The 55,753-nt window shown below is 57.7% G+C and carries 58 protein-coding genes (1 of these 58 cut by a window edge); 33 read left to right on the top strand and 25 right to left on the bottom strand.

Features of this window, described 5'->3' with window-relative positions:
• Positions 1-1,371: the 5' portion of an aspartate aminotransferase family protein gene (locus AC2FNC_RS10945; RefSeq protein ID WP_480517901.1), read on the bottom strand. It extends 27 nt beyond the left edge of the window; only the first 1,371 of its 1,398 coding nucleotides appear in the window; its start codon is at positions 1,369-1,371; the stop codon falls past the left edge of the window.
• 77 nt (positions 1,372-1,448) lie between these two features.
• Positions 1,449-2,132 (bottom strand): GntR family transcriptional regulator, encoded by a 684-nt coding sequence (locus AC2FNC_RS10940; RefSeq protein ID WP_480474182.1) that lies wholly within the window; start codon positions 2,130-2,132, stop codon positions 1,449-1,451.
• Positions 2,133-2,272: 140 nt separating this feature from the next.
• Between AC2FNC_RS10940 and AC2FNC_RS10935 the strand changes: the two genes are divergently transcribed.
• The 5 genes from AC2FNC_RS10935 to AC2FNC_RS10915 all read left to right on the top strand — a co-directional run bounded on the left by AC2FNC_RS10935 (position 2,273) and on the right by AC2FNC_RS10915 (position 7,561).
• Positions 2,273-3,358 (top strand): polyamine ABC transporter substrate-binding protein, encoded by a 1,086-nt coding sequence (locus AC2FNC_RS10935; RefSeq protein ID WP_480474181.1) that lies wholly within the window; start codon positions 2,273-2,275, stop codon positions 3,356-3,358.
• 69 nt (positions 3,359-3,427) lie between these two features.
• Entirely contained in the window at positions 3,428-4,555 is a 1,128-nt protein-coding gene (locus AC2FNC_RS10930; RefSeq protein ID WP_480474180.1) for an ABC transporter ATP-binding protein, read from the top strand.
• Positions 4,555-5,445 (top strand): ABC transporter permease subunit, encoded by an 891-nt coding sequence (locus AC2FNC_RS10925; protein ID WP_480517899.1) that lies wholly within the window; start codon positions 4,555-4,557, stop codon positions 5,443-5,445. The genes AC2FNC_RS10930 and AC2FNC_RS10925 overlap by 1 nt, the downstream gene beginning before the upstream one ends.
• Positions 5,442-6,260 carry an ABC transporter permease gene (locus AC2FNC_RS10920; protein WP_480474178.1) on the top strand — a complete coding sequence of 273 codons (819 nt, stop codon included), beginning with the start codon at positions 5,442-5,444 and terminating at the stop codon, positions 6,258-6,260. The genes AC2FNC_RS10925 and AC2FNC_RS10920 overlap by 4 nt, the downstream gene beginning before the upstream one ends.
• Positions 6,257-7,561: an NAD(P)/FAD-dependent oxidoreductase gene (locus AC2FNC_RS10915; RefSeq protein ID WP_480484140.1), complete on the top strand. Its 1,305-nt coding sequence runs from the start codon at positions 6,257-6,259 to the stop codon at positions 7,559-7,561. Before AC2FNC_RS10920 ends, AC2FNC_RS10915 begins: the two co-directional genes overlap by 4 nt.
• On the opposite strand, the gene AC2FNC_RS10910 is transcribed toward AC2FNC_RS10915, so the two are convergent.
• The 3 genes from AC2FNC_RS10910 to AC2FNC_RS10900 are packed head-to-tail and all read right to left on the bottom strand — an operon-like array spanning position 7,554 to position 10,402.
• A complete protein-coding gene (locus AC2FNC_RS10910; RefSeq protein WP_496715329.1) occupies positions 7,554-8,441 on the bottom strand; it encodes a phosphotransferase in 888 nt (295 codons plus the stop codon). The two genes, AC2FNC_RS10915 and AC2FNC_RS10910, sit on opposite strands and share 8 nt — an antisense overlap.
• Positions 8,442-8,491: 50 nt before the next feature.
• Complete coding sequence (locus tag AC2FNC_RS10905) at positions 8,492-9,154, bottom strand: flagellar hook capping FlgD N-terminal domain-containing protein (RefSeq protein WP_480833082.1); 663 nt, start codon at positions 9,152-9,154, stop codon at positions 8,492-8,494.
• A gap of 3 nt (positions 9,155-9,157) precedes the next feature.
• Complete coding sequence (locus AC2FNC_RS10900) at positions 9,158-10,402, bottom strand: flagellar hook-length control protein FliK (protein ID WP_496715328.1); 1,245 nt, start codon at positions 10,400-10,402, stop codon at positions 9,158-9,160.
• A 110-nt stretch (positions 10,403-10,512) separates the two neighbouring features.
• Between AC2FNC_RS10900 and AC2FNC_RS10895 the strand changes: the two genes are divergently transcribed.
• The 6 genes from AC2FNC_RS10895 (at position 10,513) to AC2FNC_RS10870 (ending at position 14,203) form a co-directional block, all read left to right on the top strand.
• The gene (locus AC2FNC_RS10895) at positions 10,513-10,788 is read left to right on the top strand and encodes a rod-binding protein (protein WP_480474173.1); all 276 of its coding nucleotides are present in this window, start codon (positions 10,513-10,515) and stop codon (positions 10,786-10,788) included.
• On the top strand, positions 10,778-11,137 hold the full coding sequence (locus AC2FNC_RS10890) for a flagellar biosynthesis protein FlgN (protein ID WP_480622558.1): 360 nt from the start codon (positions 10,778-10,780) through the stop codon (positions 11,135-11,137). Before AC2FNC_RS10895 ends, AC2FNC_RS10890 begins: the two co-directional genes overlap by 11 nt.
• Positions 11,138-11,347: 210 nt before the next feature.
• A complete protein-coding gene (locus tag AC2FNC_RS10885; RefSeq protein WP_209505009.1) occupies positions 11,348-12,559 on the top strand; it encodes a flagellin N-terminal helical domain-containing protein in 1,212 nt (403 codons plus the stop codon).
• Positions 12,560-12,636: 77 nt separating this feature from the next.
• Positions 12,637-13,011, top strand: coding sequence for a flagellar biosynthesis regulator FlaF (gene flaF, locus AC2FNC_RS10880; RefSeq protein ID WP_480555010.1), 375 nt, complete (start codon positions 12,637-12,639; stop codon positions 13,009-13,011).
• Positions 13,011-13,412: a flagellar biosynthesis repressor FlbT gene (gene flbT / locus AC2FNC_RS10875; protein ID WP_480606333.1), complete on the top strand. Its 402-nt coding sequence runs from the start codon at positions 13,011-13,013 to the stop codon at positions 13,410-13,412. Before flaF ends, flbT begins: the two co-directional genes overlap by 1 nt.
• Positions 13,409-14,203, top strand: a complete 795-nt coding sequence (locus AC2FNC_RS10870; protein WP_480606330.1) for a DUF1217 domain-containing protein — start codon at positions 13,409-13,411, stop codon at positions 14,201-14,203. The genes flbT and AC2FNC_RS10870 overlap by 4 nt, the downstream gene beginning before the upstream one ends.
• A gap of 76 nt (positions 14,204-14,279) precedes the next feature.
• Here AC2FNC_RS10870 and AC2FNC_RS10865 read toward each other — a convergent pair whose 3' ends face one another.
• The 3 genes from AC2FNC_RS10865 to AC2FNC_RS10855 form a co-directional block, all read right to left on the bottom strand.
• Positions 14,280-15,854, bottom strand: a complete 1,575-nt coding sequence (locus AC2FNC_RS10865; protein ID WP_496715325.1) for a DUF427 domain-containing protein — start codon at positions 15,852-15,854, stop codon at positions 14,280-14,282.
• Between the two features lie 104 nt (positions 15,855-15,958).
• Positions 15,959-16,660, bottom strand: coding sequence for a winged helix-turn-helix domain-containing protein (locus AC2FNC_RS10860; protein WP_267365085.1), 702 nt, complete (start codon positions 16,658-16,660; stop codon positions 15,959-15,961).
• Positions 16,632-16,919, bottom strand: a complete 288-nt coding sequence (locus AC2FNC_RS10855; protein WP_209505003.1) for a hypothetical protein — start codon at positions 16,917-16,919, stop codon at positions 16,632-16,634. The genes AC2FNC_RS10860 and AC2FNC_RS10855 overlap by 29 nt, the downstream gene beginning before the upstream one ends.
• 176 nt (positions 16,920-17,095) lie before the next feature.
• On the opposite strand from AC2FNC_RS10855, the gene AC2FNC_RS10850 reads away from it, so the two are divergent.
• The 4 genes from AC2FNC_RS10850 to AC2FNC_RS10835 all read left to right on the top strand — a co-directional run bounded on the left by AC2FNC_RS10850 (position 17,096) and on the right by AC2FNC_RS10835 (position 21,015).
• Complete coding sequence (locus AC2FNC_RS10850; protein WP_480474168.1) at positions 17,096-17,554, top strand: hypothetical protein; 459 nt, start codon at positions 17,096-17,098, stop codon at positions 17,552-17,554.
• A 110-nt stretch (positions 17,555-17,664) separates the two neighbouring features.
• A complete protein-coding gene (rnhB, locus tag AC2FNC_RS10845) occupies positions 17,665-18,282 on the top strand; it encodes a ribonuclease HII (RefSeq protein WP_496715324.1) in 618 nt (205 codons plus the stop codon).
• Between the two features lie 107 nt (positions 18,283-18,389).
• Complete coding sequence (locus tag AC2FNC_RS10840; RefSeq protein WP_496715322.1) at positions 18,390-19,493, top strand: site-specific DNA-methyltransferase; 1,104 nt, start codon at positions 18,390-18,392, stop codon at positions 19,491-19,493.
• Positions 19,494-19,632: 139 nt separating this feature from the next.
• Positions 19,633-21,015: an adenylate/guanylate cyclase domain-containing protein gene (locus AC2FNC_RS10835; protein WP_480555015.1), complete on the top strand. Its 1,383-nt coding sequence runs from the start codon at positions 19,633-19,635 to the stop codon at positions 21,013-21,015.
• A 65-nt stretch (positions 21,016-21,080) separates the two neighbouring features.
• Here AC2FNC_RS10835 and AC2FNC_RS10830 read toward each other — a convergent pair whose 3' ends face one another.
• Together AC2FNC_RS10830 and mutY are read right to left on the bottom strand one after the other, a co-directional pair.
• On the bottom strand, positions 21,081-22,217 hold the full coding sequence (locus tag AC2FNC_RS10830) for an alkane 1-monooxygenase (RefSeq protein WP_496715320.1): 1,137 nt from the start codon (positions 22,215-22,217) through the stop codon (positions 21,081-21,083).
• A 61-nt stretch (positions 22,218-22,278) separates the two neighbouring features.
• Positions 22,279-23,334 (bottom strand): A/G-specific adenine glycosylase, encoded by a 1,056-nt coding sequence (mutY, locus tag AC2FNC_RS10825; RefSeq protein ID WP_496715318.1) that lies wholly within the window; start codon positions 23,332-23,334, stop codon positions 22,279-22,281.
• 81 nt (positions 23,335-23,415) lie between these two features.
• Between mutY and AC2FNC_RS10820 the strand changes: the two genes are divergently transcribed.
• A complete protein-coding gene (locus AC2FNC_RS10820) occupies positions 23,416-23,922 on the top strand; it encodes a DUF721 domain-containing protein (RefSeq protein WP_496715317.1) in 507 nt (168 codons plus the stop codon).
• Between the two features lie 13 nt (positions 23,923-23,935).
• Positions 23,936-24,598 carry a DsbA family protein gene (locus AC2FNC_RS10815; protein WP_267365070.1) on the top strand — a complete coding sequence of 221 codons (663 nt, stop codon included), beginning with the start codon at positions 23,936-23,938 and terminating at the stop codon, positions 24,596-24,598.
• Positions 24,599-24,635: 37 nt separating this feature from the next.
• Here AC2FNC_RS10815 and lpxK read toward each other — a convergent pair whose 3' ends face one another.
• From lpxK to AC2FNC_RS10790, 5 genes are all read right to left on the bottom strand, one after another.
• Positions 24,636-25,637 carry a tetraacyldisaccharide 4'-kinase gene (lpxK, locus tag AC2FNC_RS10810; protein WP_480517869.1) on the bottom strand — a complete coding sequence of 334 codons (1,002 nt, stop codon included), beginning with the start codon at positions 25,635-25,637 and terminating at the stop codon, positions 24,636-24,638.
• Positions 25,624-26,862 (bottom strand): 3-deoxy-D-manno-octulosonic acid transferase, encoded by a 1,239-nt coding sequence (locus AC2FNC_RS10805; RefSeq protein WP_496715314.1) that lies wholly within the window; start codon positions 26,860-26,862, stop codon positions 25,624-25,626. Before AC2FNC_RS10805 ends, lpxK begins: the two co-directional genes overlap by 14 nt.
• Positions 26,859-27,659: an inositol monophosphatase family protein gene (locus tag AC2FNC_RS10800; protein WP_480493890.1), complete on the bottom strand. Its 801-nt coding sequence runs from the start codon at positions 27,657-27,659 to the stop codon at positions 26,859-26,861. Before AC2FNC_RS10800 ends, AC2FNC_RS10805 begins: the two co-directional genes overlap by 4 nt.
• Positions 27,646-28,992: a TldD/PmbA family protein gene (locus AC2FNC_RS10795; protein ID WP_496715312.1), complete on the bottom strand. Its 1,347-nt coding sequence runs from the start codon at positions 28,990-28,992 to the stop codon at positions 27,646-27,648. Before AC2FNC_RS10795 ends, AC2FNC_RS10800 begins: the two co-directional genes overlap by 14 nt.
• A gap of 168 nt (positions 28,993-29,160) precedes the next feature.
• A complete protein-coding gene (locus tag AC2FNC_RS10790; protein ID WP_496715310.1) occupies positions 29,161-30,675 on the bottom strand; it encodes a DUF2125 domain-containing protein in 1,515 nt (504 codons plus the stop codon).
• Positions 30,676-30,815: 140 nt separating this feature from the next.
• Here AC2FNC_RS10790 and AC2FNC_RS10785 point away from each other — a divergent pair, with 140 nt between their 5' ends.
• The 3 genes from AC2FNC_RS10785 to AC2FNC_RS10775 are packed head-to-tail and all read left to right on the top strand — an operon-like array spanning position 30,816 to position 32,898.
• Complete coding sequence (locus AC2FNC_RS10785) at positions 30,816-31,559, top strand: SDR family oxidoreductase (RefSeq protein ID WP_480517860.1); 744 nt, start codon at positions 30,816-30,818, stop codon at positions 31,557-31,559.
• Positions 31,556-32,164: an enoyl-CoA hydratase/isomerase family protein gene (locus AC2FNC_RS10780; protein WP_480606295.1), complete on the top strand. Its 609-nt coding sequence runs from the start codon at positions 31,556-31,558 to the stop codon at positions 32,162-32,164. The genes AC2FNC_RS10785 and AC2FNC_RS10780 overlap by 4 nt, the downstream gene beginning before the upstream one ends.
• Positions 32,161-32,898 (top strand): VOC family protein, encoded by a 738-nt coding sequence (locus AC2FNC_RS10775; RefSeq protein ID WP_496715309.1) that lies wholly within the window; start codon positions 32,161-32,163, stop codon positions 32,896-32,898. Before AC2FNC_RS10780 ends, AC2FNC_RS10775 begins: the two co-directional genes overlap by 4 nt.
• Here AC2FNC_RS10775 and AC2FNC_RS10770 read toward each other — a convergent pair whose 3' ends face one another.
• A complete protein-coding gene (locus AC2FNC_RS10770; RefSeq protein WP_480555027.1) occupies positions 32,899-33,195 on the bottom strand; it encodes an HNH endonuclease in 297 nt (98 codons plus the stop codon).
• Positions 33,196-33,243: 48 nt separating this feature from the next.
• Here AC2FNC_RS10770 and AC2FNC_RS10765 point away from each other — a divergent pair, with 48 nt between their 5' ends.
• Positions 33,244-34,428: a TIGR03862 family flavoprotein gene (locus tag AC2FNC_RS10765; protein ID WP_496715308.1), complete on the top strand. Its 1,185-nt coding sequence runs from the start codon at positions 33,244-33,246 to the stop codon at positions 34,426-34,428.
• A 1-nt stretch (position 34,429) separates the two neighbouring features.
• Here AC2FNC_RS10765 and holA read toward each other — a convergent pair whose 3' ends face one another.
• From holA to AC2FNC_RS10745, 4 genes are all read right to left on the bottom strand, one after another.
• On the bottom strand, positions 34,430-35,458 hold the full coding sequence (gene holA, locus AC2FNC_RS10760) for a DNA polymerase III subunit delta (protein ID WP_480555029.1): 1,029 nt from the start codon (positions 35,456-35,458) through the stop codon (positions 34,430-34,432).
• Entirely contained in the window at positions 35,455-35,946 is a 492-nt protein-coding gene (gene lptE / locus AC2FNC_RS10755) for an LPS assembly lipoprotein LptE (RefSeq protein WP_496715306.1), read from the bottom strand. The genes holA and lptE overlap by 4 nt, the downstream gene beginning before the upstream one ends.
• Positions 35,933-38,470, bottom strand: coding sequence for a leucine--tRNA ligase (leuS, locus tag AC2FNC_RS10750; RefSeq protein ID WP_496715305.1), 2,538 nt, complete (start codon positions 38,468-38,470; stop codon positions 35,933-35,935). Before leuS ends, lptE begins: the two co-directional genes overlap by 14 nt.
• Positions 38,471-38,542: 72 nt before the next feature.
• Positions 38,543-39,028 (bottom strand): DUF3576 domain-containing protein, encoded by a 486-nt coding sequence (locus tag AC2FNC_RS10745; RefSeq protein ID WP_480555066.1) that lies wholly within the window; start codon positions 39,026-39,028, stop codon positions 38,543-38,545.
• 281 nt (positions 39,029-39,309) lie between these two features.
• Between AC2FNC_RS10745 and AC2FNC_RS10740 the strand changes: the two genes are divergently transcribed.
• Positions 39,310-40,329, top strand: coding sequence for a porin (locus tag AC2FNC_RS10740; RefSeq protein WP_496715304.1), 1,020 nt, complete (start codon positions 39,310-39,312; stop codon positions 40,327-40,329).
• A 99-nt stretch (positions 40,330-40,428) separates the two neighbouring features.
• Positions 40,429-41,088: a YggS family pyridoxal phosphate-dependent enzyme gene (locus AC2FNC_RS10735; RefSeq protein ID WP_496715302.1), complete on the top strand. Its 660-nt coding sequence runs from the start codon at positions 40,429-40,431 to the stop codon at positions 41,086-41,088.
• Here the strand turns inward: AC2FNC_RS10735 and AC2FNC_RS10730 are convergent.
• Positions 41,072-41,572 (bottom strand): L,D-transpeptidase family protein, encoded by a 501-nt coding sequence (locus AC2FNC_RS10730; protein ID WP_480606273.1) that lies wholly within the window; start codon positions 41,570-41,572, stop codon positions 41,072-41,074. The genes AC2FNC_RS10735 and AC2FNC_RS10730 overlap by 17 nt on opposite strands.
• Complete coding sequence (gene ribA / locus AC2FNC_RS10725; RefSeq protein ID WP_480474143.1) at positions 41,569-42,660, bottom strand: GTP cyclohydrolase II; 1,092 nt, start codon at positions 42,658-42,660, stop codon at positions 41,569-41,571. Before ribA ends, AC2FNC_RS10730 begins: the two co-directional genes overlap by 4 nt.
• Before the next feature lie 162 nt (positions 42,661-42,822).
• On the opposite strand from ribA, the gene AC2FNC_RS10720 reads away from it, so the two are divergent.
• The 6 genes from AC2FNC_RS10720 (at position 42,823) to AC2FNC_RS10695 (ending at position 46,840) form a co-directional block, all read left to right on the top strand.
• Complete coding sequence (locus AC2FNC_RS10720) at positions 42,823-43,509, top strand: response regulator transcription factor (protein ID WP_171724917.1); 687 nt, start codon at positions 42,823-42,825, stop codon at positions 43,507-43,509.
• Positions 43,510-43,747: 238 nt separating this feature from the next.
• Positions 43,748-44,140 (top strand): GFA family protein, encoded by a 393-nt coding sequence (locus AC2FNC_RS10715; protein WP_480517840.1) that lies wholly within the window; start codon positions 43,748-43,750, stop codon positions 44,138-44,140.
• A 71-nt stretch (positions 44,141-44,211) separates the two neighbouring features.
• Positions 44,212-45,000 (top strand): exodeoxyribonuclease III, encoded by a 789-nt coding sequence (locus AC2FNC_RS10710; RefSeq protein WP_480506418.1) that lies wholly within the window; start codon positions 44,212-44,214, stop codon positions 44,998-45,000.
• A 75-nt stretch (positions 45,001-45,075) separates the two neighbouring features.
• Entirely contained in the window at positions 45,076-45,990 is a 915-nt protein-coding gene (trxA, locus tag AC2FNC_RS10705; protein ID WP_496715299.1) for a thioredoxin, read from the top strand.
• A 26-nt stretch (positions 45,991-46,016) separates the two neighbouring features.
• The gene (locus AC2FNC_RS10700; RefSeq protein ID WP_209504974.1) at positions 46,017-46,658 is read left to right on the top strand and encodes an LON peptidase substrate-binding domain-containing protein; all 642 of its coding nucleotides are present in this window, start codon (positions 46,017-46,019) and stop codon (positions 46,656-46,658) included.
• A complete protein-coding gene (locus AC2FNC_RS10695) occupies positions 46,655-46,840 on the top strand; it encodes a Trm112 family protein (protein WP_209504973.1) in 186 nt (61 codons plus the stop codon). Before AC2FNC_RS10700 ends, AC2FNC_RS10695 begins: the two co-directional genes overlap by 4 nt.
• Here the strand turns inward: AC2FNC_RS10695 and AC2FNC_RS10690 are convergent.
• Positions 46,837-48,099 carry an FAD-dependent monooxygenase gene (locus tag AC2FNC_RS10690; RefSeq protein ID WP_480517838.1) on the bottom strand — a complete coding sequence of 421 codons (1,263 nt, stop codon included), beginning with the start codon at positions 48,097-48,099 and terminating at the stop codon, positions 46,837-46,839. The two genes, AC2FNC_RS10695 and AC2FNC_RS10690, sit on opposite strands and share 4 nt — an antisense overlap.
• A 52-nt stretch (positions 48,100-48,151) precedes the next feature.
• Here AC2FNC_RS10690 and AC2FNC_RS10685 point away from each other — a divergent pair, with 52 nt between their 5' ends.
• From AC2FNC_RS10685 to AC2FNC_RS10670, 4 genes are all read left to right on the top strand, one after another.
• Positions 48,152-49,480: an amidase gene (locus tag AC2FNC_RS10685; protein ID WP_480539611.1), complete on the top strand. Its 1,329-nt coding sequence runs from the start codon at positions 48,152-48,154 to the stop codon at positions 49,478-49,480.
• A 108-nt stretch (positions 49,481-49,588) separates the two neighbouring features.
• A complete protein-coding gene (locus AC2FNC_RS10680) occupies positions 49,589-50,770 on the top strand; it encodes an aminotransferase class I/II-fold pyridoxal phosphate-dependent enzyme (protein ID WP_480517834.1) in 1,182 nt (393 codons plus the stop codon).
• Between the two features lie 14 nt (positions 50,771-50,784).
• On the top strand, positions 50,785-53,709 hold the full coding sequence (locus AC2FNC_RS10675; RefSeq protein WP_480517832.1) for a DNA translocase FtsK: 2,925 nt from the start codon (positions 50,785-50,787) through the stop codon (positions 53,707-53,709).
• A 39-nt stretch (positions 53,710-53,748) separates the two neighbouring features.
• Entirely contained in the window at positions 53,749-54,345 is a 597-nt protein-coding gene (locus AC2FNC_RS10670) for a LolA family protein (protein WP_480474135.1), read from the top strand.
• A gap of 15 nt (positions 54,346-54,360) precedes the next feature.
• Here the strand turns inward: AC2FNC_RS10670 and AC2FNC_RS10665 are convergent, their stop codons facing one another.
• On the bottom strand, positions 54,361-54,942 hold the full coding sequence (locus AC2FNC_RS10665; RefSeq protein WP_209504968.1) for a transglycosylase SLT domain-containing protein: 582 nt from the start codon (positions 54,940-54,942) through the stop codon (positions 54,361-54,363).
• 61 nt (positions 54,943-55,003) lie between these two features.
• Positions 55,004-55,753, bottom strand: a 750-nt coding sequence (locus AC2FNC_RS10660; RefSeq protein WP_496715297.1) for an AEC family transporter, incomplete at its 5' end; no start/stop codon positions are given.

Here is a 55,753-nt window from a genome sequence, read left to right as displayed (position 1 = left end):
CGCAATGATCTCGGCCTGTGCTTCGTCCAGCGACTTGTAGATCCGCACGAACATCTCGTCGATATCCGCAGGCGTCAGGATCAGCGGGGGTGAGATGATCATCCGGTCGCCGACATGGCGCATGATCAGGTTATTGGCAAAGCACCGATCACGGCAGATATAGCCGACCGTGCCGGGTTCGGATGCGAATTTGGCGCGGTTTGCTTTGTCCGGGGTCAGCGCGATAGATGCCATCATGCCAACGATCTTAGCCTCACCCACCAGCGGATGATCTGCCAGTGCTTCCCATTTCTCTTTCAGATAGGGGGCGGCAACGTCGCGCACATGCTCAACGATCTTCTCTTCTTCGAGGATGCGCAGGTTCTCCAATGCCACGGCAGCCGCGACCGGGTGGCCGGAATAGGTATAGCCATGGTTGAATTCGGTACCGCCGATTACTTCGGCGATTTCGTCGTTCACGATGGACCCGCCGATGGGCGCATAGCCCGAGCTAAGGCCCTTGGCGATGGTCATGATATGCGGTTTGATGCCAACGGTTTCAGAGCCGAACCAGTTGCCTGTCCGGCCAAATCCGCAGATGACCTCGTCAGCTATCAGCAAGATATCGTACTTGTCGCAGATACGCTGAATTTCCGGCCAGTATGTATCGGGCGCGACAATCACACCGCCTGCACCCTGAACCGGCTCGGCGATAAAGGCGGCTACCCGGTCTTCGCCCAACTCCTCAATCGCCTCTTCCAGCTCGCGCGCGCGGGCCAGACCGAATTCTTCGGGCGACATGTCGCCGCCTTCGGCCCACCAGTTGGGTTGGTTGATGTGGTGGATGTTCGGGATCGGAATGCCACCCTGTGCGTGCATCCCGGCCATACCACCCAGCGAGGCCGAGCCCACGGATGAGCCGTGATAGGCGTTCTTTCGGCTGATGATAATGTTCTTGTCAGGCTGGCCCTTCTGGGCCCAGTAGGTGCGCACGAGGCGGATATTGGTATCGTTTGCCTCGGACCCGCCTGCTGCGAAAAAGACATGGTTCAGGTCGCCCGGAGCCAGTTCGGCAATCTTGGCAGCCAAAGCAATCGCCGGGACGTGGGTCGTTTTGAAGAAGGTGTTGTAATAGGGCAGCTCGCGCATCTGGCGCGCGGCAACATCAGCCAGCTCATCACGCCCGTACCCGATATTGACGCACCACAGGCCCGCCATCGCGTCCAGAATTTCTTCGCCTTCGCTGTCAGTCAGATAAACGCCAGTGGCACGTGTGATCACGCGCGCTCCTTCCTTCCCCAGCGCACCATTGGCCGAGAAGGGGTGAATGTGATGCGCCGCATCCAGCGCCTGCAATTCGGCGGTCGGCATATGGTTGGTGATGGTAGACATCGGAGAATCTCCTTCAAGAACGCAGTTGGCGAACACAATATGATCAAATTTTTTCGTGTCAATCGAATCAGGCTGAATCAGACGGACGTCAATGCTTCCGCCATCAGGTCCATGCCTTGTTCGATGTCCTGGGCGGTTGCCTTTGCGGTCATTTCAGCGTCACCGACGCGCAATGCGGCAATAATGTCCTTGTGCCGATCCGGAAGGCTCTGTGTGCCGAAGCGCCCGCAGACAACACGCAATGAGGGGCCAAACCGCAACCAAAGTCTTTCAGCCAGGTCACTGAGGATCGGCGCGTTTGCGTAAGAATACAGCGTTTCGTGAAAAGCCTGGTTCAAACGCAGATAGCCACCGACATCTCCATCGGCGATCATGCGATCCAAATGCCTGTCCAGGCGTTCCAAGTGATCAATGTCCTGCGTTTTCAGGTTGGCGGTTGCACGTCTGGAAAGCTCTGATTCTATTGAAATTCTGGCGAAGATCATCTCTTCAATATCGTTGGAGTTCAGCAACGGTACACTGACGCGCCGATTGCCCTGGAAAACCAACCCTCCATCCGAGATCAACCGGCGAATCGCTTCGCGGACCGGAGTCATCCCAACACCCAGCGAATCAGTCAGACCCTGGATTGTGACGGGCTGACCTGGGACCAGTTCACCGAACAGAATCTGTGATCTGAGTGTTTGGTAAACCTGCTCATGCGCGGGTTGTTTGCCCCCTTCGGTCGACGGCGCATATGCCTTATTTTTGATCAAATCCAATTGGTTCTTCCTATTTCGACTAAGCCTGACTTGTCAGGTGACTGGCCACGTGAAACCATACGCTGGATCGAGGGAAAACGCAAAACTTGATCAAATCCAAAAAAACGGGAAAATACCCGTACACTTGCAGGGAGAAGAATATGACAATCAAAACGCTGACCATGACAGCGGTCATCGCATTGGGGACTTCGGCGGCATTTGCCGAAGAGGTGCGTGTTTACAACTGGTCCGACTACATCGACGAAGAACTGCTGAGCAAGTTCGAAGCAGAAACAGGTCTGACCCTGATCTATGACGTGTTCGACAGCAACGAGGTTCTGGAAACCAAGATGCTGGCCGGTGGCTCGGGCTATGATGTGGTTGTACCGTCAGGTACATTCCTTCAGCGCCAGATCCAGGCCGGCGCGTTTCAGCAGCTGGACCAAAGCAAGCTTTCGAACGCCGGAAACCTTTGGGATGTAATCGAAGAGCGAACTGCCGGTTATGACCCGGACAACGCGTATTCGATCAACTATATGTGGGGAACAACCGGGATCGGCGTGAATGTCGGTAAGGTCAAAGAGGTTCTGGGCGACGACATTGCCCTGAACAGCATGGACTTGGTCCTGAAACCCGAGAACATGGAAAAGCTGGCCACTTGCGGTGTGCATTTCCTGGATGCCCCGGCCGAGATCATTCCCATGGTGCTGCAATACCTTGGAGAAAACCCTGACAGCCACGACGCGGACGTGATCGGCAAGACCGAAGCGGTTCTGACAGCAGTCCGCCCGCATATCCAGAAATTCCACAGCTCGGAATATATCAATGCGCTGGCAAATGGCGACATCTGCGTTGCTGTTGGCTGGTCGGGTGACATCCTTCAGGCACGCGACCGTGCCGCAGAGGCAGATAACGGGGTGGAGATCGAGTATCACCCCTTCGCCGAAGGGTCACTGATGTGGTTCGACCAGATGGCAATTCCTGTCGATGCTCCAAATCCCGAAGGCGCACACACGTTCCTTAACTTCATTCTGGACGCCAACAACATGGCGGCGGCATCGAACTATGTGTATTACGCCAACGGCAACAAAGCGTCTCAGGAATTTCTGGAAGAGGACGTGATCGGCGATCCGGCCATCTACCCGGATGATGCCACGATGCAGAACCTGTACATCACGACACCTTATCCGGCGAAAACGCAGCGGGTCGTGACGCGTCTGTGGACCAAGGTCAAATCGGGCACCTGATCCGAATTGCACCGGCAGGGCGGCGCCGCCGCCTTGCCTCTCTTTTCAGCTATTCGAACGAGGGCCGTAGTGAATTCTGACGTCTTTGCGCCATGGGATGACCCGCAGGCGAAACCCTTGATCCAGTTCCGAAACGTGACCAAGCGTTTTGGTGAATTTACTGCCATCGACAACCTGTCTCTGGATATCTTCGAGCGAGAGTTCTTTGCCCTGCTTGGTCCGTCTGGATGTGGCAAAACGACGATGATGCGGATGCTGGCCGGGTTCGAAACACCGACCGAAGGCCAAATCCTGCTTGGAGGGAAGGATATCGACCCAATCCCGCCCAATAAGCGTGCCGTAAACATGATGTTCCAGTCCTATGCCCTTTTTCCGCATCTTAGCGTCTGGGAAAACATCGCCTTTGGCCTGCGCCGGGACAGAATGCCCAAACATGATCTGGAAGACCGGGTCGAAGAAATGCTGCGCCTGACCCGGCTTGAACAGTTCGCCCGCCGTAAACCGCATCAGATTTCGGGTGGGCAGAGGCAGCGTGTGGCGCTGGCGCGCTCGCTTGCCAAGGCACCCAAGCTTTTGCTGCTGGATGAACCGCTGGGCGCACTGGACAAGAAATTGCGCCAGGATACCCAATTCGAACTGATGGATATTCAGGAAAAAACCGGCACCACATTCGTGATCGTTACGCACGATCAGGAAGAGGCCATGACAGTCGCCAGCCGTGTGGCGGTGATGGATCAGGGTCAGCTTATGCAGGTTGCCACTCCGGACCGGATTTACGAAAATCCTGCCTCGGTCTATGTCGCTGATTTCATCGGGGACGTGAACATCATAGAAGGGCGCGCGACATCTGTCGGAGAGGATACCTATCAGGTAGACTGGGCTGAAGGGCAAGCGCCGCTGACCGCAGCGTCAGCGAAGAACTTTGAAAACAGTCAGTTGTGCCATCTGGCGATCCGCCCGGAAAAAGTGACAATCTCGGCTGAGCGTCCGGCGGATGCAGTGAATGCGGTGCAAGGCAAGGTTCATGACATCGCGTATCTGGGCAATCTGTCCACTTATCACGTTGAACTTGCAAACGGCACAATCATCAAGGCGCAGACGGCCAATACCCGCCGCATCTCGCGCCGTTCATTCACCTGGGAAGACCCGGTCTGGCTGTCCTGGACGGCCACCGCTGCGGTTCTGCTGGTCGACTGATGCGCCGTGCTGTTCTGATCGCCATACCTTATGTCTGGCTGTTGGCGCTGTTCATGGTGCCATTCTTCATCGTTCTGAAGATTTCGCTGTCGGATACCGCGCTTGCGATCCCGCCCTATACACCGACACTGGATTTTTCAGCTGGTTGGTCGGGGATCAAAGAGTTCTTCAGCCAGCTTGATCTTGAAAACTTCATCTGGCTGACCGAGGACGACCTGTACTGGAAAGCGTATCTGTCCAGCGTCAAGATCGCTTTGATCTCAACCTTCCTGACTTTGCTGGTTGGTTACCCCATCGCCTATGGCATGGCCCGTGCGCCCGAGGAATGGCGCCCAACGCTGATGATGCTGGTGATCCTGCCTTTCTGGACGTCATTCCTGATCCGGGTTTATGCTTGGATGGGCATTCTGTCGAATGAAGGGTACCTTAATCAACTGCTTCTGTGGACGGGTATCATTTCGACGCCTTTGACGATCCTGAACACCTCGACTGCCGTCTATATCGGTATTGTTTACACCTATCTCCCGTTCATGATCCTACCGATTTATTCGTCATTGGAACGTATGGATGGTTCGCTGATCGAGGCGGCCGAGGATTTGGGCTGCTCGAGGGCACAAGCCTTCTGGCTGGTCACCGTTCCACTGTCCAGACCGGGCATCATCGCAGGTTGTTTTCTGGTGATGATCCCCGTGATCGGCGAGTTTGTGATCCCGTCACTACTGGGAGGGTCCGGTACGCTGATGATCGGCAAGGTGTTGTGGGAAGAGTTTTTCTCGAACCGAGACTGGCCCGTGGCAAGTGCTGTCGCGATCGTGCTGTTGCTTATTCTGGTCGTTCCCATCGTGCTGTTCCAGCGCAACCAGCAGAAACAGGCGGAGGCTGACGGATGAACAGATTAAGCTGGTTCAATACGGTTTCGCTGACGCTGGGTTTTGCGTTCCTGTATATTCCGATGATCATCCTGATCATCTTCAGCTTTAACGAAAGCAAGCTGGTCACGGTTTGGGCCGGGTTTTCGACCAAATGGTATGGCGAACTGGTTCAGAACGAGGCATTTCTGGATGCCGCATGGGTCACGGTCCGGGTTGCGGTGTTTTCTTCGACATTGGCAACCATTCTGGGGACTGCGGCCGCTTATGTGCTTGTCAGGGGCAAGCGGTTCTTTGGTCGGACACTGTTTTCCGGCATGATCTACGCACCGCTTGTGATGCCCGAGGTGATCACCGGCCTGTCGCTGCTGTTGCTCTTTATCGGGATCGGGCTGGACCGGGGTATCCTGACCATCGTTCTGGCTCACACAACATTTTCGATGTGTTTTGTGTCGGTTGTCGTCTCGTCACGGCTTGTGACATTCGACAAATCGCTGGAAGAAGCCGCTCTGGATCTGGGTTGTTCACCCGCGCAGGCCTTTGGTCTGGTCACCCTACCGATTATCGCGCCCGCGGTAATCTCGGGCTGGCTGCTGGCTTTCACATTGTCGCTGGATGATCTGGTTATAGCGTCGTTCACATCGGGCCCGTCGGCGACGACCCTGCCGATCAAGATCTTTTCGGCCGTGCGGCTGGGCGTCAGCCCCGAGATAAACGCGCTGTCGACGATTATGATCGCGGTCGTGACGGTTGGGGTGATCACGGCCTCACTTGTGACCAAACGCGCGATGATGCGCCAACGGCAGGACGAGCAGGCCGCTGCGCGCACCGAATGAAACGGATATTTCCCGAATACACCTATGGCGCAGGTCCTCGTGGTGGTTGCTGGTGGGACGAAACCATTGCAAACCCGAACTGGCCAGAGCTTCAGGGCGATCTGAACGTTGATGTTGCCATCGTCGGTGGCGGCTTTACAGGGGTCTCAGCGGCTTTGCATCTGGCCGAAAACGCGACCTCGGTAGCTGTGTTCGAGGCAGGCCCGCCGGGGTGGGGCGCATCAGGTCGCAATGGCGGTTTCTGCTGTCTTGGCGGATCGAAGCTTGGGCAAAAGTCTATGGTGCGCCGCTATGGCCGCGAAGCGGCGCAAGCCTATGAGACGGCTGAACAGGATGCGGTCCAGCTTGTTGCCGATCTGCTGGCGCGGCATCGGATTGACGCCGATACGCATTCCAACGGTGAGACTCAACTGGCCCATTCGCGGCATGCGATGGATGTCCTGCGCCGATACGCGGACGAGACCGGCATTCTGCACCAAGCCGCTGAATTACCAGCGCTCGGTATGGGTGGTGCATTTTTTGGTGGGTATACTCTGCCGGTTGGCTTCGGGCTCAATCCCCGGAAATACCTGTTCGGGCTGGCAAGCGCTGCGGCAGCTTCGGGAGCGAATTTCTTCCAGAACAGCCCCGTTCTGAACATTGAAAAAACGACGTCCGGCTTCAGGCTGCAAACAAGCGCGGGGCAGGTTAACGCACAGGTCGTGCTGATTTGTACCAACGGGTATTCCAGCGAAGACATCCCCGATTGGATGTCCGGACGCTATTTGCCTGCGCAATCGACGGTTATGGTAACACGCCCACTTAGCCAGGCAGAACTATTGGCGCAGGGCTGGAACTCGGACCAGATATGTTACGACACGCGCAATCTTCTGCACTATTTTCGCCTGATGCCGGATGGGCGCTTTTTGTTCGGAATGAGAGGCGGCTTGTTGTCGTCGCCCCGGTCCGAGGCCGCGATCCGGGCAAAGGTTCAACAGGATTTCAAACGCATGTTCCCGGCCTGGGCAGCGGTTGAGGCGACTCATATCTGGTCGGGGATGGTGTGCCTTTCGCGAAGCCTGATGCCTTATGTCGGTGCCGTGCCCAAGCAGCCAGGCATGTTTGCCGGATTTGCGTATCATGGCAACGGCGTCGCTATGGGGACTTACAGCGGGCGCGCATTGGCGCGGCTGGCATTGGGCAAAGAGGCCCACTTGCCAGCCCCGATGAGGCAAACTCCTGAACGGTTTCCGATGGGCCGCTGGCGTCGCGCATTGATGCCACCGGCATACGCCCTCTTTGCGCTTTCCGACCTCAGGTAAACTCAATTGGTTTCAGGATTTCGATTTCCAGTTTCAACCCTTCGGAATAGTCGGGTGCACCGTTTTCTGCGCGCCACAGGCAATAAGCGGCCATGCGCCAAGCATACCATGGCTTGAGCCGTTGATAACGGGCAACAATCTCGGGTCTGCGATAGGCGGACAGAAACTGAACTTCTTCCGCGTCCGACAATGGTGAGCCCCGGTACAACCTTTGCATTGCCGGGGACAGAAACAGCGCAAGGTCTTCGCACGGGTCGCCAAAGGCCGGGCATTGCCAGTCGATCAAGGTCAGGCCGCGGGACGCGACCAGAATATTTCCAGCGACCGGGTCGCCATGGATCAGGCAAGTCTTGGTCGTGGGGGGGACGGATATCGAAGGTTGCAGTTTTGCCAGTTCGTTTCGGGTATCTGACCTGCACCCTTGCAGAACTCTGTGCCCATGGGCCATCAGGTCCGCGCTGCCGTTACACCCGGCGGGCGCTGGAATGGTGTTGGGCAGCGAGTGCAACCTGCGCAGCAGTTCACCAACCTTGTCCGACCCATTCCGCCAAGGTGTTCCGGGTGCGTGGTCGTAAAACACCCAATGCGCGTTCCTGTGCTGTCCTGCGGCGCGAAGCCTTGGTACAAATCCGGTCGGACCAAGCGCCTTGAGGCAGAGGGCTTCCAGCTTTGCATCATTTCGAAACAGGGGGTTGCGTAAGGTCGGGCTGTAGAGCTTCAGTACTTTGTCGCCGTTGTCCCCCAGCACTTTCCACACCCTGTTGGTCCGACCACCATACAGGATTTCGAACTGCGCGTACATGTTGACCAACCCCATAGTGCTGAGGTGTTCAACCAGATCATGAGGGGGGGCAGGCAGGTCGGGCAGAGGTCTTTTCACTTCTTCTGGCGAGTCGAGTTGCCAACCTTTGGCCCGTACTGCCTGACAGATCAAGCGCCCGTTCGGACCGCAGTGACCAGATCTGCGGAAATCACTTGACCACCTTGCAGGGTCAGCAGAACAGCATCCTCTCCCACCTGCGCTTCGACAACGCGGTTATAGGCAGCGACCGGTTTCTCGGAAATCAGCCGGTCATTCTTGTAGCTTTCCAGCGTCGCGGTGTAGTTGCCAGTAGCCATCGGATCGCCTGAGGAACTCACACCTGCCCAAGCAAACTCCGTCGCTGTTGTGGGAACAGAAACCGTGTCGACGACTGTGCCTTCATGATCACGGATCACCAGTCTGGTTGCGTCCGCGTCAGAATCCGCGTTCGAGAACAGGGTCACCGGCTGGCCGTTGAAATGGAAACCCGAGGCAGATCGGACGTCCATTCCGACCCAGCTTGCAAGGTCGTTCAGATTGACACTGCCAAGCGTGCTGGTCAGGGCGGAAAGCAGGTCATTGGTTTGAACCTGTTGTTCAACCATCGAAAATTGCGCAAGTTGCGATGCGTATTCGGTTGAATCCATCGGCTCCAGCGGGTCCTGATTCTGGGCCTGCGCGGTCAGCATCAGCAGAAACGTTTCGAAATCCGAGGTGATCGCAGAACTCCGGGACGGACCGGCAGTTTGCTGAGAGGTGGCAGCCTGTGTGGCGGTGACGGGTGTGATCATTTTTCAATATCTCATATCGATGCCCCTGACCGGAGCAGGAGTTTGTGGAAGCGGCGAGGCTTGAGCGAGGTGTACGTTCTGAACCGGTTCGGATTCCGGCGCGGCCTGAGCGTCGAATTCATCTGTCCACTGATCCCGTGCACCTGAATCCGACGGAGTCCCCAGATCAATGCTCAGGTTTCCATAGCCCAGTTTCTGAAACTCCTCCGTAAGAACGGACAGGTGGCGGCGCAAAAGTTCCATCGTGTCCGGGCGTTCGGTTGCGATTGTCATCTGGAGCCCGTCATCCCTACCGTTCAGCACAATGGATACACGCCCCAGTTCTTCGGGGCTTAGCGAGATTTCCATGATGCCGGTTCCCGGTCGGGTCTGAATCGTTGCCGCCAATTGCCCGGCTATAGCACGAGCAATTTCAGCACGGGCGGACGGAGAGGGCATCGCCGTGTGTTGTGCCACCTCGCGGGGGGCTTGCTGAACGGGTTCGTTTAAGGCGATGGACCCCGCGTCAACCTCCTGCGCCGGTGTCGCCTGTTCCGCTTCGATTGAGTTGAGGATCAGTTGAAGCTGCGCAACCGGTGTCGCGCGGTTTGGATTTGTCGGCTTGGGCGTGGCAGCGATTTCTGCTGTCTCGGGCGCCGCCTTTGTGCTTTCAAGGAGCGGTTCGGTTTTCACCCCGGTTGTCTGGTCCTTAGATTGGGGTGGCTGGCCCAAAACAGGCAAAGCCTCTGTGGGTTTTTGGGCAGGCACGACCTGGGTCGAAGCGGCGTGAACCTGCCTTTCGGTTGGTTGTCCGTGCACAAAGGGTTGAATGTCGGTCTGACGGGGTAAACCCGTTGACGCAACGGTTTGTTCCGGTTCTGTCGTGCCCGTTGCGGGGATATCCGCCCTAGCAGGTATAAACGGCGCGGGATGCACCGTATTCGCCGTAGGCGTTTCAAACGTTCCGACAATTTCGGTCTGCGGTGAAATGTTATCTGCCAACTCTGGTGCCCGAGGTGAAATCGCCACGACACATGCCTCAGCCGTGTTTGGCAGAATGGCCTCCACCTCAATCTCGGCAGTTTCGTCGGTGGTTTCGATAGAAGCGTCCAAAACCGTATTGTCAGTGGCGGGACTTGTTTCGTTTCCCTGTTCAAGGATGTCCTCGAAACTGCCCACCCCGGCAGCACGACCCGGTTCTTTTGCGGGCGAATTGGGTTTCGCAGTTGCTGTTGGCGCTGCGGTCGCCAGCGTTAGTGGGTTGGGCATTTTGCTCTGGCTCCGTGTGACTGATCAGAACTCTGCCCGCAGGAAGTTACGTTTATTTTAACCGCTTTCACCTTTGATCGAGAAAGTTCGAAGCATTTTCGGAGAATACCATGCAGGTTTCGACATTTCCCCAGGCGGTTCAAACGCCCTTGACCCAGACCCGACTAAAAAGCGCAGCCATCGAGTTGGAGGCCGCATTCCTCAGCGAAATGATGAAGTCCGCCGGATTGGGCAAAACGCGCCAGTCCTTCGGTGGCGGGGCCGGTGAAGACCAGTTCTCTTCGTTTCTAGTTCAGCATCAGGCCCGGCAACTGGCCCGGGCTGGCGGAGTGGGCTTATCAGAAATTCTGCTGAAATCTTTGATGGAGAAAACCGATGACGTCTGAGGCCGACATGGCACTGATCAAATCTCTGGAAGAAGTTTTGGATCTGGAGCGTGCGGCGCTTGTCCAGGGTGATCTGGATCGTCTGACGCATATGGTGCCGGAAAAAGAAAAACTGATTGGCGCGATCAACGACCTTCAGGTGCTGAACAGCGATGCACTCATGCGGGTGCAGCAGAAAGTCGAACGCAATCAGGCATTGCTGAACAGTGCCGCCGACGGGATTCGGGCCGTGGCCAGCCGCATGGCCGAACTGCGGCGGGTTCGGCAGGAATTCAGCACTTACGGCGCGGATGGGCAACGAAGTGAATTTCCCGTTCGTAACACGGCAAAGCTGGAAAAGCGCGCATAGGCCTGGGTTTGATTCAAATCTGAAACTTCTGGTTCGGGCGTTTTAGCACTCCGTTAGGGGATCGGGCTCAAAAGTGATGCTGCACCTGGAAGCATCAGGTGGCGCGAACAGCCACGCGGCGCGTCGCACAAGTCAGAAAGACACCAATGCCCGCAGATACTGTGGGGTGAACATGGGCGAAAATGGCCCGAAGGCAAAAGGATAAAAGCTATGTCCAGCATTCTGACAAACAATGGCGCGATGGTTGCGCTGCAAACTCTCAAGTCGGTCAACAAGAACCTGGCAATGACCCAGAACGCGATTTCGACCGGTAAGGACGTCGCGACAGCCAAGGACAACTCGGCGGTTTGGGCGATCTCGAAAGTGATGGAATCCGACGTCAAGGGCTTCAACGCGATCAAAGACAGCCTCGCGCTGGGCGAATCGACAGTAGCTGTTGCGCGAAATGCGTCTGAAACCGTCACCGACCTGTTGACTCAGATGAAAAGCAAGATCGTCGCGGCGCAGGAAGACAACGTTGATCGCGGTAAGATCAATGACGATGTGACCGCACTGAAGGATCAGATCGCATCGGTTGTCAGCGCTGCCCAGTTCAACGGTCTGAACCTTGTTGACGGCTCGACCGGCTCTGCCTCGATCCTTGCATCGCTGGATCGTGACAACACCGGGGCGGTGACTGCGTCGTCAATCTCGGTCTCGGGGCAGAACCTGTCGACCGGTGGGTATGTCACCAAACAGGTTTTCGACGGCTCTACCGGTGCATCGACCGGCAACGACCGCGTGGGGGCAACCATTGACAATGGTGCAACGGCTGCGACGGCGTTGGTTACCGATGAATCCAGTGGCGCTTTCGCTGCCGGAGATAAGGTTGTCGTCGCCATTAACGATCAGGTTGTGTCCTATACCGTTTCTGCGGAAGATGCTGCCGCGACAACGACCGGTGACCTTGTTGCCGTCGGATTGAAATCGAAGATCGAAGAGCTTGGAATTACCGGTCTGACCGTCGATTACGACTCCGGAACTGCGGGTACGTTGTCGGTTACAAACGGCACAGGATCTGACATTTCGTTCTCGGCTCAGTTCGTGAATGCGGGTGCCGGTGGTTTGGGCGCGCTGGCAGGTATTGATGTGTCGACAGGTGCGGGGGCAACCGCTGCGTTGGCGGCCGTCGAATCGCTTATCGATACGTCGATTGATGCTTCGGCCGCCTTTGGCTCGGCGCAGGGGCGTATCGAGACCCAGAAAGAGTTCATTTCGAATCTCTCTGACTCGTTCAAATCCGGTATCGGCGCGCTGGTCGACGCTGACATGGAAGAAACCTCGGCGCGTTTGCAGGCCCTTCAGGTACAGCAGCAGCTGGCAACACAGTCGCTCTCGATTGCCAACCAGGCTCCGCAGTCGATCCTGTCGCTGTTCCGCTAATACGCAACGCGGTCCGGGGCGCGATTATCGCACCCCGGTCGTGACCACCTGACGACGGCTTTTTGGAAGGAATTCAAGTGACCCCGCAAACCCTCGCTCAATACACTTATGCGCAAGCCGCCGCGCCGACGCGAACGCCCCGTGACACTGAATATGAGGCAATTTCCAGGATTACGCGGCGTCTCAAGGCGGCTACCGCACGCAAGGCAACGGATTTCTCAGCGTTTGTTCAAGCCGTTCACGAGAACCGCCGGTTATGGGGCGTGATGGCAACAGGTGTCGCGGATTCGGCAAACGCGTTGCCAAACGATATTCGCGCCAGGATCTTCTACCTTGCCGAGTTTACGGAACTGCACAGCAGCCGCATTTTAGCGGACGGCGCATCCATCGAACCATTGCTTGAAATAAACACGGCGATTTTGCGCGGATTGCGCCAGATGAGCGCAACGTGATGAGCGGGCTGGTTCTGAAACTCGCCCCGAAGGAAAGGGTGTTGATCAATGGTGTTGTGATTGAAAACGGCGACCGCCGTGGCCGGTTTTCGATCATGACGCCGCAGGCCAATGTCCTGCGGCTGCGCGATGCGATACATCCGGATGAAGTAAATACTCCGGTGCGCCGTGTCTGCTATGCCGCACAGCTTGTTCTGTCCGGAGACATGGATCCGGTTCGGGCACGTCAACACCTGTTGCGCAGCGTGGAAGAGCTGAGCCAGGTTTTAACAGATACAGACAGCCGCCGTGTGTTGTCTGAGGCAACAGACGCGCTGGTGGCCGAGCAATACTATAAATGCCTCAAGTCACTTCGCTCGCTTCTTCCGCGCGAAGAACGGTTGATGGCTTATCAGCAATGAGCTTTCAACCGGTCATCCCCACTGGCGGGATCGTCGGCTGGCGGTTTCTGCAACGTACTTATCAAGGTCAGTTTCAAAGTTTCTCGTCTTCGGCAGTGAATGAGAGGGAGACGAAGTATTTCCTGGACAACATTGGGAAAGTGAAGACCGCCGAACAGTTGGTTTCGAACCGCAGATTGTTGCAGGTCGCTTTGGGTGCCTTTGGGTTGGAGGCGGATGTGGACAACCGGTTCTTTATCCGGAAAATTCTGGAGGATGGAACACAGGCGGAGGACGCTTTGTCCAATCGTTTGGCGGATAAACGGTACCGGGAATTTTCGGATGCTTTCGGGTTTGGCCCGGGGGCTGTTCGAAAAACGGTGCTGGTTACCAATATGGAAAAGATAGCCCAGGCCAATCTGTCTGCGCGGTTTGAGGTTGCGGTCGGACAGTCGGATGAGACGATGCGCATTTCGCTCTATGCCCAGCGCGAGCTGTCTGATCTGGCGAAAAGCGGAAGCAGTACAGATACGAAATGGTTCGATCTTATGGGATTGCCACCACTGCGCAAAATGATGGAAACGGCGCTTGGGCTGCCACAGTCATTCGCCCAACTGGATATCGACAAACAATTGGTCGAGTTCAAAAGCCGGCTATTCCATCTGACTGGATCGGATGATCTGGCACAGTTTTCGGACCAGAAAGCAGTTGAGAAACTGACCGACACCTATCTGGCCAGAAGTCAAATCGCGGGTCTTCAGAGTACGATCTCGCCAGCGCAGACCGCTTTGATCTTGCTTGGGGCTGTGTGATCAGAAGACGCGGGGCAAAAGCCCGGGCCGCAATCAAGTATCCGACGTCTCTCGTTTAACCTGCACAAACCACATGTTAACCGTTCAAAATCTCGTCGGCCGTGGTGTGCAAAGCGTAGCATACAACGGGTCGAGACACGTTGTGCAGGTTGACCGCGCCCAATGGCAAGGCGTTGGAACAGGCAGGCTCGATATCTTCGGAAACGACTATGCGATGCCCTTCGGTTTTCCCATATTCGCCCAACCGCGCGGCTATGTTGGCCGCTTGTCCAATAACCGTAAAATCAAGACGTTCACGAGAGCCCACATTGCCATAAGTGACGCGCCCATAAGCCACGCCAATCGAACAGTCGCAATGTAAGCCGGTACCTGCTTTGCGCAACTCACCCAATGTTTCGACGATATTGATTGCCGAGCGCTGTGCGTTGGCACGGGCCGCGCTGGCGTTTTCATCGGTTGCCGGGAATACCGCCAGAACAGCGTCACCAATGAATTTCAAAACTTCGCCTTCGTTCTCGTGAACGATACCCGAGACGGTTTCAAAGAACTCGTTCAAAACACAGATATACGTGCCCCGACCCAGTTTCTCTTCGAGGCTCGTCGAGTTGCGGAGGTCACAGAACATGATTGCCGCGTCGATCTCATCCCCGTCACCGCGCCGGATCTCGCCCCCCAGAACGCGTGCGCCAGAGCGTTTTCCAACATATGTTTCCAGCAAAACCTGCGCATTCTCGCGTTGCATGAACACTTCGTAAAAGCGGGCGAGCACCGAGGAGCATTCGAACACAAGGCCCAGATTCTCGGTGGTGAAGCCGTTGGGGTGGTCACAGGTCAGCGTCAGAACGTTGGTCCGCCCGTCAGAGAAGGGCAACGGCATCGCGACATAGTCGGTGGCACCCTTGGCCCGCAACTCCTCCATGATCGGGAAGCTGTTATGCGGGTTATCGTCGTTCAGCCTTTGCCGTACGCCGCCTAACCCGTTCGAGACATGGCGCAACGGGCTGTTGATGAAAGCCGGGTGATCATAGATTTCGTAGGTCGGGGCGCGGGTCAGAATCTCGTCCTGATCCTTTTCCCAGATATAGTGTTTGCCCGCGATCAGGGGGTGCAAGGACCATGCCAGAATGCTCAGCCGCTGGATGGCGATGCCGTGCTCCAGCATCTTCTCGGCCAATGCCTTGGTAAAGCTTTCGGGCGTAGTCGCGGCCGAAGCACCGCGCATCAGCCAGTCGATCAGAGGTCCGCTGATATTGCCGTCGTCCGGCTCGCGCAGGCGATTGTCGCCCAGGTCAATCCGGGTGTAGGCGCCGGACACAAACCCGATACATCCCCGGATATCCGCGCTTTCCGGCAGGGCTTGTTCATAAGCCCAGACGGAATTGGTCAGAGGCCCCGAGGCCAATTGGATGTCGTGGTAAGTAGCGGTGCCTTTGAACGGGCAGAATGTTTGCAGGTCTGTTTCTTCGCTCAGATCCACACAAACATCTGCGCGGGGAACGTAAATCGTTGGCGGCAAACGCGTTTCATACATCACCTTTGCGTTTGTGCTTTCAGCCAAAAGAATGTCGTTCCGGTAAATGGCAATCCTGCCATCCAGCGACTCAACCGAGATTCCATATCCATTCATCTGTGGCGCGGCGTGGACGTTCATAAGCGACCTCCTCTGCCTGGGGTTTGTTTAGAATGGGGTTTTCCATCTGACATTCCAAGAGGCTGCAACGGGAATTTACCGGGTGCGAGCGACGCGTCAAAACATCAGACCATTTGAATGACGTCCTTCTCGATCGACAGCATGTACCCCTTCTTGGCAATATTCTTGACCAGCAGTTCGCTAACCATCTGGTTGCCAAGCGCATCGCGCAACCGTTTGATCCGTGTTGCGCCAGCGGCTTCGTCACAATCGGCAGCATCGCGACCGGAAATCATGGCCTCGATCTGGGCGCCGGACAACACCTCGTCATCCAACCGGGATTCCGCCAGAATCGACAGGGTTTCCATGGCGGCGGGTGTCAGTTTGAAATCCATGTTGTTAAGGTAAACAGTGTTTTCTTCGCGACTGATCAGCAGCGACGTCACCTGAATGCCGGTACGTTCGATCTGCGCCATGCGCCGGTTCAACAAGACCAGCATCACCAGAAAGACCAACGCCGAGATCATCATCGCGCTGGCAAAAACCAGCAACACATAGATCACCATCCGGTAACTGGACAGGGTGTCAGCAAACGCGGTGCCCGATTGGGCCAGAATTTCAAGCAGGCGAATCTCGGTCTGTGACGTCAGATCGGCCTCGACAAACAGCCGTTCGACACGAGCGTTGAACGCATTTGCGTCCGGCAAGGTCCAGAACAGGAAAACGGCAGCGGTGATCAGAATGACGACAATGGCCGCGATGCCCAGCACAACCAGGCGGACACCCGACCGGCGTGCATCAGAAACGGAGATAGAATTGTCCGGCATTGCCTTTCCTCTGATCCAACCCTTCCGGCCCGAAAACGGACTGCACTTCAAGCAAGGTCCAACCTGATGCGTTCAGGCGCTGGGCGATTTCTGCCCGGGCCTGCCCCTTGTCGCAGTTTGTGACCTGCATAACGCCGTAATGCAAACGCAGCGGGTTGTCCTTCTTGGCTTTGTAGTCCGCATAACAATCTGCCGCTGTCGCAGCAGAACCAAGCGATAACAGGGCCGCAAAGGTCAGAGAAGAGAGGATCTGTTTCATAGGCCGCATCCTGCGCATGAGTTGCCACGATATTCAATAACTCAAGGGGATTGCGGCACCTGATATCCGATAACACCGGGCCGTTATTGCTTGTCTGGGGCAGGTGTCCCCACTTTCAGGGCAATCAGCACGCGGTCCGTCATACGGTCGCACGAACATCCGAAAGGACAGGCATCATGCATAAGAAATTCATCGCTTTGATCATTGCAACCGCAGTTGCGATTACCGGTGTTTCAGCTTCTCAGGCGAAGGCGGCCGACGCAAAGGACATTCTAGGGGGGCTTGCGGCCATCGCAATTATAGGTGCCGGTGTTCATTACTATAACAAGGAAAAGAAAAAGGACCGGGCGACGCGTCAACAGACCTATTCCCATACACCATATGTGGCGCAGCCAGTGCGCCCGTTGCCGCCGCATGTGGCGCGTTACGACCTGCCCCAGCGCTGCCTGCGCACCTATGATGGGTATTCGCAGGATCATCCACTGCTTGGGCCGAAATGTCTCGAGAAACATTACAAACATGCCAATAGCCTGCCGCAAGAGTGCAAGGTCGGTTTCTGGAATGGCAATAAGGTCAGGCAGGCCTATGAACCTGCATGCCTGCGCCAGAAGGGATACCGCGTCGTTTATCAGTAGTTTGGGTTGAGCAGGAAGGGCGCCAAAGAAGTGCCGTGAGAGAGAGGGTGGTGTGGGCCGCCCTCTCTTTTCTTCTTGCGGTGCTACGCGAAACGCGGTTTTCCAAGGGAATGACAATGCCAAACTTCGAACTTGAGCAGGCGCTGCAGGACATGGGCCACATCCGTATCGCCGGTGTGGATGAGGTCGGGCGCGGCCCATTGGCCGGGCCGGTTGTGGCTGCCGCCGTGATTCTGAACCCGAAGCACTTTCCTGACGGCCTGAATGACTCAAAAAAGCTGACCGCAAAACGCCGAGCTGCGCTGGACGCTGAGATCCGAAACACTGCGGAGTTCGCGGTAGCCGATGCTTCTGTCGCCGAAATTGATGAAGTCAATATTCTGAGGGCGTCGCACTTGGCGATGATGCGCGCGGTGGAGGCGTTGACCCCGGCACCTGATTTTCTGCTGATTGATGGCAACCTGATACCGCAGGGTCTGAGAATTCCGTCACAGGCCGTTGTGAAGGGCGATGCACGGTCGGTGTCGATCGCGGCTGCTTCGATCCTGGCGAAAAACTGGCGCGATCAGGTGATGGTGGATTTAGCGCAACAGCATCCGGGTTATGGGTGGGAAACCAACGCGGGCTATCCGTCAAAACAACACAAGGAAGCGCTGCGAAATCTTGGCGTGACCCCACACCATAGGCGTTCGTTCAAACCGGTGCACAATATCTTGTATCAAGAGTAAATCGTAAGTCGCTGATTCAAAAAAGAATTTGACGGCGAATCGACTTTGACTCATCCTTGTCTCAACCAAATGAGCGCAAAAGCGCCGTGGACACTTGAGGCAGTGATATGACAACAACCACCAAAAAGGGCGCAAAAGCGCTCCCTTTAAACACGATTCTCTCCGGGGACTGCATCGATGTGATGAACAGTCTACCCGAGGCGTCTGTGGATCTGATTTTTGCGGACCCGCCGTATAACCTGCAATTGAAAGGTCAGTTGCATCGTCCGGATAATTCGCAGGTCGATGCGGTGGATGATCACTGGGATCAGTTCGCAAGTTTTGGAGCGTATGACCAGTTTACGCGCGAATGGCTGAAGGCGGCGCATCGTCTGCTGAAACCCAATGGTGCGATCTGGGTGATCGGGTCTTATCACAACATTTTCCGCGTGGGGTCAGCGCTGCAGGACGCCGGATACTGGATCCTGAACGATGTCGTGTGGCGCAAGTCGAACCCGATGCCGAATTTCCGCGGCAAACGGTTCACCAATGCGCATGAAACGATGATCTGGGCGTCCAAGCGCGAAGGCGCGAAATACACCTTCAACTATGAGGCGCTGAAAGCTCTGAACGAAGGTGTGCAGATGCGCAGCGACTGGGTACTGCCGATTTGCACCGGGCATGAGCGCCTGAAGGACAAAAACGGCGACAAGGCGCATCCGACGCAAAAACCGGAATCGCTGTTGCACCGCGTGCTGGTCGGCTCGACCAACCCCGGCGATGTGGTGCTGGACCCGTTCTTTGGTACTGGAACCACCGGGGCCGTCGCCAAGATGTTGGGGCGCGAGTTCATTGGTATCGAGCGAGAGGAAAGCTATCGCAAGGTGGCTGAAAAACGCATCGCCAAGGTCCGCAAGTTTGATCGCGAAGCTCTGGAAGTCAGCGCCAGCAAACGTGCCGAGCCACGCGTGCCATTCGGTCAGCTGGTCGAGCGCGGAATGTTGCGCCCGGGTGAAGAGCTCTATTCCATGAACCAACGTCACAAGGCGAAGGTGCGTGCGGACGGAACGCTGGTGGGTGACAATGTCAAAGGGTCAATCCATCAGGTCGGCGCGCATCTGGAAAACGCACCGTCCTGCAACGGCTGGACATACTGGTGCTTCAAACGGGACGGCAAGACCGTACCGATTGACATCCTGCGGCAACAGATCCGCGCAGAAATGCACAATTGAATTCACGAACACCGCCGGTGCCTGTGGCCTGACACATGGCACTATGCCTTGCCCCGCCGATCAATCGGCGGGGTCTTTTGTTTTGCCTTCAACAGTGATTGCATAAGACTGCCAAGCCTCCGCAAGAAAGACCACGGCCATGACCGAGACGACCGCACAGCCCCGCCGAAGCCTGTTTTTCACCCAGCCCGATGCGTTTGATCTGGACAACAAATATACCGAGGCTGCGTTGGAACGGCACAAGCGCGAGGGTCTGGAACTGGCTGTGCGTGCGCGATGGGTGGCGATGGCGCTGACTGCGGTGCTGCTCATTTTTCTGAACCCGCAATGGGAGGTGCTTTGGTATCACTTCATTCTGCTGCTGATCTGCGGCAACGGGTGGTTGATCCGCCGTGCAGGTCGTGTCGGGCAATCGCGGGGCGAGTTGTTTTTGATTTTCGTCGACCTGCTGATCATGACGCTCGGGATGATCGTGCCCAATCCCTTCAGCGATGATGTCAGGCCATTGGCCATGCAATACCGGTTCGACAACTTTCAGTACTTCTTCGTCATTCTGGCCGCAGGCACGTTGGCTTATTCCTGGCGGACCGTGATCGCCATCGGAACCTGGACGGCGATGATGTGGACGATCGGTTGGATCGTTGCGTCGTGGGTCGCAACGCCTATTCCGGGGATCAGCGAAAAAGTTGCAGCCGCCCTGCAAGGCTACCCAGATGTTGCCGAGCTTCTGGATCCGAACAGTTTCATGGCGCCTCAGCGCATCCAGCAGGTGATCGTGTTCATGATGGTGGCCGTGACTTTGGGCATTTCGATGCAGCGGCTGAACCGGCTATTAATGAGCAACGCAGGGCTGGAACGGGAACGGGCCAACCTGTCACGCTATTTCTCGCCCAACGTGGTAGAGGAGCTGAGCCAGAATGACGAGCCGCTGAAACGGGTCCGAAAAGAGAATGTGGCCGTTCTGTTCATCGACATCGTCGGGTTTACAAAATACGCGGCCGGGCGTGACCCCTATGATGTGATCGAAGTGCTGCGAGGCTTTCACGCCCGCATGGAAACCGAGGTTTTTCGCCACCACGGAACCCTGGACAAGTATCTGGGGGATGGTCTGATGGCGACCTTTGGCACCCCGGTGCCTACACCGCTGGACGCAAGCAATGCGCTGGGATGCGCACGCGCGATGGTCGGCGTGATTGATCGATGGAACCTGGACCGCCGCCGGACGGGAGAGCCGGAAATCCGCGTCGGGATTGGGGTGCATTATGGCTCGGTCGTATTGGGCGACATTGGTGCGAACCGGCTTGAATTTGCTGTCATCGGGAATGCCGTCAACGTCGCAGCCAAGCTCGAGGCGCTGACGCGTGATTTGCAGGCGCGTATCGTGGTCAGTGATGCCGTGCGCGTGCGGATTGCAGAGGAAAACCAGTCTGCGTCGGTCGCCATGACTGGTTTTGCAGAGCTTACCGATCAATCCGTGCGCGGCGTGGAAACACCGATGGATATCTGGGTGATGAAAGGCTGAGGACCGTACACCCCACCAGAACAGCACCCTAAGCGCCGAGCCTGATGGGCAGGGCTGCGCATCGGTTACGCATCAGGTACCGGGTTCAGGGCCTTGTTATAGGCGTGCCAATCGGTGATCTCGGGGTAGTACTGGCGTCGCCATTCCCGGACCCGCGGGTTCATGACCCGCCGCCACAGCGGTGGGATCATCGCAGCCACAGTCATGACGGGATAGCCAAAGGGCAGTTGCGGTGCCTTTTCGGGCGTGTGGTGTTGAAGCAGCGGAAACCGGCGGTTTGGTTTGTAGTGGTGATCCGAATGGCGTTGCAGATTGATCAGCAACCAGTTTGAAGCCTTCTGTGATGCGTTCCAGGAATGCCTGGGCAGGACGTGTTCATACCGCCCGTCCCCCAGATGTTTCCGGGTCAGGCCGTAATGTTCCACGTAGTTGACCAATTCCAGCTGCCAGATCGCGACACCGGCCTGCAACAGAAAAAGGGCCAGACCTGACCAGCCTCCGATCAGCGACGCCAGTGCCAGCATCCCCAATTGCAACGCCCAGTAACGCCAGAACGGGTTGGAGCGGTCGGTCCAGGGTCGGTCCTTGCGGGCCAGTTTTCCGCGTTCGGCGATGAAGGCCGAGACCAGACTTTGCCGCAACACCCTAGGGTAAAAGCGGTGAAACCCTTCGTTGTATCGCGCCGTCACCGGATCGCGTGGCGTTCCTACATAACGGTGATGGACCAGCAGATGCTCGGACCGGAAATGAGAATAAAGCACCATTGCAAGAAGGATATCGCCCAGCCAGCGTTCCCAACGGCTTTTCTGATGCATCAGTTCGTGGCTGTAATTGATACCGACCGTACCCGAGATAACACCCATGCCAAAGAACAGGCCGATTTTCTCAGGCGTCGAAAGCTGGCTGCCGTGGCTCGCGTACCAGATCAGGCCAAACAGGGTAAGGAACTGAAGGGGTGCCCAAAGCTTGGTCAGCAGGATGTACCGTTGCAGATCGCCGTCCGGCGTCTCGGGGTCCGCATTTTCCACGTTGAGCCCGGTGATCCGGTCCAGCACGGCAAAGACCCACCAGGTCGAGATCGGGATCAGCAAAACCCACCATCCGCCCGCGAAAGCAGTGAACCAGATCAGCGGGATCAACAGCAGGGACACCCAGAAGGGTGATGCTGATTGCCAGCGTGCCAACGAGACTGTTGCGTTCATCTCTGGTGCTCCTGCTAGATGGGAACAGCCTAGCCGCGAGGCCAAGGAATGCACAGCGGTCTTATTGTCCTTTCCACAGATCATAGGCTTTGCGCATCACCGTGGGCAGGTCGCTGGGTTGGAAGCTGTGCTTTCCCACTGCGACCAAGTGTTCGGGAACATCCTGACCGGTGGTTTCCGCGGCCCAGATTCTTAAAATCAGATGAAAATGCGTAAAGGTGTGGCGCACCTCGCCCGGCACCATTTTCCAATCTGCCGCAAGCGGGGGGTGCTCGACCGGATCGTCAGCCCACTCCGTTCCGGGCCAGCCCAGCATTCCGCCCAGCAGACCTTTGTCCGGTCGGCGCTCCAGCAGCATGGCCCCATCTGACATGCGCACAATATAAACGTGACCGCGACGGGTGGGTTTAGGCTTTTTCGGTGTTTTTCGGGGAAGATCAGCCTGTGTTCCCGCGATCCGCGCTTCGCATGGTTCGCGCAGCGGGCAAATGCCACATGCCGGGGATTTCGGCGTGCATATCGTGGCCCCCAAATCCATGACCGCCTGTGCGTAATCACCGGGCCGAGAAGAAGGTGTCAGCGCTGAGGCTTTTTCCTTCAGCAGGGGTTTCGAGCCGGGCAGCGGCGCGTGGATGTCGTAAAATCGGGCCATGACGCGTTCGACATTGCCATCCAGAACCGTTTCAGGCTGATCGAAGGCGATGGCCGAGATTGCCGCAGCCGTATAAGGGCCGATGCCGGGTAACGTCAGCAGCGCAGCATATGTATCGGGGAACTGACTATTGTGATCCCGTGTCACAGCGCGGGCGCATTTCAAGAGGTTGCGCGCACGCGCGTAATAGCCAAGACCGGCCCATTCCCCCATGACCTGATCATCCGGCGCGGCGGCCAGCGCCTGAACCGTAGGCCAACGTGTCACGAAGCGCAGAAAGTAATCCCGCACTGCTGCTACAGTCGTTTGTTGCAACATAACTTCGGACAACCAGATCCGATAGGGGTCGGGACGCACCCCGGCGGCGCGCTCTGCCGGTCCTGTGCGCCATGGCATGGCGCGAGCGTTGTGGTCATACCACTCCAGAAGCGCAGCGCTGGCGGTGAATTCAAAGGAATCACGCAAGTTTTATTCGTCTCCCTGTCAGGTTTCGCTGGCACCCGGTGTTCTGCCTATTACAATAGCGGCGCAGGAGTTGGAAACCAGATGCAACGCAGACGTTCGTCAACCCGCGGGTTCAAGCGCACCGCGTCTTTGCTGAATGACCAGATCAGGCGCGCCGGGGAAAGCCGGGGCTTTGCTGTCTCACGTCTGTTGACCCATTGGGCCGAGATCGTGGGTCAGGATACCGCCGCCATCGCGCGCCCAGTCAGTGTCGGCTATGGCAAAGGCGGTTTCGGCGCGACCCTGACCGTTCTGACTACAGGCCCGCAGGCCCCGATGCTGGAAATGCAGAAGGAACAGCTGCGTGGTAAAGTGAACGCGGTCTACGGCTTTAATGCCATCAGCCGTGTCCGTATCACCCAGACCGCTCCGACCGGATTTGCCGAGGGGCAGGCCAGTTTCGACCATAAACCGAAACAGGCAATACCCGAGATTGCACCTGAGATTGCTGCCGAGGCAGACAAAGTGTCACGCAGTGTAAATGATGAAGATTTGCGCGCGGCCCTTGAACGTCTTGGGCGCAACGTTTTATCCAAACAGAAACGCTGAGAAAGGGCTGAGAATGAGCCGTATTGCAACCGTAATCTGCGCGGCCGTCGCCGTGGCCGCTGGCGGCTATTGGGTGTCGCTGTCAAATTCCAACACAAGTTTTCCGCTGGTCAGTGCCGCCGAGGCGCAAGAGGCGGACCTGGATACATCCACAATCATTGACATGGTTCAGGGGGCCGAAGGGGCGCCTGTCGAAATCATCGAATACGCATCCTACACCTGCCCGCATTGCGCGAATTTCCACAAGAGCGCGTATAAACAGCTCAAGAAGGATTTCATTGACACCGGCAAGGTCAAGTTCACCTATCGTGAGGTCTATTTTGATCGCTACGGTCTGTGGGCGTCGATGGTGGCCCGCTGTGCCGGCCCCGAGAAATTCTTTGGCATCACTGATCTGATTTACGAAGGTCAGGCAGAATGGACGCGCGCAGGTGGCCCGGCCGAGATCGTCGATGAACTGCGCAAGATTGGTCGTCTGGCAGGTATTGATGGCGACCAGCTTGAGGCCTGTTTGCAGGATGGCACCAAGGCGCGGACATTGGCCGCGTGGTATCAGGAAAACGCTGAACGCGATGGAATTCAGGCAACCCCGTCCTTCATCGTGAACGGCAAGAAAGTTGACAATCAGTCCTACGCGGACTTCAAAAAGCTGATCGAAGCAGAGCTCGGCAGCTGACCCGAACCCGGCTGGCGCCACCGGGGGCCAGCCTGAGTTACTTTGGTGAAGGGACGGTTTTCAAAAGCATGTCCCTGACCACGTCGGCGTCTGAAATCTGAAGCCGAACCGGCAAAGTGATCACCTTGCTTCGGAAAGCGGGCGGCAGGCGAACGGCGTCTTTTTCGGTGGTGACCATCTGAGCGCTCAGCAAACGCGCCTCGTTTTCCAGCCGGGTCATCAGGGCCTGTGTCAACGGTTGGTGATCGTCCAACGCCTCGGCCCGGACCAGATCCACACCCAACCGACGCAGGGTTTGGAAGAACTTTTCGGGATAGCCGATTCCTGCAAACGCCAACGCACGCGTTTCTGACCAATCCATACCGGTTTGCAGGGGTTCGACTGCCCCGGTGACATGAGGAACGGTCAACCGGTCTTTCCAGTTGTTGGCAAACACCTTTTGTGCCGCCTCTTCACCCAAGGACAGCACAAGGTCGGCCCGTTGCAGGCCGGTATCGACCGGCTCTCGCAGTGGACCGGCTGGCAGGCATAATCCGTTTCCAAATCCGCGCTGGGCGTCCACAACGATAATCGAGAAATCCTTGGCGACCGAAGGGTTCTGAAAACCATCATCCAGAACGATCACCGTTGCCCCCGCCGCGGCCGCTGCACGCGCACCCGCCGCCCGATCCTTGGCAACCCAGACCTCGGCAAACATCGCCAGCAACAGCGGCTCGTCCCCCACCTCGGCGGCGGTGTGCCTGCCCGGATCGACCTGCACCGGGCCTTCCAGTGACCCGCCATGTCCTCGTGTCACGACATGGGGCTTGTGCCAGGCATTACCCAGTTGTTCGAGGGTCCAGATGACGGTGGGCGTTTTCCCGGTTCCACCTGCATTCAGATTGCCGATGCAGATCACGGGCACACCGGGATTTTCCCCCGATTTCGAGGCAATCCTGCGGGCTGTCGCTGCGGCATATAAGCGGCCCAGCGGGGCCAGCAGCCGTGCCCTCAGATCCGGCTGGTCCGGAGGAGTGTTCCAGAACTCAGGTGCCCGCATGATCTGCGCTCCTCTCGTCCAGAATATCCTGCACCAATTCGATGAGAGTGTCTGCCTGCGGCGCACCTTCGGTGATTATCTGCCATCCTGCCAAAGCCATGTCGGCGGCGCGGTCCGGTGCCAGAAGCTGTACGACGGCATCGCCCAACTCGGTTGCTGACTTGACCTCCTTGGCTGCGCCTGCCTGTTGCAGGTGGGCGTAAAGCTCGTGATGGCGATGCACGAATGGTCCAGAAATTATGGCAGACCCCAGCGCGATTGCGTCGGACGGGTCCTGACCGCCTGCACCGCGTTCCAGTGAACTGGCCATGAACGTCACTGCCGACACACGGTGCCACAACCCCAGATTTTCTGGGTCCGCAGTCAGAACGACCTGCGTGCTGTCTTCGATCAAGTCGCCATCGTCCCAGTTAACACAGCGTAGATCCATCGCCTCCAGCCTCCGTTTTAGGGGGGCAGCTTCGTGAACGTCGGCGACGTGAAGTACAAGAACCAGCCGGTGCAAAAGGCGCAATGCCTGACGATGTGCTGTCAGAACCGAAATGAACTCTTTGTCCTGCACCCAGGCAGCCAACCAAACAGGTCGCCCTGCAAGCGTGTGGTTGGTTTCGATCAGCTCGTCTTCTGGCCAAGGTCTTGGATTTGGGCTGATGCGCAAAGGCGGCGATTCTTCGACTGTTGAAAACGGGATGCCAAGTCTCCGGATGTGACGGGCGGTTTCAGAATTTGCAGTCAGTATCTTGCGAAAGCAGCTAAAGGTCACTCTGGTTATGTCTGGCAGCCAGCGCGCGTTCCGGGACAGTGCAACGGTAAACTGGGCGTCAAACAACACAAGGGGTACAGCCTGTTCATCGGCTCGGGTTATGATGTTGGGCATCAAATCACCGCCGACCCAAATCCCGATACCTGGGCGCCAGTATTCGATAAAGTCACGCGCGGCCCCGCTCTGTTCCTGAGGCAGGTTGATCAGGGGAAAGCTGCATTCCGGCCAGACAGACAGATCCGCGTCCGGCGGAGCGGTCAGTAGAAAATGCAGCTTGGATCGGGACTGAAGCAACCGGCGACAAAAATCACTCACCGCCCGCAGGCGGTCTGGCGTGGCGACGTGCATCCACACGACCTCGCCTTCGGGGCGTGGCAGGTCGGTTTTTACACCAACGCCGTTCCGCATTCTCCAGGACAGCACCCGATAAGCGGCAAGGCTTAATGAGCGCGGTTTGCTCATGCGCCGATTCCGGGCCCGATCGGGTCCAGCTGAGCAGACAGTTGCGCGTGGATCGCAGTGCTGGCGGCGATTACGCCATTCAGCCTGGGGTGGGCATTGTTGAAGATCAGCGGTTGACCCAAACGGTCTGAACAGACGCCGCCTGCCTCTCGGATGATCAGATCACCAGCGGCAATGTCCCATTCCCAGCTGGGGCGAAGGGTCAGCATGGCGTCGAACCGCCCCTGCGCGACCAGCGCCATGCGATAGGCAAGCGAGGGTCGATATGCGCGGTGGAAGGCTGGAACATTCTGATTGCGCCAGTGCTGTGCATCCAGATTGGGTTTGGCGGCCAGAACCTGCGATTGCAATAGCTCAGGCGTTTTCGATGTCGTGATCTTTTGCCCGTTGAGAGTGGCGCCCTGACCCTGCGCCGCAGCATAAAGCAAGTCGCGCATCGGCAGGTAGATTACAGCGGCAGTCACAATGCCATCGACTGCAACGGCCAGCGAATGCGCCCAGGTGCGCGCGCCTTCGGTAAAACTGCGGGTGCCGTCAATCGGATCGACGATAAAGGCGTTGCTGCGGTTCAACCGCTCGGGCGAATCCTCGGATTCCTCGCTGAGCCAGCCATAGCCCGGTCGCGCAGCGCACAGCTTTTCTTCCAGCATCGCGTTGACGGCCAGATCGGCCTCGGTCACCGGACCGGCGCCACCGGGTTTGTCCCAACGCTGTGCCTGCGTCCCGGAATAGCGTGTAGCGATCTTGCCGGCCTCAATCGCGGCCTCAATCAGAAGGGGCAGATCAGTTGCCGGCAAGTGTCATTCCTTCGATCAACAGCGACGGGACCACGCGCGACAAATATGGGCGGGCGTCATTGGCGGGAATGATCCGCCGCAGCATATCACGCAGATTGCCTGCGATTGTGCATTCGTTGACAGGATGCGTGATCACACCGTTTTCGACCCAAAAACCTGATGCACCACGGGAATAGTCGCCCGTATTGGGGTTGATCGTCGATCCGATCATGGACGTGACCAGCAAACCGGTGCCCATATCGCGCAACAGATCGTCGCGACTGCGGGTTCCCTGCGTAAGGCTCAGGTTCCAGTTGCTGGGTGAGGGTGGGCCGGACACACCGCGCGCAGCGTTGCCTGTTGAGTCCATTCCCAGCTTGCGGCCACTCGACAGATCCAATGTCCAGCCCGTCAGGACACCGTTTTCCACGATCACCCGGCGCTGCGTGGGCAGACCTTCGGCATCAAATGGGCGCGAGCCAGAGATACGCGGGCGGTACGGATCTTCGATCAGTGACAGATGCGCGGGCAGCACGTCTTGCCCCAGGCAATCCTTCAGCCAAGACGCGCCGCGCGCAATCGCGGCCCCATTGCTGGCGGCCAGAAGATGCCCGATCAGCGAAGACGAGATACGTTCATCAAACAACACCGGGAAACTGCCGGTCGCCGGTTTGCGCGCGCCAACCTGTTGCACAGCGCGTTCCCCTGCTGTGCGCCCAATCTCAGCCGCGTCGCGCAGGTCGGATTGAAACGTCCGGCTGTCACCGTCATAGTCGCGCTCCATCCCGGTGCCTTCACCCGAGATCGCAACGCATGAGATGGATCGGCTGCTGCGCTCATACCCACCGGAAAACCCGTTTGTAGCCGCCAGATGCACCCGGTGCGTTCCATAGCTTGCAGCCGCATCCGACACCTGCGTGACGCCTTTTACCGCCAGTGCTGCGGCCTCGGCGGCCAGCGCATCCTGCATCAAGCTTTCTGCGGACGGGGCCGGGGCGGAGTCCAGCAATTCCAGTGACTGAATATCCCAGTCACTGGCCAGTTGGCTTTTGTCCGCCAGCCCGGAATAGGGATCTTCGGGCGCTTCTTTTGCCATGGCCACGGCGCGTTCGGCCATCGCCGCAAGGGTTTCCGGGCGCCTGTCAGAGCTGGACACAATGGCTGACCGCTTGCCCAGAAACACACGCAAGCCCAGATCAGCGCCTTCCGAGCGTTCCGCATGTTCCAGTGCTCCGCCCCGCACATCGACCGAGACCGAGGACCCTTCGAGAACGATGGCATCTGCCGCTTCTGCGCCTGCCCGGCGAGCAACATCGAGCAATTGTTGGCTGATTTCTTCTGGTGAGCGGGTCATGAGGTCTCCGGGTTGATTGCCAAGGACCTAGCCTTGCACCGCCCGCCCCGCAAGACCTGTGACCGGATTGTGCTGTGTGGATCGGGATAAATCCATGCCGCTACCGGGTTTGGCACAAGGTTCACAGGAATGGAAAGGGCCGCACTGCGCGGCCCTTTCAGATAGGTATCACTTGATACGCTGGCCATTCGCAAAAATCTGACCGTCTTCCGTGAATTCGATGGTCGAGTTCAGGGTGTCAGGCTCATCGCCGGGGACAGCCATCAGACCCATCATCATCCGCGCGCCCAGTGCATCGTCGTCCGAAATGAGGCCCATGCCGATCAGCGTATCGATCAGCTGATTGGCGCCAACAAGTTTCAGGTTCGCCACGCCGCTTGGGCTAGGCATTCCGCCAAACTCTTCTGTGTTCGAATTGTCGAAGGCGAAATCGCCATCACCGGTCAGTTTGGCTCCAACCAACGAAACCAGAAGCTGGCTGATTTTCAGCGAATGTAACTCACCCGGAGCCTCATCCGACTCAACGTCGATTTCTGGATCGAAGATGTTCATCAGAACTTTTGCCGTGCCGGTCGTTTCCAGTGCGATTGTCGCCGGATCGCGGGGCAGCGCGCCTGCCGGGTCAAAAATGCCCCACAGGACATCAGACATGGTGAAATCGGTCATGTTGAGGCCAAAGGCGAAGGGCTGAATTTCGTCCGATTGCTGGATCGGGAATTCGAAGTTCAACCCTGCACTGGCCATGGACAACTCGATCGGGAACGGCAGATCCGCTGTTGTCACCGCCAGTTTGGTGCTGTTCTGCGCGATGTCATAGGCGATGCGCTCGGCGTCGATGCTGGCGGCAAAGTGCCCACCCTCCGAGGTGCTGTTCATCGAGAACGCCTGTCCTTCGCTGGTCCCGCTCAGATCGGTGCTGCCGGATGCATAGGTAAACGTGCCATCAAAGGCGAAACCCGCTTGGTAAAACGCCTGCGGATCAGACATGTCAAAATCCAGTGGGATCACGTTTTCGCCTTCAAAGGCCAGTTGGCCCAGTTGGCCATTGATCAGCCCGCTTTCACCACTTTCCGGATCCTGAAAGTTCAGGTTATAGGTCAGCGTATCGCTGTTGAATGTCTGAGTGATGTTTCGGTGTTCGCCGATTTGCATCCGCGACCGACCGGCCAGATCACCTGCTTCGACCGCGATGCTGAAAACCTCGTTCGGCAGCGGTTCGCCATCAACTTCAATCGAATCCAGCGCAATGCCCAGTTTGTCAGCGGTGTAGTCATAAGTCATGTCTTCGGGTGTACCCGAAACGACCATGTTCAGCTGGCTGTGCGAATAAATCACTTTGGCTGCAAACTCTTCATCGTCGGCTGTTCCCGTGACGTCCATGGGAAAGCTCTCGGGCAATCCGATGGTAACGGTTCCGTCACCATTTTCGGTCAGCGTCATTTCCGGCATGACCATCTGGAACTGCCCGTCTTCTTCCGGAAAGGTCAAAGAAAGTGTCATGTTCGAAATTGTGGTGACGTCACCGGCGATGCTTTCGTCGCCTGTAACGGTGTAGCCCATTGATGTGAAATAGCTTTGCCAGTCGGACCAGACATCATTTGCAGTAAGGTCGGCGAACGCGCCCTGGGTCGCGACGGCATAAGCCAGAACAGCACCGCAGCTGCGGTGGAGGAAAACGGACATAAGGTAACCCTTCTTGATCAATTTGCGGCGCATGGTCGGGGTTGTGGCACCTATCGTCAAGGGGGCAAGGGCTGGACCATTTCCCCGTTTCCGCGTTACGCCTGTTGCCGGGATCAATAACAATGCGTGAGGAGAGGCGAATGCAGGGGAAAACAGTTCTGATAACCGGGGCCAGCCGTGGCATCGGGGCCGAAGCGGGGCGCGTTTTTGCCGCAGCCGGGGCCAATGTCGCATTGGTGGCCCGCAGCCGCGATCAGATTGATGCCTTGGCCGCTGATCTGGGTGATCAGGCCATCGCGCTGGCCTGCGATGTCAGCGATTTCGCGCAGGTCGAGCAGGCTGTGGCCACATGTGTGGATCGGTTCGGCGGGCTGGATGTTCTGATTGGCAATGCCGGTGTGATCGATCCGATCTTTCATCTTTCCAACGCCGATCCTGAGGCCTGGAGCAAAGCCATCGACATCAACCTCAAAGGCGTTTTCTACGGGATGCGTGCGGCATTGCCGGTGATGCGGGCCGCCGGGGGCGGAAGCATTCTGACCGTCTCGTCCGGCGCGGCGTCCAACCCGGTTGAGGCGTGGAGCCATTATTGCGCGTCAAAGGCCGGGGCAAAAATGCTGACGGAATGCCTGCATCTGGAAGAAGCCCAACACGGCATTCGCGCAATGGGGCTGTCGCCGGGGACGGTTGCCACGGATATGCAGCGGTCCATCAAGGCAAGCGGCATCAATCCGGTCAGTCAACTGGATTGGGACGCGCATATTCCCGCAGACTGGCCAGCGCGTGCCCTGTTGTGGATGTGTTCCAAGGACGCGGATGAATACTTGGGAAAGGAAATCTCGCTGCGCCTGGAAGACATCCGAAAAAGGGTCGGGCTGATATGATCGACCTGACGAAACAGGATGGCCTGTGGGTCGTTACGATCAACAATCCCGAAAAGGCAAACGCCCTGACTGGAGCGATGCTGAATGAACTGGCCGGGATTGCCGAGGCCGCAACCAGCGCGCGGGCGCTGATCCTGACGGGCGCGGGCAAAGTGTTCAGCGCCGGGGCCGATCTGGACGAGGCGCGCGCCGGTCTGGCCACCTCTGACGTCTGGGAAAGACTGTCCGGTGCCATCGCCGCATTGCCCTGCCTGACCATTGCCGCGTTGAACGGAACTTTGGCTGGTGGGGCCAATGGCATGGCTTTGGCCTGTGACCTTCGCATTGCGGTGCCGACAGCCAAGTTTTTCTATCCGGTGATGAAGCTGGGGTTTCTGCCGCAACCGTCCGATCCGAAACGGTTGGCGGCATTGGTGGGTCCGGCCAGAACCAAGTTGATCCTGATGGCAGGTCAGAAGATCACCGCGCAAGAGGCGTATGACTTTGGTCTGGTTGATCGGATCGTCGAACCCGATCACCTGATGCAAACCGCGCGTGAGCTTGTGACAGACAGCGTGAACGCTGACCCCGTTATCGCCGCGGACATCGCAAGGATGTGTTCATGAGGATTTCGGCCATTCGGTTGCGGGTCACTGACCCGAAAAGACTGGCCGTATTCTATCGCGACGTTCTGGGTATGCGGGTTGACCCGCAGGTGTCAGGTTGCCGCGTCGGCTACAACTCGGAAGATGCGGACCTTCTGCTGCTGCCGGGTGGCGGCGGATACACCCATGACCGGGGCCAAAGATATTGGAAGATCGGAATTACCGTCCCTGATGTCGATCTTGCGGCAGCGCATTTGCGCGCGCTGGGTACTGCGGTAAGCGCGCCGAGCCAGTTTCTGGATATCGGGTACATGTGCCATCTGGCTGATCCCGATGGGTTTGTCATCGAATTGCTGCAACATGATTTCGAAGGCAACAAACCGGCACAGGTGGCAAATCCGGATGCTCCGTTTGCGCAGGCCCGGATCGGTCAGATAACCCTTCGGACCAGTGATATCGCGGGTGAGGACGCGTTTTGGTGTGGGCAAGGCATGTCCCTGCTGTCAATGCAGGAAGTGGCCCCCCATGGCTTTGATCTGCATTTCTATGCCTTTACCGACGAAACCCCTCCAAACGCCGATTTGTGGGCCGTCGAGAATCGCGAGTGGTTGTGGAAACGACCGTATACGACACTGGAATTCCAGCATCTTGCGGGTGCAGAGTTTGCGCCTGTACCGGATTACCGGGGAATAGAAGTCGAAGGGTTGGCCGCACCTTTGAAAGACGCCTTTGGCGATCCGGTCTTGCCGGGCTGATCACCTGTTGCGTCGCTTGCCCGGAACTTTCGACCGAAATCCGGGTGGGCGTTCACGCACCCATATCAGGAATTTCTCAAGCCTGGGATGCGCGCGCAAGGCTGCGATCGTGTTGTAACAGCGCGCCAGTTCGGCCTCGGTCAGGGTGGCATGGACTTCTTTGTGGCAAATCTGGTGCAGAAGAACGGTGGGTCCGCCCTTGCCTCCTTTGAGTTTTGGGATCAGATGATGCAGGCTGCCACCCCCGCTGGGGATCGGGCGGTCGCAGAGCGGGCAGATCGGATCGTTGTTCGCCATGATGGTTTGAAACTTGCGCCGATAGATGGCGAAGGCAAGAGGGTGCGAATGGCGCAGGCAGTCGTGATCGGAGCAGGCCCCGCAGGGTTGATGGCGGCCGAGCAACTGGCCGAGGCCGGGCATTCCGTACTGGTTGCCGAAGCCAAGCCCTCGGTTGCGCGCAAATTTCTGATGGCAGGTAAATCGGGGCTGAACCTGACAAAGGACGAACCGCCTGAGACACTGATGCGGTCTTATGCCGATGCGGCGGACTGGTTGCGCCCGATGATCACCGCCTGTGATGCGCAAGCCGTGCAGCACTGGGCGCGTGGACTGGGACAGATATTATTCACAGGTTCTACCGGGCGGGTTTTTCCCGAGGCCATGAAGGCGTCGCCTTTGTTGCGCGCATGGCTTGCGCGACTGGGCACAGCCGGGGTTGAGATCAAAACCCGTTGGCGATGGAAAGGTTGGGAAGCTGATGCGCTGGTATTCGACACACCGGCCGGGCCGCAAAACCTGACTGCTGCTGTAACCGTGCTTGCGCTGGGCGGGGCCAGCTGGGCCCGCCTTGGGTCGGATGGTCATTGGGCGCAAATCCTGTCTGACAGGGGCGTCGAACTGGCACCGTTTGAACCTGCGAATTCAGCCCTGTCGGTGGACTGGAGCACTCATATGCAGCCACATTTCGGGGCGGCGCTGAAGTCGGTTCGGTGGAAGGCCGGTGACCTGGATAGCCGCGGCGAGGCTGCGATCTCGGCAACCGGGCTGGAGGGAGGGGGGCTTTACACTCTCACCCCTGCTTTGCGCAAAGGGCAGCTACTTTTTGTCGATCTGGTGCCCGACCTGGAACAGCAGTCCTTGCAGGCGCGTTGGTCTTCCAGAAAGTCGAAAACCACACTTTCGCAATGGTTGAGAAAGTCGTTGAACCTGTCACCGCAGAAGATCGCCGTGTTTCACGAGATGGCAATACGCAGTCACTTGCCGCTGCCCGGCGAAGTGGCGGTCCTCAAGAAACTGCCAATCCTGCACGCGGGGCTGCGACCGATGGATGAGGCCATTTCGACGGCAGGTGGCGTGAAACGATCCGCGTTGGGTGACGGGCTGATGCTGAAGACCATGCCGGGCGTGTTCTGCGCCGGTGAGATGCTGGATTGGGAAGCGCCGACCGGGGGGTATCTTTTGACAGCCTGTCTTGCCACTGGCCGCTGGGCCGGTCGGGCCGCTGCCGATTGGCTGGATCAGGGCAAGTAACTCAGCGCGACCGCGCAAGCATCGCCAGACGAATCATTGCGCGCTCGACCAGTGCCATTGAGGGGGCGGTCTGTCCGGCGGAGCGCAGGGAGAGGTCGGTATCCGTAAGAACGGTCAGAGCAGTTTGCAGCTTGGGCGCGCCCCAGCCCTGTGCCTGACGCAGAATACGGTCACGCCGTTTGCCGTAAACCGGCGGGCGCAACTTGCCGATACCCTGCGCCGCACCACCGGGATCCGAGGCGCAGGCATAAAGGGTGCGGAAATGCCGGGTTGCCCCAATACACAGAGTTACCCCGTTGGTACCCTGTGCCTGCAACCGCCGGATCAGCGGTCCGATCTCACCGGCGCGGCCTTCTGCAACCACGTTCAGCACGTCGTCAAGCGCCGCCTCGGTCGAACGCGGGGTACAGGCTTCGATGTCTTCCATGGTCAACTCAGAGTTGTCACCACGCTTGTAAAGCGACAGTTTCTCAATGGTTTGGGTGAAGTCACCGGGGCTAAGACTGTTGGCCAGTTCGCTGATGGCAGACATGACATCGCGGGGGATGTTATTCAGTTGCGCCTCAGTCAGAACCCGCTCGACCTCTGCACGCGATGGCGGGTCGTCATAAATGCCTATCGCATAGGCCGCAGGATGCCCCTCGAACGCTTTGCGGATTTTTGAGTTTGGTTTCAGCTGACCAGCCGTCACGATGATCTGAGCGTCGCCGGGGGTCCAATCTTCAAGTGCGGCCAGAATCGCAGGCGAGGCGGTTTCGGTGGCGTCTTCCACAAACACCGCGCGCGGGCCGGGGAAAAACCCAACCGCCTTGACCGCGTCCAGCAGAGACGCCGGATCGCCGCGCAAGTCGCCACCCGGCAGGCGGGTCAGGCGCATTTCCTCTTCCGCACCAGGACCAAGCAGGGCGGCCAGAACCTGCTGCCGCTTAAGCGCCACCCGCATGGCATCCGCACCATAGATCAGCAGCCCGGTCTTGTCCGCATCCGGCTTGGCGAAATACCCGTCAGCCTCGCGCGGGCTCAACTTCATTTGGACAAGCCCGGTGTTGAATACAGGCGGTTCACTATATGCCCGGACAGGATCACCATCAGGCGTTCTTTCGCATCGCGTTCGTCAGCCAGCGTCGACACGGTAGAGCCCGAAGCAGAATAGCCCACAAAATCGGTTACGGTGCCGGACGCTGCGACTTGTCCAGTTTCATTAGATTTCAACGCGTATTGGGCCCGTCCATCAATCGTGTACCGCGTTGTCTCGTTCGTCGTGGTGATGGCCGCGCCGCGGGTTTCGGTCGAGACCTGAACATCCAGAGCGTAATCGCTGATAGAGCCCGCGCTGCGGCCCAGTTGTTGTTCAAGGTTCTGAACCAGAAGATAGCTTTCAACGGTATTTGGCGCAGATACCGCCACCCGACCGAACAAGGCAGAGCCTGACCCACCCGGAGCATAAACCGGTTGAAAGCCGCAGGCAGCCAGCGCCAGCGGCATCACAAGCAATGTTCTGCGATCAAACAACGACATTCACGATCCGGCCCGGAACAACGATAACTTTCTTCGGCGCGTTGCCATCCAGCGCCTTTTGGACAGCTTCGGTGCTGAGCGCGATATTTTCAACCTCGGCTTTGTCCATATCTTTTGGAACGCTGATTTCCGCGCGACGCTTGCCGTTGATCTGGATCGGCAGGGTGACGGTGTCATCAACCAGCATCGCTTCATCCGCGACGGGCCACCGGGCGACAGCCACAAGGCCCTCACCGCCCTGATGCGCCCAGATATCTTCCGCCAGATGTGGCGTCATCGGCGACATCAACTGGGCCAGTGTTTTGATTGCCTGTTTCTGAGCCGCCGCACCGGCCTTGGATTTTGCCAGTGTATTGGTGAAGGCGTACAGTTTGGCGATGGCTGCGTTGAAGCCAAAGCTTTCGACACCTAATGTCACGTCGCGGATGGTTTTGTGCATCTCGCGCAACAGATCCTCATCGCCTTCGCCCGCTGCATCGGCGTCCATGGCGCCGATCCTGTCACACAGATTCCAAACGCGATTCAAATGCTTATAGGCGGCTTCGGCCCCTGCCGCCGTCCATTCCACGTCCCGCTCGGGTGGCGAATCGGACAACACGAACCAGCGGGCCGTGTCGGCCCCAAAGGCCGAAATGATGCTGACCGGGTCGACCACGTTTTTCTTGGATTTCGACATCTTGGCTGAGGGGATGATTTCGACCTCTGTGCCATCGGCCAGTTTGCCGTTGGTTACATCCTCGGGCAGGTGATAGACCGGGCGGCCGTTGGCGTCGCGCGTCTGGTAAATCTCATGCGTCACCATGCCTTGCGTGAACAGCGCGTCGAACGGCTCGATGGCCTTCTTCGGCAAGTGCCCGGTGAGGTGCATCGCCCGCGCAAAGAACCGGGAATAAAGCAGGTGCAGAATCGCGTGCTCAATGCCGCCGATATACTGGTCGATATTCATCCAATATTCGGCCTCGGCCAGATCGGTGGGTGTTTCCGCACGCGGAGCGGTAAAGCGCGCGAAATACCACGACGAATCGACGAAAGTATCCATCGTGTCGGTTTCGCGCTTGGCCGGTGCGCCACAAGACGGGCAGGAACAATCGCGCCAGGTCGGGTGGCGGTCCAGCGGGTTACCCGGTTTGTCGAATGTGACATCGTCGGGCAGGCGGATTGGCAGGTTTTCTTTTTTCTCGGGAACCACACCGCAGCTTTCGCAATGCACGACGGGAATCGGACACCCCCAATAGCGCTGACGGCTGAGGCCCCAGTCCCGCAGACGGTATTTGGTGACACCCTCGCCCCAACCGGCTTGTTCAGCAAAATCGACGGTGGCGTTGATGGCTTCTTCGCCTGTCGCTTCGGTCAAACCGGCGAAGTGGTTCACCCAGCGGACTTTCTCGGTTTTCGGCGGGACGAATGCAATTTTGTCGACCGGCGTGTCGTCATCCAGTGCAAAGAATGTGTCGACCACAGGAAGGCCGTATTTGCGGCAAAAGTCGAGGTCACGCTGATCATGCGCAGGGCAGGCAAAGATTGCGCCCGTGCCGTAATCCATCAGGATGAAATTGGCGATCCAGACCGGCAGTTCCCAGCTCGGGTCCAGCGGGTGCTTGACCTTGATGCCTGTGTCAAAGCCCAGCTTTTCGGCGGTTTCTATGGCTTCCTCAGTGGTGCCACCTTTGCGACATTCGGCCACGAATTCAGCCACTTCTGGATTTTCGGCTTCAAGCTGTTTTGCGATCGGGTGATCGGGCGAGATGCCAACGAAAGATGCGCCCAGTAGCGTGTCGGGGCGGGTTGTATAGACGGTGATCGGATCGCCGCCGTCTGTGCGTTCAAAGCCGAATTGCAGACCACGGGATTTGCCGATCCAGTTCTCCTGCATCAGGCGCACTTTGGCGGGCCAGTTGTCCAGAGTGTCCAGCGCATCCAGCAATTCTTCGGAATAGTCCGAGATCTTGAAGAACCACTGGGTCAGCTCGCGTCGCTCTACCAATGCACCCGAACGCCAGCCACGACCATTTTCAACCTGCTCGTTGGCCAGAACGGTCATGTCGACCGGGTCCCAGTTCACCACAGCGTTTTTGCGATAGACCAGCCCGGCATCGAGCATATCGAGGAACAGCGCCTGTTGCTGGCCGTAATACTCGGGGTCGCAGGTCGCGAACTCACGAGACCAGTCGATGGACAGGCCAAGTGGTTTCATCTGGTCGCGCATGTCGGCGATGTTGCTGTAGGTCCAGTCCTTCGGATGACCCCCGATGGCCATCGCGGCATTTTCCGCAGGCATCCCGAATGCGTCCCAGCCCATCGGGTGCAGCACATTATGGCCCGTTGCCAGCTTGTGCCGCGCGATGACGTCACCCATCGTATAGTTGCGCACATGCCCCATATGGATTCTGCCAGACGGGTAAGGAAACATCTCAAGCACATAGTATTTTGGCTTGTCCGCCTTGTGGTTGGCGGTGAAGATCCCGGCCTTGTCCCAGGCCTCCTGCCATTTTGCTTCGATTTCGGTGGCCGAGTAGCGCGACATTGTGCGGTCCTTCGTGAATGAAAACGCCGGGTAGGAACCCGGCGTGGTAATATTGTGATTTTCGGCGGGTTGCTAGAACTTGTTGTCTGCTATGCGTAGTTGCCGGGCGCGCGACAGAATCGCATCCTCGACTGCGCGGGATGTTGCCGCACTCACCGGAGCCCCCCCGCTTGATTGCAGCGCAACCGACAAAGAGCGCGCGGCAAGCGCCGGATCGCTGATATGAACAGTTGCCCGGTAGGATCGGCCGCCGCCCGGAGGCGTGCCATAACCCGTTACGATTACACCGGTAAACGGATCAACCTCTTGCACTGGCAGGAAGCTCAGCACATCCAGCGAAGCCGCCCAAAGATACCGGTTTACGTTTGTTGTCTGTTCGGCGGTGCTGCGGTCAAAGATGTCCCAGATAGTTGCCCGCTCGGGGTCATTCAGCTCTTGTTCGTCCGAATTGCCGCCAGCGAGGTTGGGGGAGTACGTTGTCGAAGTGTTTCGATTCTGCCCACATGCCGAAAGAGCGGCGGTCAGCAGGATCATTCCCAAAATCGTCGGCAGGCGCATTGTAAACAGGTCCTGTTTCACTTGTTCTACAGTATTCAGGGGATACTCCTAGCCAAGGACCCCCGCTGCAACAAGTCCATTCTTCTGAAATGTAAGTGTATCAGCTGCATCAGGGCGAAAACTGACTGTGGCATCCTTGCACCAATTTGACCTCAATGACGCCGACGTCTTTATGCCAAGCTTGCGCAAAGGGGGCAAAAAGAGCGAAACGGTGTCCGTGCTGAGACATGTGCCGAGGCATATGTCGAGTAGATAACTCTTTTGAAACCGAGGGAAACAAGATGAAAAAAGTTCTCTTCGCATCGACGGCGCTGATCGCGACCGCAGGCGTTGCAGCAGCTGAAGTTAACTTCAGCGGTTATGGCCGCTTTGGTATTGGCTACGTTGAAGATCGTAGCGGTACCGTTGTAAACGTCCAGACAACCGGTACCAACACAGGCGTTGGTACTGCGGTTGTTCAAACAAGCGACGCGATCCTGGTCTCGCGCTTCCGTCTGAACATCGACGGTATTGCAGAAACCGACGGTGGCGTTCGTTTCGAAGGCCGCGTTCGTCTGCAAGCTGACGAAAACAGCGGCAACGGTGAAGCAAACTCCGCCGGTCTGAACGGTGCACGCTTCTCGGTCATCTACGGTGGCCTGCGTGTTGACGCCGGTAACGTTGCAGGTGCCTTCGACAACCTGGCAAACTACTACGGCAACGAAGTTGGTCTTGAGCTGTTCGCAGGTCAGTACTCGGGTGTTGACTACAGCTTCCTGGGTTACTCGTCGACCGGTTCGGGTTCGAACGCCGTGTTCTTCCAGTATTCGGTTGGCGACTTCTCGTTTGGCGCATCGTACGACCAAGCGACTGTAGCTCTGAACGGTGCACCTATTAGTGCAGACCGTTGGGACATCAGCGCAACCTACACCTTCAACAACATCACAGCTGCTTTGGCCTACGGCCAGACCGACGCTGGTGTTGCTGGTGTAAGCGATCCGAGCCTGACCGTTCTGACCCTGGGTGGCGAATGGGGTGACTTCGGCGGTACTCTGTTTGTTGCAGACGACGCAACTCAGGTTGCAGCAACTGACGGCACCGCATGGGGTCTGTCGGCAACCTACAACGTTGGCGCCGCAACAACCCTGATCTTCGCTTACGGTGACGGTAACGCGTCTGCTGATACTCAGCAGGTTGCTGTTGGCGCGATCTACGACCTGGGCGGCGGTGCATCGCTGCGCGGTGGTATCGGTGTCAACGACTGTGACATCTGCGCAGACTCGACCATGGTTGCTGACTTCGGTGCTCAGTTCAACTTCTAAGCTGATCTGAACCGCAAGGTTTAAGGGCGGGTCTTCGGACTCGCCCTTTTCTTTTGCGCCGACTTGGTGTTTTTCTGCGCAAAACAGGATGAGGGTCCCATGTCGCTGCAAGACATCACCGCACGTATCGCCAAAGCCGAAGCCAGGTCGGACAGACCGGCTGGTTCTGTCAAACTGATTGCCGTGTCCAAAGTGCAGCCGAATGAAAGGGTGCAGGCCGTTCTTGAGCAGGGGCACAGATGTTTTGGCGAGAATCGCGTGCAGGAAGCAGCAAGCAAGTGGCCCGCGTTCAAAGAACAGTTCGAGGGTATTGATCTGCACCTCATTGGCCCGTTGCAGACCAACAAGGCCCGTCACGCAATGGAACTGTTTGATGCGATCCATTCGGTAGATCGACCCAAACTGGCCAAGACACTGGCGCGTTTGGCACAGGAAATGGGAACCTGTCCGGACCTGTTCATTCAGGTCAACACCGGTGAGGAAGACCAAAAGGCCGGTATCCTTCCTGCGGACGCGGATGGTTTCATTGCCGAGTGCAGGTCATTGGATCTGCCTGTGTGTGGATTGATGTGCATTCCCCCGGTCGATGAAGAGCCGACTTTGCACTTTGCGCTATTGGCCAAAATCGCCGCACGCAACGGGCTTGATGGATTGTCTATGGGAATGAGTCAAGATTTCGAACAGGCCATCGCCCTTGGCGCGACACATGTGCGCGTTGGCTCGGCCATCTTTGGCGAACGGGTTAAACCTCAGGAATGATCAGCCGTGATCCGGGGGCAATGTGCCCTGCGATCCAGTGCAGATGGTCCCGGCGAAAGGCAATGCAGCCTTCGGTTGGATAACCGGGTCTGCGCCATTGGTGCAGAAAAATCGCTGACCCTCTGCCCGGAACGGCGTTTGGCCAGTTCCAGTCGGTCAACAGAATCAGATCATATAACGGGTCGGCGCGGCGCAGCTTTTCGTGGCTGAATGCATAGGGTGCGCTGACCATGTGGTTGTATCTGCTTTCAGACACGTCGTCAGACCACAAGTCCCGTGGGCCAATGGCACGGGCCCATTTGCTGGGGGCGGCCATTCGGTCGGCCCGGTACAGCATACCGACGATTCGATGATGTCCGGTTGGGGTCGCGCCATCGCCTTCGCGTTTTGCGTTGCTCAACCCGCCTTTGCCCACGGAACAGGGGAACTCCCTGCCAAGAAACCGGATGCCGCGCGGGGTCAGAACAAGATCGCCTGGGGTCAAAGCAGATGCCCTGATTTCTTGGCCTTGGTTGCCAGGTATCCCCGGTTGTGAGAGGTTTCGCCAACCCTCAGAGGGACACGCTCGGTTACTGCGATACCTGTTCGCTCCATCATGGCGATCTTGGCCGGGTTGTTGGTCAGCAAGCGGACAGAATTGAAGCCCAGCGACTTCAATATGTCCGACCCAAGCCGAAAATCGCGCTCATCGTCCTCAAAACCCAGCCTGTGGTTCGCCTCAACAGTGTCAAAACCCTGATCCTGAAGGAAATAGGCGCGCATTTTGTTGGCCAGACCGATACCGCGCCCTTCCTGATTCAGGTACAAAAGAACGCCTGCACCTTCTGCCCCCATCTGTTCCAGGGCACCGCGCAGTTGCGGGCCGCAATCACATTTCAGGCTTCCCATCAGATCGCCGGTGAAACAGGCAGAATGCAATCGGGCCAGCACAGGCTTGTCGCGGTCCGGGCGTCCGATCTCGACGGCGTAGTGCTCTTCACCACCGTCTTCAGGTCGGAATACGTGCAACCGACCGGCTTCGGACACCTCCATCGGAAGGCGGGCCGCGACGACTTCGTGCAAAGTGCTGCGATCCGCCAGATGAGGTGTGGCGCGCGTGTGATCAATGCATGTCAGACCGTGCGACGCGGCAAATGCCCTGCCGTCCTCGACAGGTACCACGACCACAGCGGGAAGGATGCGCGCGGATTTGGCCAATGCAATTGCGATACGGTGGAGATTGGCATTACCGTGCCGCTCGGTCATCAACGGGCCCTTCATGGGTGCGTTCAGATCGTCGGAAGGATCGGCAACCGCCTGTACCCATGCGATATCCGCATCCGCCGGGATCGATACACGTGCCAGATCCCCGTCGTACGCCCGCGCTTTCAGGGTTTCAGCACGTCGCCCAGTTATGGCCACCACCGGACTCCCTAGTTTTTTCAGGTCGGCCAGACGCTGCGGGCTGAGCGTTTCGGCAGAAACCGCAAGCACGCTGAAGCCGCTGTCATCAGTCAGTGCAACGGGAACGCCCATGCGCAGATCGGCCCGGGCCCGGGCGAGAAGTTCCGTGATGTCGGGGATGAGACTCATCAATGTTACCCTATAACGCTCAATCTTTCTCCTAGCTCTTTCGAAAGGAAATGTGAAACATTTCCGCGAACTCTGACACGAAGGCGTGAAACGGTTGCAGCAAATCTTGTTGATTGCATATTCCACGCGCAAGTGATGGAAAAGCGTTTGGAGGACCGGGAAATGGCTCAACTCAAGAAAATCCTGCTAGTGGACGATGATGAGGATCTGCGCGAGGCGCTCAGCGAGCAACTTGTCATGACCGAAGACTTTGACGTGTTCGAGGCGTCGGACGGTCACTCTGCCATGGAGCGCGCGCGCGAAGCGATCTATGATCTGGTCATTCTTGATGTGGGTCTGCCGGATACCGACGGGCGCGAACTGTGCCGCCTCATGCGCAAACAGGGTGTCAAAAGCCCGATCCTGATGCTGACCGGTCATGACAGCGATGCCGATACGATCCTGGGCCTGGATGCCGGCGCGAATGACTATGTCTCGAAACCATTCAAATTCCCGGTGCTTCTGGCACGTATCCGTGCGCAGCTTCGACAGCACGAACAATCCGAGGACGCTGTATTTGTACTTGGCCCCTATACGTTCAAACCGGCGATGAAGATGCTGATCACGGAAGAGGACAGAAAAATCCGCCTGACCGAGAAGGAAACCAACATCCTCAAATTTCTGTACCGCTCGACCGACGGCGTGGTGGCACGGGATGTGCTGCTTCACGAAGTTTGGGGGTATAATGCTGGTGTTACAACGCATACGCTGGAAACCCACATCTACCGCCTGCGTCAGAAGATTGAGCCCGATCCGTCAAATGCGCGCCTTTTGGTCACAGAATCCGGTGGATATAGGCTGGTGTCTTAACTGGGTGTGGATTGACTTGGATCAAAGTGATACCCTGTACTCATAATTAGGTTACTCCCAACCCGCGCATGTCCGGGTTATGACATGCACCTCCCTGTTGGACTGCCGGGCCGAATGGCCCGGCTTTTTTCTTTTCTGAAGGGCGAGATCATGCGCCGCCTATACCGTCACAGGCGTTGCGAAATCCATTTTGTTCCTGTAATGTTCTAATTCTTGCGAAAGGTTGGAGGAGCGCGTGATGATCGAAGGAAGCTGTTTGTGCGGGGCGGTGAAGTTTAACCTGAAGTCTCAACCATCCGTGATGGGAACCTGCCATTGCTCAAGATGCAGAAAAGCCGGGGCCAGCACAGTCGTATTTGTCAACAAAGAAGACTTGGTGTGGGTTCGGGGAAGGGAAAACGTAACGCTGCACCAGCCTGATCCGCCTTACAAATACGGCAGGTGTTTCTGCACGAAATGCGGGACATCTTTGGGCGAAATCACTTCAGAAGCAGACAGTTTTCCAATCGCTGCAAACGCATTGGATACTGGGTTAAAGCAGAAAGTTCAGTTTCACGAATTTGTTTCGGAAAAGCCGGACTGGTACGAGATTTGCGACGATGCCCCCCAAAATGAAAGCCACCCGTCCTAGCTTTTTTTCTGATGGCACCCCACCCCCCACCGCGTTAACCTTCGCCAAATCGCGACAGAGGAATCCTCGCCATGCCCTTCACACTTGCCACCTGGAACATCAACTCGGTCCGACTGCGCGAACCTATCGTGCTGAAACTGTTGGAAGAAGAGGCACCGGATGTTCTGTGTTTGCAGGAATGCAAGTCTCCGGTTGAAAAGATTCCGACCGAAGGGTTCGCGGAGCTGGGCTATACCCACATGATTGCCCGTGGCCAGAAAGGATATAATGGCGTCGCCATCCTGTCCCGCCTGCCGATAGAGGAGGTGGGCGACATGGATTTCGCAGATCTCGGCCACGCACGCCACATAGCCGGACGGATGGAGAATGGTGTCACGATCCACAACTTCTATGTTCCCGCTGGCGGTGATGTGCCAGATCGTGAAGTGAATGAGAAATTTGGCCAAAAGCTCGACTATCTCACGGGCATGCGCGATTGGTTCCACGCAGAAAAGCCGGAAAAATCCATCCTCGTCGGCGATCTGAACATTGCTCCGCGAGAAGATGACGTCTGGTCGCACAAACAATTGCTCAAGATCGTCTCGCACACTCCGATTGAAGTGGAACATCTGGCCGAGACCCAGGACGCGGGTGGTTGGGTCGATATCACCCGGCAGGATATTCCCGAAGGGCAGCTTTTCAGCTGGTGGTCCTACCGGGCCCGCGACTGGGATGCGGCAGACAAGGGGCGGCGGCTGGATCATGTCTGGGCCACGCCCGATATTTCGAATGCGGGTCATTCCAGTCGCATTCTGCGGGATGCGCGTGGGTGGGAGAAGCCCAGCGATCATGCGCCGGTCTTTGCGACTTTCGACATCTGAACTGAAACTCTGCCCTTGGTTTCTGCGACAAGCGATTGCATATAGAGCGCAAGTTCGAACGAAAGAGTGATTGCCATGGACATCCTGAACGGCGCAGCCGCCCCAGCCACCGATCTGATCAAGGACGGGACCGAGGCCACTTTCATGATCGATGTGGTCGAAGCTTCGCAGGAAACGCCTGTTATCGTTGACTTCTGGGCACCTTGGTGCGGCCCGTGCAAGACGCTGGGCCCGATGCTGGAAGACGCTGTTACCGCCGCCAAAGGCGCGGTGAAGATGGTCAAGATCAACGTGGACGAGGCACAGATGATCGCCTCGCAAATGCGCATCCAGTCGATTCCAACGGTCTACGCGTTTTTTAAAGGGCAACCCGTGGACGGTTTTCAGGGCGCGCTGCCGGGGTCCGAGATCAAGGCTTTCGTAGACCGCGTGATCGAGGCGTCAGGTGGGGAAAGCCCCGGTGGTCAATTGGATGACGCGGTAGTTGCCGCCGAAGAAATGCTGAGCGAAGGCGCAGCGGCAGATGCCGCGCAGACTTTTGCCGCCGTTCTTGGCGAAGACCCGAACCACGCGGCAGCATATGGCGGGCTGGTGCGGGCACATATCGCCACTGGCGATCTGGAGCATGCCGAGGCCATCCTGAACGGTGCACCGGCTGAAATATCCAACTCGGCCGAGGTCGAGGCTGCGCATGCGCAATTGCAACTGGCCAAGCAAGCGGCTGATGCGGGTCCGGTGGCTGATCTGACAGCGGCCGTTGAAGCAGACCCCGAAAATCTTCAGGCCCGGTTTGACCTGGCACAGGCATTGCATGCGAACGGCGAAGTGGAAGAAGCCGTGGCGCAATTGCTGGAATTGTTCCGCCGGGATCGTGAGTGGGATGACGGGGCCGCCAAGACCCAGCTTTTCACGATCTTTGATGCGCTCAAGCCCAATGACCCGATCGTTCTGAACGGTCGCCGCAAACTCAGCTCGATGATATTTGCCTAATTTCTGATCAGAGCTAGAATTGGGACATGATGCATCCCGCCGATCTGCCGGACACCGTATCCGTGTTCCCCTTGCCCGGGGCGCTGTTGTTGCCCCGCTCGCGCTTGCCGCTTCACATCTTCGAGCCGCGCTATTTGCAAATGCTGGACGATGCGCTCAAGACCAAGGAACGGCTGATTGCGATGGTCCAGCCAAATCCTTCGGCCCATGATGAGAACAAACTGCACCGCATCGGATGCGTCGGGCGTGTGACCCAGTTTTCCGAAACGGAAGATGGCCGTTATCTGATCACGCTGACCGGTGTGTCCCGGTTCCGCGTGGTTTCAGAGTTGGACGCTTTCACGCCATACCGGCGGTGCGAAGTTTCGTGGGACGGCTTTGACAGGGATCTGGGCAAGGCCGAAAACGACGACAGGTTCAATCGCACCAAGTTCCTAGCTTTGCTGGAACGCTTCTTTTCGTCCCGGCAATTGTCCACCGATTGGGCTTCTCTGAAAGATGCCGAGGATGAATTGCTGGTGAACTCGCTGTCCATGTTGCTGGACTTTGACCCGGAAGACAAACAGGCCTTGTTAGAGGCCCCTTGCCTGCGCACACGGCGCGAGACGCTGATGACATTGATAGAATTCGCAATGCGAGGCGGATCGAATGAGGAAAAACTGCAATGACTGACCCTGAACACGCCTTTGATCGCCGCATGCTCGAAGCTCTGGTCTGCCCGCAGACGCAAACGACCCTGCGCTATGACGCCGAAAGGCAGGAACTTGTGTCACAGGCCGCAGGTCTGGCTTTTCCCATCCGCAACGGCATTCCGGTCATGCTGGTCGACGAGGCACGGCAGCTGGACTAAATTGGCTGCCCTTGCAGCAGCTTGGGCAAATCTCCGGTCAAACCGGCGGCTTCGCGGACGAAACCGCGCTGCAACCCCGGCAGTGCGCCGACAATTCCCATACCAACGTCTCGCCCAATGCGCAGCAACGGGTTGTCGTTCGAGAACAGTTTGTTGAAAACATCCGTTGCCATCGCAAGAGCAGCGGTGTCGAACCTGCGCCATTCCTGATAGCGTTCCAGCACCATAAGCGACCCGATGTCTTCGCCGCGCCGCCCTGCCAAGGTCAGAACCTCTGCCAGCGCGCCGACATCACGCAGACCGGCGTTAAGGCCCTGACCGGCAATCGGGTGCATCCCGTGGGCGGCATCCCCGACCAGTGCCAGACGATCAGCGACAAAGGAATTGGCGATGGTCAGGTTCAAAGGATAGGTGAAACGATCTCCTGCCAGGCGGATTTCACCTAGGAAATCGCCGAACCGTGGGCGTAGGACTTGCAGATAGTCGCCCTCGGGCAGGGCGTTGATCTGTTGCGCGGCCTTGGTGCGTTCGCTCCATACAATGGAACTGCGATTGCCGGTCAGCGGCAGAATCGCCAAGGGGCCTGGCGGCATGAAGAACTGATGGGCAATGCCGTGATGCGGCAGCTCGTGTTCAATGGCGCAGACAAGTGCGGTCTGGCCATACTCCCAACCTGTGCGCTTGATACCTGCGCGGCGCGCGGTGCCGCTGTGGCGGCCGTCACACCCAACCAGCAGGCTGCTGTTCACAGTCGAACCATCGTCCAGCGTCACGGTCACTCCAGTGGTGTCGGCTTGTTGCGACACAACAGTCTTGCCACTCAGCTGAGTGATGCGGGGCTCATCAGCCATAGCGTCCAGAAAGGCGCGGCGCAGGTGACGGTCTTCGACCATATACCCCATCGGGCCTTCTTCTATTTCGGCGTGGTCGAAATGCATGAAAAACGGTGACGGGCCTGTACCGGCGTGGCCGTCTGTGACCTTGATCTCCAGCATCGGTTGGGCGTGTTCCGCAACGCGGTCCCAGACACCGATGGCAGCCAGCAAGCGCTGTGACGCCAAGGCCAGCGCATAGGCTCGCCCGTCGAATGCCGCATTCTTGCGGACCTTCTCTTCCAGCGCATCAATCACTGTGACCGAATGTCCGGTTTGTGCCAGAGCCAATGCCAAAGCCGGGCCGTTCAGCCCGCTGCCCACGATCAGAATGTCAGATGCCTGTGTCATGCCCTGCAATATGCGCGCCCTTTCGGGATTGTCCATGTGCAGTCCTGTCGCTACCGTTCTTTCAAGCCAAAAAGCAGGAGGGGGCGGGATGCAGGATTGGTTGACCATGACGGCGTGTGATTTGGGCCGTGGAATTGGGATGGGCCAGATCGATCCGGTTGAATTGACGGAAACCTACCTGTCCGCAATAGACGCCCATCCGCACCGCGACCGCATCTATGCCCGCGTCACCCATGACCGCGCCCGCGCCGAGGCCGAAGCCGCGCAGCAACGCGCGAAGATGGGATTGCGGCGGTCGTTGCTGGATGGGGTTCCCATTAGCTGGAAAGACCTGTTCGACACCGCTGGTACTGCGACCGAGGCCGGGTCGGCGCTTTTGAAAGACCGGGTGCCGGACGCGGATGCACTTGTGGTACGCAACGCAACCCAGATGGGAACGGTCTGTCTGGGTAAGACGCATATGAGCGAGCTGGCCTTTTCCGGCCTTGGATTGAACCCGATCACTGGTACGCCGCCTTGCATTGACGATGAGGACGCCGTGCCTGGCGGTTCATCTTCAGGCGCGGCGGCTTCGGTTGCGTGGGGTTTGGCAGCTGGGGGTATCGGGTCCGATACTGCTGGGTCAGTACGCATCCCATCGGCTTGGAACAATTTGGTTGGACTAAAAACCACCGCCGGGCGGATAAGTTTGGAAGGGGTTGTACCTCTGCGCCTTCGGTTTGACACGGTGGGCCCTTTGGCGCGCTCAGTTGAAGACGCAGCACATATGCTGGCTTTGCTTGAGGGCGGAACGCCTGCCGATCTGCGAGGTGCAAACTTGAAAGGCCGCCGTTTTGCAGATTTGCAAAACGTGGTTAAAGACGATTTGCGCGATGTACCGCGAGTCGCTTATGAGGTTGGTTTGGAACGACTTCGAGACGCAGGCGCAAAGGTTATACCTCTTGAGGTTCCCGAACTTCACAACGCAATGTCCCTGTCTAGTGTTGTCGATCCCACCGAATCGTACGGACTGTGGCGAGATGTGATCGAAGCGAATCCTGATGTAATGTATCCTCCGATACTGGAACGGTTCCGGGCTGGAAAAGACGTATCCGGTCCGGACTACGTCGCTGCGTGGTCGAAGCTGGAAGCCTGTCGCGCGGCATGGGATACCGCCACCGCCGGGTTCGATGCCGTTCTTGCGCCAACCGTTCCCAATCTGCCACCCAATCTGGACCGGTTGATGACCGATCACGACTATTACGTGACTGAAAACCTGCTGGCCCTTCGCAACACGCGGATCGGCAACCTGATGGGGCTTGCGGCGCTGACCCTGCCCACCGGAACGCCCGGTTGCGGGCTGATGATGATGGGGTATCCGAACTCGGAAGAGGCCCTGTTGCGGTTGGGGTCAGCGGCAGAATCGGCATTGGCTTGAATGCCACAATCCACTGATTCGGAACCTCTTTGTCTGGACGAAGAGGTATGCGGGCTGTAATCTGCCAAAAAAACGGGGCGCAAATGACCCCGATATTGAGGCAGTAATATGGATTTCCCCGAGCGGTTTTCGAACCTACCGGAATATGCATTCCCGCGTTTGCGCGCCCTGTTGGATCACCATCAACCGGGCGGTGACGTCGTTCATATGACGATTGGCGCACCCACGCATGACTTTCCGGCCTGGGTGACGGATGTCATCATGGAAAACGCGGCCGGGTTTCAGGGCTATCCGCCGAACGAAGGCTCGGAAGACCTGCGCGGTGCAATCACGGGCTGGATCAAGCGGCGCTATGGGGTCGAAATGGACCCTGACACCAACGTCATGGCGCTGAACGGCACACGTGAGGGGCTGTATAATGCGGCCATGGCGCTGTGCCCGGAACAGAAGAATGGCAAACAACCGATCATCCTGTGCCCGAACCCATTTTATCAGGTCTACATGGTCGCGTCGATTTCGGTGGGTGCGCAACCTTATTTTGTCCCTGCAACCGCTGCGACAGGTCATCTGCCGGATTATTCCAGCCTGTCCGAAGATGTGCTGAACCGAACTGCGGTGGCTTATGTCTGTTCCCCGGCCAACCCGCAGGGTGCAGTTGCGTCGCGCGACTATTGGGCTGACCTGATCCGTCTGGCCGAGGCTTATGATTTCCGGATCTTTGCCGACGAGTGCTATTCCGAGATTTACCGTGACCAAGCCCCGACGGGGGTTCTGACCGTTGCGCAGGAACTGGGGACTGATCCCGAACGGATCACGCTGTTTAATTCCCTGTCCAAACGCTCGAACCTTGCCGGTTTGCGCTCGGGCCTGATTGCAGGTGGACCAAAGTCCATCAGTCAGGTGAAAAAGCTGCGCACCTATGCCGGGTCCCCACTGCCTTTGCCCTTGCAAGCCGCCGCCGCGCGCGTCTGGGCGGATGAGATACATGTCGAGCAAAACCGCGCGCTCTATCAGGAGAAATACGCCATTGCTGATGAGGTGTTTGCGGGCGTGCAAGGTTACATGTCGCCAGAGGCCGGGTTTTTTCTGTGGTTGCCGGTCGAGAATGGCGAGGACGCGGCATTGAAGGTTTGGAAGGAAACCGGGGTTCGGGTTCTTCCTGGCGCATATCTTTCACAAGGCGATCCGGGAAATAACCCGGGCGAAGGCTTTATCCGGGTTGCATTGGTAGCCCCAAAAACAGAGTTGCAGCGTGGTCTGATCACACTCCGCGACTGCATCTATACGTGAGGTACGAGGGCAAAATGGCATCATATAATGCGCGAAACCGCGACCCATTGCTGGACAGCACAACACAGGCAGCCCTGGAGCGACGCAGTAAGGAACTGATCGGTATCGCGCTGATCCTGTTGGGCTTGGCCGCGGCTGCGATGATCTGGTCCTATACGCCCGATGATCCCAACTGGATGGTTTCGACCGATGCACCGGTGCAGAACTGGATGGGACGGGTGGGCGCGTCTATTGCAGCCCCCTTGTTCATGATCGTGGGCTGGGGAAGCTGGGGCATCGCGCTTGTTCTGGCTGGATGGGGTCTGCGTTTTGCGGGCCATTTCGGTGAAGACCGGGCCATTGCCCGCCTGATCTTTGCCCCGATCTGGATCGCTGTAGCCTCGGTCTATGCCGCAACCCTTGTTCCCGGTGCCGAGTGGCGTGCAACGCATAGCTACGGTTTGGGCGGTTTGTTTGGCGACACGGTCATGGGCGCGTTGCTGACGCTGTTGCCGATCTCCTCGCATTTTCTGGTCAAACTGATGTCTCTGGCCATGGCCGTCGGTATGACCGCGCTGGGTGTTTTTGTGCTGGGCTTCACCAAGGCCGACGTGAAACGTGGCTTCCGGGCCTTCATCCTGGGCCTTGTGATGTCTTATGACATGCTGATGACGCTGATGGGGCGCGGTGCGGCTTCGGCCGCGCAAGCGGCACGGGATCGCCGGGCGCAGTGGGAAGAACGCAAGCTTGCTCGGGCTGAAGCGGTCGAGGCGATGTTTGACGACGAACTGGTCTATGCCGACCCTGTTTTTGAAGAACCTGAATTGGGACGCCCTGAACCTCCGGTCAAATCGGGCCTGTTGGCGCGAATGCCGTCGCTTATCCGTCGCCCCGATCCAATGCCCGAACCCGAGCTGGTGGACCCGGAACCGATCGCGGGCTTTGACGACATGCCCGGCGAAGATCGCATCCGCTCCAAAATCTCGGCCGCCGTGCGAAATCGCAAGGTTGCTGTGGGCGAAATGACACCCGAGCCAGATCCCAGCCTGCCGTTGACCAAAGGTCGTGGACGCCGTCCCGATCCGCTGATCCTGAACCAGCATACCTTGTCCGAATTGCCCCCGGAACCGCCGGTGACGGCGTATGGTCTGCGCCCCGAGCCGCAGGTGTCCACTGGTGACACGCCAGAGGCACCAGAGCTTGCTTTGATGGGTTATGAGGCCGGGACGGAACAATACGACTACGCGTCCGAGTTGGATATCGATGATGAATCGGTTTTCGAGGATGTCGCCGATGCCATGCCGCAACCGCGTCAGGCGATGAAGATCCCAGTGGCTGAACCGCGGAAGCCTGTGGTGGCGCAGCCCGTGCGCCGGACACCGTTGCCGTCCCGTCGTGCGCAGGCCGAAGCGCAACCGGCATTGTCCTTCGAGGAACGACACTCTGATTTTGAACTGCCGCCTCTGGGCTTATTGTCCAACCCCGCAAATATCCAGCGCCATCACCTGAGCGATGAGGCCTTGGAAGAAAACGCGCGGATGCTGGAAAACGTTCTGGACGATTACGGCGTCAAGGGTGAGATCGTCAGCGTACGCCCCGGCCCGGTCGTGACCATGTACGAGCTGGAGCCCGCTCCGGGCCTTAAGGCGAGCCGTGTGATCGGTTTGGCAGACGATATTGCGCGCTCGATGTCGGCCCTTTCGGCACGTGTTTCGACACTGCCCGGCCGTTCGGTGATCGGGATCGAGTTGCCCAATGAAAACCGGGAAATGGTGGTTCTACGCGAAATCCTCGCCAGCCGCGATTTCGGCGATGGCAATCAGGCGCTGCCGTTGGCGCTGGGCAAGGATATCGGCGGCGCGTCCGTGGTGGCGAACCTGGCCAAGATGCCTCACCTGCTAATCGCCGGGACCACGGGTTCGGGCAAGTCGGTGGCGATCAACACGATGATCCTGTCGCTGCTTTACAAGCTGACGCCGGATGAATGCCGCCTTATCATGATCGACCCCAAGATGCTGGAACTGTCGGTTTACGATGGCATCCCGCATCTGCTGTCGCCCGTTGTGACCGATCCGAAGAAAGCGGTCGTGGCCCTGAAATGGGTCGTGGGCGAAATGGAAGACCGCTATCGCAAGATGTCCAAGATGGGCGTGCGCAACATCGCTGGCTACAATGGCCGTGTGAAGGATGCGCTGGCCAAGGGCGAGTTGTTCAGCCGCACGGTGCAGACCGGGTTTGACGATGAAACCGGTGAACCAACATTCGAGACGGAACAATTCGCGCCCGAAGCGATGCCCTATATCGTCGTCATTGTTGATGAGATGGCCGATCTGATGATGGTCGCGGGCAAGGAGATCGAAGCGTGTATCCAGCGTCTGGCGCAAATGGCGCGGGCCTCGGGCATTCACCTGATCATGGCAACACAGCGCCCGTCTGTTGACGTGATCACCGGCACGATCAAAGCCAACTTCCCGACGCGGATTTCGTTCCAGGTGACCTCAAAAATCGACAGCCGTACCATTTTGGGCGAGATGGGCGCCGAGCAGCTGCTGGGGCAGGGCGACATGCTTTACATGGCCGGTGGCGCCAAGATCACCCGATGCCACGGGCCGTTTGTGTCGGATGAAGAGGTCGAGGAAATCGTCAACCACCTCAAACAATTCGGCCCGCCCGATTACGTGGGCAGCGTTCTGGATGGACCGGCCGAGGACAAGGTCGACAACATTGACGCCGTTCTGGGGCTGAATACAGGTGGCAACACGAACGGAGAAGACGCGCTGTACGATCAGGCGGTGGCAATTGTGATCAAGGATCGCAAATGCTCGACCTCTTACATTCAGCGGAAACTCGCCATCGGGTACAACAAGGCGGCGCGGCTTGTTGAGCAGATGGAAGAGGAAGGTGTTGTTTCGTCAGCAAATCATGTCGGGAAACGCGAAATCCTCGTCCCCGAGCAATAGGATATTTAATAACAAGGGCAGACAGCCTATCTGTACGGCATGAAACAGATTGCTTTTGCCCTTGCTTTGACACTGGCTGCACCAGCCGCCTGGGCGGCGGAAAAACTGCCGCTTTCGCAAATCTCAAGTTACCTGAACGGATTGAAAACGGTTCAGACAACGTTCACGCAGGTGAATGATGATGGCTCGTTGAGCACCGGGCAGCTGTGGATGCAGCGCCCGGGCAAGATGCGGTTCGAATATGACCCGCCCAACAGCGCTGTGGTGCTGGCGCGCTCGGGCAGTGTACAGATCTTTGATCCCAAATCGAACCAGCCGCCCGAGCAATACCCGCTGAAGCGCACGCCGCTATCCATTGTGCTGGCGCGCAATGTGAATCTTGATCAGGCCAATATGGTTGTCGGCCACAGCTTTGACGGCACGGCCACAGTGGTCACTGCACAAGACCCCAAGAACCCTGAAGCAGGCCGGATTGAATTGATGTTCACCGATAACCCGGTCGAACTTCGCAAATGGGTGATCCATGACAACGCGGGCAGTCAGACCACAGTTCTTCTGGGCGCGCTGACGGAAAGCGATGACCTGGATCAGGGCCTTTTTTCGAACAAGGAAAGACGCGGGTCAGTCAATCGCTGACCCGTTGAGTATGACTCAGTACCGGCAGTTCGCTAATTGCGCCTGATACAGTTGCGCGCGTGCGTCCACGTCATTGGCCACGCTCAACAACCATGATTTGCTGTTGTGGGTGCCGCGTGCGTACCCCGTGTGGCCTTCGTGATAGGCCAGGTATTGATTGCGTGTGTCGCCGGGGTGGATGCCGTTGCGCTCATAGCTTTTGTTCATATACCAGCCGATGAAGTCCGACGCGTCGCGGATGCGATCCCGCTTGGCCCGACGCTTGCCGGTTTCGCGCTGATATTGATCCCAGGTGCCGTCCAGTGCTTGGCTGAACCCATAGGCGCTGCTTTGCCGCCCCATCGGGATCACGCCCAGCACGTAACGGTGTGGGGTACGTGCATCGTGGCGATATCGGCTTTCCTGATAAATCGTGGCCATCTGAACGTGAACCGGAACACCCCATTTCTGCTCGGTGCTTTTGAAAGCCTTGATAAAATCCGGTCGCTCGTGCGCAATACTGCATGCGTCGTTCAGTTTGCTGGGCGGTTGTTTTGACCCGCCGCCACAGGATGCCAAAAGCAGCACCCCGAAGAGTACGATAAGAATTCTGCTCATGTGCCTCATGCCTTTTTTTGTTTATTCTAGCGTAGATTGAGCTCTGAGGAAATCACAATCGCTACAAAACAATGGCAAGAATTACGGGTAACGCCGCCACGGAAAGCACAGTGGACACCATGACCATGCCGGCAACGGCATCGGAATCGGCCTCAAATCGTTCTGCCAGCAAATATGAGGTCACAGCGACCGGCGTACAAATTTGCAGGACCAGAACGCCAAAGGCGACAGTGTCCAGATCAAACAACACTCCAATCCCCCAGCCCAACGCAAAGCAGACGATAAGTTTCAGGACTGACAACCAGAGTGCTTGCCCCAGACTGCGCGAGGTCAGGCGGGCGATTGCCACACCGACCGTGACCAACATCAGCGGAACAGCCATTTGCCCCAAAAGCTCTAACGTGTTGGTTAGAAATGTCGGAGTTTGCCACCCTTGCCACAAAAACACTGCACCCAGAATGGTCGCCCACGCCATCGGCTGGCGCAAGACTTGTCCCCATGCGCCTTTTCCGGCGACTAGGTATATTCCATAAGTGAAAGAAAACAGCGCAGTTACAGACAGAAAGATGACTGCGTAACCCAAGCCAATCTGTCCGAACGCAAAGATACATAGCGGCAAGCCAAGATTGCCGGTATTGCCGAAAATCAGCGGTGACAGGTACGTGCGCTGATCCAGTTTCAATACGCGAACCAGCAACCAGAACACCCCTGCCAGCAGAAGATTTGCGACCAGGGTCGCGGATGTGAAACGCGACAAATCTCCGCCCGGGATGTCGGTTTGCATGAGCGCAACAAAGATCAGACTGGGCAT

The organism is Ruegeria sp. BHSA123 (genome assembly GCF_059613425.1).
The sequence above is the reverse complement of the archived record's forward strand: the minus strand, read 5'-3'. Positions and strand labels throughout refer to the sequence as shown.

Bases quoted from the DNA above. Each gene is read 5' to 3' on its own strand.
- AC2FNC_RS10935 (WP_480474181.1), top strand. From the start codon at position 2,273: ATGACAATCAAAACGCTGACCATGACAGCGGTCATCGCATTGGGGACT.
- AC2FNC_RS10925 (WP_480517899.1), top strand. From the start codon at position 4,555: ATGCGCCGTGCTGTTCTGATCGCCATACCTTATGTCTGGCTGTTGGCG.
- AC2FNC_RS10920 (WP_480474178.1), top strand. From the start codon at position 5,442: ATGAACAGATTAAGCTGGTTCAATACGGTTTCGCTGACGCTGGGTTTT.
- AC2FNC_RS10915 (WP_480484140.1), top strand. From the start codon at position 6,257: ATGAAACGGATATTTCCCGAATACACCTATGGCGCAGGTCCTCGTGGT.
- AC2FNC_RS10905 (WP_480833082.1), bottom strand. From the start codon at position 9,154: ATGATCACACCCGTCACCGCCACACAGGCTGCCACCTCTCAGCAAACT.
- AC2FNC_RS10900 (WP_496715328.1), bottom strand. From the start codon at position 10,402: ATGCCCAACCCACTAACGCTGGCGACCGCAGCGCCAACAGCAACTGCG.
- AC2FNC_RS10895 (WP_480474173.1), top strand. From the start codon at position 10,513: ATGCAGGTTTCGACATTTCCCCAGGCGGTTCAAACGCCCTTGACCCAG.
- AC2FNC_RS10890 (WP_480622558.1), top strand. From the start codon at position 10,778: ATGACGTCTGAGGCCGACATGGCACTGATCAAATCTCTGGAAGAAGTT.
- AC2FNC_RS10885 (WP_209505009.1), top strand. From the start codon at position 11,348: ATGTCCAGCATTCTGACAAACAATGGCGCGATGGTTGCGCTGCAAACT.
- flbT (WP_480606333.1), top strand. From the start codon at position 13,011: ATGAGCGGGCTGGTTCTGAAACTCGCCCCGAAGGAAAGGGTGTTGATC.
- AC2FNC_RS10870 (WP_480606330.1), top strand. From the start codon at position 13,409: ATGAGCTTTCAACCGGTCATCCCCACTGGCGGGATCGTCGGCTGGCGG.
- AC2FNC_RS10865 (WP_496715325.1), bottom strand. From the start codon at position 15,854: ATGAACGTCCACGCCGCGCCACAGATGAATGGATATGGAATCTCGGTT.
- AC2FNC_RS10860 (WP_267365085.1), bottom strand. From the start codon at position 16,660: ATGCCGGACAATTCTATCTCCGTTTCTGATGCACGCCGGTCGGGTGTC.
- AC2FNC_RS10855 (WP_209505003.1), bottom strand. From the start codon at position 16,919: ATGAAACAGATCCTCTCTTCTCTGACCTTTGCGGCCCTGTTATCGCTT.
- AC2FNC_RS10850 (WP_480474168.1), top strand. From the start codon at position 17,096: ATGCATAAGAAATTCATCGCTTTGATCATTGCAACCGCAGTTGCGATT.
- rnhB (WP_496715324.1), top strand. From the start codon at position 17,665: ATGACAATGCCAAACTTCGAACTTGAGCAGGCGCTGCAGGACATGGGC.
- AC2FNC_RS10840 (WP_496715322.1), top strand. From the start codon at position 18,390: ATGACAACAACCACCAAAAAGGGCGCAAAAGCGCTCCCTTTAAACACG.
- AC2FNC_RS10835 (WP_480555015.1), top strand. From the start codon at position 19,633: ATGACCGAGACGACCGCACAGCCCCGCCGAAGCCTGTTTTTCACCCAG.
- AC2FNC_RS10830 (WP_496715320.1), bottom strand. From the start codon at position 22,217: ATGAACGCAACAGTCTCGTTGGCACGCTGGCAATCAGCATCACCCTTC.
- AC2FNC_RS10820 (WP_496715317.1), top strand. From the start codon at position 23,416: ATGCAACGCAGACGTTCGTCAACCCGCGGGTTCAAGCGCACCGCGTCT.
- AC2FNC_RS10815 (WP_267365070.1), top strand. From the start codon at position 23,936: ATGAGCCGTATTGCAACCGTAATCTGCGCGGCCGTCGCCGTGGCCGCT.
- lpxK (WP_480517869.1), bottom strand. From the start codon at position 25,637: ATGCGGGCACCTGAGTTCTGGAACACTCCTCCGGACCAGCCGGATCTG.
- AC2FNC_RS10805 (WP_496715314.1), bottom strand. From the start codon at position 26,862: ATGAGCAAACCGCGCTCATTAAGCCTTGCCGCTTATCGGGTGCTGTCC.
- AC2FNC_RS10795 (WP_496715312.1), bottom strand. From the start codon at position 28,992: ATGACCCGCTCACCAGAAGAAATCAGCCAACAATTGCTCGATGTTGCT.
- AC2FNC_RS10790 (WP_496715310.1), bottom strand. From the start codon at position 30,675: ATGTCCGTTTTCCTCCACCGCAGCTGCGGTGCTGTTCTGGCTTATGCC.
- AC2FNC_RS10785 (WP_480517860.1), top strand. From the start codon at position 30,816: ATGCAGGGGAAAACAGTTCTGATAACCGGGGCCAGCCGTGGCATCGGG.
- AC2FNC_RS10780 (WP_480606295.1), top strand. From the start codon at position 31,556: ATGATCGACCTGACGAAACAGGATGGCCTGTGGGTCGTTACGATCAAC.
- AC2FNC_RS10775 (WP_496715309.1), top strand. From the start codon at position 32,161: ATGAGGATTTCGGCCATTCGGTTGCGGGTCACTGACCCGAAAAGACTG.
- AC2FNC_RS10770 (WP_480555027.1), bottom strand. From the start codon at position 33,195: ATGGCGAACAACGATCCGATCTGCCCGCTCTGCGACCGCCCGATCCCC.
- AC2FNC_RS10765 (WP_496715308.1), top strand. From the start codon at position 33,244: ATGGCGCAGGCAGTCGTGATCGGAGCAGGCCCCGCAGGGTTGATGGCG.
- holA (WP_480555029.1), bottom strand. From the start codon at position 35,458: ATGAAGTTGAGCCCGCGCGAGGCTGACGGGTATTTCGCCAAGCCGGAT.
- lptE (WP_496715306.1), bottom strand. From the start codon at position 35,946: ATGTCGTTGTTTGATCGCAGAACATTGCTTGTGATGCCGCTGGCGCTG.
- leuS (WP_496715305.1), bottom strand. From the start codon at position 38,470: ATGTCGCGCTACTCGGCCACCGAAATCGAAGCAAAATGGCAGGAGGCC.
- AC2FNC_RS10745 (WP_480555066.1), bottom strand. From the start codon at position 39,028: ATGCGCCTGCCGACGATTTTGGGAATGATCCTGCTGACCGCCGCTCTT.
- AC2FNC_RS10740 (WP_496715304.1), top strand. From the start codon at position 39,310: ATGAAAAAAGTTCTCTTCGCATCGACGGCGCTGATCGCGACCGCAGGC.
- AC2FNC_RS10735 (WP_496715302.1), top strand. From the start codon at position 40,429: ATGTCGCTGCAAGACATCACCGCACGTATCGCCAAAGCCGAAGCCAGG.
- ribA (WP_480474143.1), bottom strand. From the start codon at position 42,660: ATGAGTCTCATCCCCGACATCACGGAACTTCTCGCCCGGGCCCGGGCC.
- AC2FNC_RS10720 (WP_171724917.1), top strand. From the start codon at position 42,823: ATGGCTCAACTCAAGAAAATCCTGCTAGTGGACGATGATGAGGATCTG.
- AC2FNC_RS10715 (WP_480517840.1), top strand. From the start codon at position 43,748: ATGATCGAAGGAAGCTGTTTGTGCGGGGCGGTGAAGTTTAACCTGAAG.
- AC2FNC_RS10710 (WP_480506418.1), top strand. From the start codon at position 44,212: ATGCCCTTCACACTTGCCACCTGGAACATCAACTCGGTCCGACTGCGC.
- trxA (WP_496715299.1), top strand. From the start codon at position 45,076: ATGGACATCCTGAACGGCGCAGCCGCCCCAGCCACCGATCTGATCAAG.
- AC2FNC_RS10700 (WP_209504974.1), top strand. From the start codon at position 46,017: ATGATGCATCCCGCCGATCTGCCGGACACCGTATCCGTGTTCCCCTTG.
- AC2FNC_RS10695 (WP_209504973.1), top strand. From the start codon at position 46,655: ATGACTGACCCTGAACACGCCTTTGATCGCCGCATGCTCGAAGCTCTG.
- AC2FNC_RS10690 (WP_480517838.1), bottom strand. From the start codon at position 48,099: ATGGACAATCCCGAAAGGGCGCGCATATTGCAGGGCATGACACAGGCA.
- AC2FNC_RS10685 (WP_480539611.1), top strand. From the start codon at position 48,152: ATGCAGGATTGGTTGACCATGACGGCGTGTGATTTGGGCCGTGGAATT.
- AC2FNC_RS10680 (WP_480517834.1), top strand. From the start codon at position 49,589: ATGGATTTCCCCGAGCGGTTTTCGAACCTACCGGAATATGCATTCCCG.
- AC2FNC_RS10675 (WP_480517832.1), top strand. From the start codon at position 50,785: ATGGCATCATATAATGCGCGAAACCGCGACCCATTGCTGGACAGCACA.
- AC2FNC_RS10670 (WP_480474135.1), top strand. From the start codon at position 53,749: ATGAAACAGATTGCTTTTGCCCTTGCTTTGACACTGGCTGCACCAGCC.
- AC2FNC_RS10665 (WP_209504968.1), bottom strand. From the start codon at position 54,942: ATGAGCAGAATTCTTATCGTACTCTTCGGGGTGCTGCTTTTGGCATCC.